This window comes from Terriglobia bacterium (assembly GCA_020072645.1).
GTDB lineage: Bacteria > Acidobacteriota > Terriglobia > Terriglobales > Acidobacteriaceae > Angelobacter.
In genome coordinates this window covers 115343-173013 of sequence record JAIQGK010000010.1, presented here as the reverse complement: position 1 = coordinate 173013, position 57671 = coordinate 115343, and the positions used below count along the sequence as shown (strand labels likewise).

General features: G+C 54.2%; 42 protein-coding genes (2 of these 42 running past the window's edge). 28 read left to right on the top strand and 14 right to left on the bottom strand.

Translation table 11 applies throughout. From position 1 onward, the window contains the following. Window positions 1–417, top strand: the 3' end of a protein-coding gene (locus LAO76_15320) for a DCC1-like thiol-disulfide oxidoreductase family protein (GenBank protein MBZ5492298.1). It extends 822 nt beyond the left edge of the window; only the last 417 of its 1239 coding nucleotides appear in the window; the start codon falls outside the window, past its left edge; its stop codon occupies window positions 415–417. A gap of 63 nt (window positions 418–480) precedes the next feature. Here the strand turns inward: LAO76_15320 and LAO76_15315 are convergent, their stop codons facing one another. Then, window positions 481–2118, bottom strand: coding sequence for an ATP-binding cassette domain-containing protein (locus tag LAO76_15315; GenBank protein MBZ5492297.1), 1638 nt, complete (start codon window positions 2116–2118; stop codon window positions 481–483). A 362-nt stretch (window positions 2119–2480) separates the two neighbouring features. Here LAO76_15315 and LAO76_15310 point away from each other — a divergent pair, with 362 nt between their 5' ends. Then, window positions 2481–3437 carry a hypothetical protein gene (locus LAO76_15310; GenBank protein ID MBZ5492296.1) on the top strand — a complete coding sequence of 319 codons (957 nt, stop codon included), beginning with the start codon at window positions 2481–2483 and terminating at the stop codon, window positions 3435–3437. A 75-nt stretch (window positions 3438–3512) separates the two neighbouring features. Next, window positions 3513–4478, top strand: a complete 966-nt coding sequence (locus LAO76_15305; protein ID MBZ5492295.1) for an SDR family oxidoreductase — start codon at window positions 3513–3515, stop codon at window positions 4476–4478. Window positions 4479–4516: 38 nt separating this feature from the next. On the opposite strand, the gene LAO76_15300 is transcribed toward LAO76_15305, so the two are convergent. Beyond that, window positions 4517–4693 (bottom strand): hypothetical protein, encoded by a 177-nt coding sequence (locus LAO76_15300; GenBank protein MBZ5492294.1) that lies wholly within the window; start codon window positions 4691–4693, stop codon window positions 4517–4519. Window positions 4694–4837: 144 nt separating this feature from the next. Between LAO76_15300 and LAO76_15295 the strand changes: the two genes are divergently transcribed. Next, the gene (locus LAO76_15295; GenBank protein ID MBZ5492293.1) at window positions 4838–5101 is read left to right on the top strand and encodes a hypothetical protein; all 264 of its coding nucleotides are present in this window, start codon (window positions 4838–4840) and stop codon (window positions 5099–5101) included. 154 nt (window positions 5102–5255) lie between these two features. Here LAO76_15295 and LAO76_15290 read toward each other — a convergent pair whose 3' ends face one another. Further along, a complete protein-coding gene (locus LAO76_15290) occupies window positions 5256–6326 on the bottom strand; it encodes a hypothetical protein (protein MBZ5492292.1) in 1071 nt (356 codons plus the stop codon). A 99-nt stretch (window positions 6327–6425) separates the two neighbouring features. Between LAO76_15290 and LAO76_15285 the strand changes: the two genes are divergently transcribed. Beyond that, window positions 6426–7247 carry a hypothetical protein gene (locus LAO76_15285; protein ID MBZ5492291.1) on the top strand — a complete coding sequence of 274 codons (822 nt, stop codon included), beginning with the start codon at window positions 6426–6428 and terminating at the stop codon, window positions 7245–7247. A gap of 2134 nt (window positions 7248–9381) precedes the next feature. Here the strand turns inward: LAO76_15285 and LAO76_15280 are convergent. After that, window positions 9382–9831, bottom strand: coding sequence for a hypothetical protein (locus LAO76_15280; protein ID MBZ5492290.1), 450 nt, complete (start codon window positions 9829–9831; stop codon window positions 9382–9384). Between the two features lie 483 nt (window positions 9832–10314). On the opposite strand from LAO76_15280, the gene LAO76_15275 reads away from it, so the two are divergent. Both LAO76_15275 and LAO76_15270 read left to right on the top strand, forming a co-directional pair. Next, the gene (locus LAO76_15275; protein MBZ5492289.1) at window positions 10315–11994 is read left to right on the top strand and encodes a GAF domain-containing sensor histidine kinase; all 1680 of its coding nucleotides are present in this window, start codon (window positions 10315–10317) and stop codon (window positions 11992–11994) included. Window positions 11995–12021: 27 nt separating this feature from the next. Next, a complete protein-coding gene (locus LAO76_15270) occupies window positions 12022–12678 on the top strand; it encodes a response regulator transcription factor (GenBank protein MBZ5492288.1) in 657 nt (218 codons plus the stop codon). Window positions 12679–12743: 65 nt separating this feature from the next. Here the strand turns inward: LAO76_15270 and LAO76_15265 are convergent, their stop codons facing one another. From LAO76_15265 to LAO76_15255, 3 genes are all read right to left on the bottom strand, one after another. Further along, window positions 12744–13139: a response regulator gene (locus LAO76_15265; GenBank protein ID MBZ5492287.1), complete on the bottom strand. Its 396-nt coding sequence runs from the start codon at window positions 13137–13139 to the stop codon at window positions 12744–12746. A gap of 491 nt (window positions 13140–13630) precedes the next feature. Further along, window positions 13631–14275: a Crp/Fnr family transcriptional regulator gene (locus tag LAO76_15260; GenBank protein MBZ5492286.1), complete on the bottom strand. Its 645-nt coding sequence runs from the start codon at window positions 14273–14275 to the stop codon at window positions 13631–13633. A 307-nt stretch (window positions 14276–14582) separates the two neighbouring features. Further along, window positions 14583–15605 (bottom strand): hypothetical protein, encoded by a 1023-nt coding sequence (locus LAO76_15255; GenBank protein ID MBZ5492285.1) that lies wholly within the window; start codon window positions 15603–15605, stop codon window positions 14583–14585. Between the two features lie 256 nt (window positions 15606–15861). Here LAO76_15255 and recG point away from each other — a divergent pair, with 256 nt between their 5' ends. The 3 genes from recG (at window position 15862) to LAO76_15240 (ending at window position 20484) form a co-directional block, all read left to right on the top strand. Then, complete coding sequence (gene recG / locus LAO76_15250) at window positions 15862–18060, top strand: ATP-dependent DNA helicase RecG (protein ID MBZ5492284.1); 2199 nt, start codon at window positions 15862–15864, stop codon at window positions 18058–18060. 357 nt (window positions 18061–18417) lie between these two features. Next, window positions 18418–19836 (top strand): L-seryl-tRNA(Sec) selenium transferase, encoded by a 1419-nt coding sequence (selA, locus tag LAO76_15245; GenBank protein MBZ5492283.1) that lies wholly within the window; start codon window positions 18418–18420, stop codon window positions 19834–19836. Window positions 19837–20046: 210 nt separating this feature from the next. Continuing rightward, complete coding sequence (locus LAO76_15240) at window positions 20047–20484, top strand: MmcQ/YjbR family DNA-binding protein (protein MBZ5492282.1); 438 nt, start codon at window positions 20047–20049, stop codon at window positions 20482–20484. Between the two features lie 127 nt (window positions 20485–20611). Here the strand turns inward: LAO76_15240 and hemG are convergent, their stop codons facing one another. Genes hemG through hemE form a run of 3 tightly spaced genes read right to left on the bottom strand, consistent with a single transcriptional unit; the run spans window position 20612 to window position 24016 of the window. After that, window positions 20612–22021 carry a protoporphyrinogen oxidase gene (gene hemG / locus LAO76_15235; protein ID MBZ5492281.1) on the bottom strand — a complete coding sequence of 470 codons (1410 nt, stop codon included), beginning with the start codon at window positions 22019–22021 and terminating at the stop codon, window positions 20612–20614. Beyond that, window positions 22018–22950 carry a ferrochelatase gene (gene hemH / locus LAO76_15230; protein MBZ5492280.1) on the bottom strand — a complete coding sequence of 311 codons (933 nt, stop codon included), beginning with the start codon at window positions 22948–22950 and terminating at the stop codon, window positions 22018–22020. The genes hemG and hemH overlap by 4 nt, the downstream gene beginning before the upstream one ends. Window positions 22951–22960: 10 nt before the next feature. Further along, the gene (hemE, locus tag LAO76_15225; protein ID MBZ5492279.1) at window positions 22961–24016 is read right to left on the bottom strand and encodes a uroporphyrinogen decarboxylase; all 1056 of its coding nucleotides are present in this window, start codon (window positions 24014–24016) and stop codon (window positions 22961–22963) included. A gap of 230 nt (window positions 24017–24246) precedes the next feature. Here hemE and LAO76_15220 point away from each other — a divergent pair, with 230 nt between their 5' ends. Both LAO76_15220 and LAO76_15215 read left to right on the top strand, forming a co-directional pair. Beyond that, window positions 24247–24954 (top strand): adenine nucleotide alpha hydrolase, encoded by a 708-nt coding sequence (locus LAO76_15220; protein ID MBZ5492278.1) that lies wholly within the window; start codon window positions 24247–24249, stop codon window positions 24952–24954. Window positions 24955–25385: 431 nt separating this feature from the next. Continuing rightward, on the top strand, window positions 25386–25601 hold the full coding sequence (locus LAO76_15215) for a helix-turn-helix domain-containing protein (GenBank protein ID MBZ5492277.1): 216 nt from the start codon (window positions 25386–25388) through the stop codon (window positions 25599–25601). A 24-nt stretch (window positions 25602–25625) separates the two neighbouring features. On the opposite strand, the gene LAO76_15210 is transcribed toward LAO76_15215, so the two are convergent. Next, window positions 25626–28094, bottom strand: coding sequence for a zinc-dependent metalloprotease (locus LAO76_15210; protein MBZ5492276.1), 2469 nt, complete (start codon window positions 28092–28094; stop codon window positions 25626–25628). A 1893-nt stretch (window positions 28095–29987) separates the two neighbouring features. On the opposite strand from LAO76_15210, the gene LAO76_15205 reads away from it, so the two are divergent. From LAO76_15205 to LAO76_15180, 6 genes are all read left to right on the top strand, one after another. Beyond that, window positions 29988–30929, top strand: coding sequence for an RNA polymerase sigma-70 factor (locus LAO76_15205; GenBank protein ID MBZ5492275.1), 942 nt, complete (start codon window positions 29988–29990; stop codon window positions 30927–30929). Between the two features lie 875 nt (window positions 30930–31804). Continuing rightward, on the top strand, window positions 31805–33070 hold the full coding sequence (locus LAO76_15200; protein ID MBZ5492274.1) for an HlyD family efflux transporter periplasmic adaptor subunit: 1266 nt from the start codon (window positions 31805–31807) through the stop codon (window positions 33068–33070). Further along, entirely contained in the window at window positions 33067–35049 is a 1983-nt protein-coding gene (locus tag LAO76_15195) for an ATP-binding cassette domain-containing protein (GenBank protein ID MBZ5492273.1), read from the top strand. The genes LAO76_15200 and LAO76_15195 overlap by 4 nt, the downstream gene beginning before the upstream one ends. A 9-nt stretch (window positions 35050–35058) precedes the next feature. Next, window positions 35059–36165, top strand: a complete 1107-nt coding sequence (locus LAO76_15190; GenBank protein ID MBZ5492272.1) for an ABC transporter permease — start codon at window positions 35059–35061, stop codon at window positions 36163–36165. 2 nt (window positions 36166–36167) lie between these two features. Beyond that, complete coding sequence (locus LAO76_15185; GenBank protein ID MBZ5492271.1) at window positions 36168–37337, top strand: ABC transporter permease; 1170 nt, start codon at window positions 36168–36170, stop codon at window positions 37335–37337. A gap of 327 nt (window positions 37338–37664) precedes the next feature. Beyond that, window positions 37665–39185, top strand: coding sequence for a TolC family protein (locus LAO76_15180; protein MBZ5492270.1), 1521 nt, complete (start codon window positions 37665–37667; stop codon window positions 39183–39185). Window positions 39186–39293: 108 nt separating this feature from the next. Here LAO76_15180 and LAO76_15175 read toward each other — a convergent pair whose 3' ends face one another. Next, window positions 39294–40442, bottom strand: a complete 1149-nt coding sequence (locus tag LAO76_15175; protein MBZ5492269.1) for a lactonase family protein — start codon at window positions 40440–40442, stop codon at window positions 39294–39296. Between the two features lie 264 nt (window positions 40443–40706). Here LAO76_15175 and LAO76_15170 point away from each other — a divergent pair, with 264 nt between their 5' ends. Then, on the top strand, window positions 40707–41165 hold the full coding sequence (locus tag LAO76_15170) for a DoxX family protein (protein ID MBZ5492268.1): 459 nt from the start codon (window positions 40707–40709) through the stop codon (window positions 41163–41165). A 13-nt stretch (window positions 41166–41178) separates the two neighbouring features. After that, complete coding sequence (locus tag LAO76_15165) at window positions 41179–42654, top strand: hypothetical protein (GenBank protein ID MBZ5492267.1); 1476 nt, start codon at window positions 41179–41181, stop codon at window positions 42652–42654. 1108 nt (window positions 42655–43762) lie between these two features. Here LAO76_15165 and LAO76_15160 read toward each other — a convergent pair. Then, a complete protein-coding gene (locus LAO76_15160; GenBank protein MBZ5492266.1) occupies window positions 43763–45028 on the bottom strand; it encodes a lactonase family protein in 1266 nt (421 codons plus the stop codon). A gap of 120 nt (window positions 45029–45148) precedes the next feature. Further along, a complete protein-coding gene (locus LAO76_15155) occupies window positions 45149–46399 on the bottom strand; it encodes a lactonase family protein (GenBank protein MBZ5492265.1) in 1251 nt (416 codons plus the stop codon). A gap of 404 nt (window positions 46400–46803) precedes the next feature. On the opposite strand from LAO76_15155, the gene LAO76_15150 reads away from it, so the two are divergent. From LAO76_15150 to LAO76_15115, 8 genes are all read left to right on the top strand, one after another. Continuing rightward, window positions 46804–47541 (top strand): ABC transporter ATP-binding protein, encoded by a 738-nt coding sequence (locus LAO76_15150; GenBank protein MBZ5492264.1) that lies wholly within the window; start codon window positions 46804–46806, stop codon window positions 47539–47541. Next, a complete protein-coding gene (locus LAO76_15145; GenBank protein ID MBZ5492263.1) occupies window positions 47538–48686 on the top strand; it encodes an ABC transporter permease in 1149 nt (382 codons plus the stop codon). The genes LAO76_15150 and LAO76_15145 overlap by 4 nt, the downstream gene beginning before the upstream one ends. Window position 48687: 1 nt before the next feature. Continuing rightward, window positions 48688–49851 (top strand): ABC transporter permease, encoded by a 1164-nt coding sequence (locus LAO76_15140; GenBank protein MBZ5492262.1) that lies wholly within the window; start codon window positions 48688–48690, stop codon window positions 49849–49851. Between the two features lie 3 nt (window positions 49852–49854). After that, entirely contained in the window at window positions 49855–51063 is a 1209-nt protein-coding gene (locus tag LAO76_15135; protein MBZ5492261.1) for an efflux RND transporter periplasmic adaptor subunit, read from the top strand. 149 nt (window positions 51064–51212) lie between these two features. Next, on the top strand, window positions 51213–52166 hold the full coding sequence (locus tag LAO76_15130; protein MBZ5492260.1) for an SDR family NAD(P)-dependent oxidoreductase: 954 nt from the start codon (window positions 51213–51215) through the stop codon (window positions 52164–52166). Window positions 52167–52292: 126 nt separating this feature from the next. Beyond that, the gene (locus LAO76_15125) at window positions 52293–52661 is read left to right on the top strand and encodes a DoxX family protein (GenBank protein ID MBZ5492259.1); all 369 of its coding nucleotides are present in this window, start codon (window positions 52293–52295) and stop codon (window positions 52659–52661) included. Between the two features lie 1011 nt (window positions 52662–53672). Continuing rightward, window positions 53673–57089: a TonB-dependent receptor gene (locus tag LAO76_15120; protein ID MBZ5492258.1), complete on the top strand. Its 3417-nt coding sequence runs from the start codon at window positions 53673–53675 to the stop codon at window positions 57087–57089. A 239-nt stretch (window positions 57090–57328) separates the two neighbouring features. After that, window positions 57329–57671: the 5' portion of a hypothetical protein gene (locus tag LAO76_15115; GenBank protein ID MBZ5492257.1), read on the top strand. It continues 200 nt past the right edge of the window; only the first 343 of its 543 coding nucleotides appear in the window; it begins with the start codon at window positions 57329–57331; its stop codon lies off the right edge, out of view.

The window sequence follows — 57671 nt, the reverse complement described above, 5'->3', positions numbered from 1 at the left end:
AGCCCGCGCGCTCAGAGTCAAACCATCTTCTTTGACGGTACTTGCGGTTTATGCCATGGCTTTGTGCGCTTCGTATTGAAAGAGGACCAGTCGGCTCAGCCTTTTTCCTTCGCCCCGCTTCAGGGAGAATCCCTGCGCAACGCTCTTCCGGAGCATGTCCTCGTCAACCTTCCGGATAGCGTAGTGGTGATCGACGACAAGAAGTCCATCCTGGTCCGTTCAAGCGCGGTCATTTATGTCATGAAGCGGCTGGGAGGCCTTTGGTTTATCGTCGCAATGTTCCTCAGCCTTATGCCCCCGGCTTTGCGTGACGCCGGCTACATCGCTGTCGCATCCTTGCGCAAAAGGATTTTTGGGACCAGTAAGGGCATATGTCCAATCGTTGGGGAGCCTTGGCGTGCTCGCTTTCTGCAGTAAAAAAAGCGGGAGCAAGTGGGAAGGTGCGGAAGGGCTCGAGTAGCTTAAGTTCACACTTCACATCTAAGTGTAAATTCCCGGCGCTTCATGGCCGATCTTCTGCACGTACTCAACATACGATCCGGGATAGACCTGCGGAGTGCGCTCGGTGCCGCTTTCGCCACCGAGCTCCAGCACGCGCGAGCCCAGGCCGCGCAGGAACATGCGATCATGCGAGACGAAAATCATGGTGCCTTCAAAATCTTTGAGGGCTTCCACCAGCATTTCTTTGGTCGCCAAGTCGAGATGGTTAGTGGGCTCGTCCAGGACGAGAAAGTTGGGCGGGTTATAGAGCATCAAGGCCATCACCAGGCGGGACTTTTCTCCACCGGAAAGCGCGCGGATTTTTTTATCCACATCGTCACCGGAAAACTGGAATGCGCCGGCAAGGTTGCGCAATGAGCCAAGGCTGTCATGCGGAAAGTCACGCTGCAACTGCTCGATGATGGTGAGATCGGGATCAAGAACATCAAGAGATTGCTGCGCGAAATAGCCCATGTAAAGGCTCGCGCCCAGGCGCACGCTGCCTGAGTCGGGCTGCGAAGCGCCGGCAATCATCTTGAGCAGCGTGGTTTTACCCGCGCCGTTTCTGCCCATCACGGCCCATCGCTCACCGCGACGAATGGTGAGATTGAAGCCGTCATAGATCACGCGCGGCCCGTAGCTCTTGTGCAGGTCTTCAATCACGGCAACCTGCTCGCCGGAACGCGGCGGCGGACGGAACTCAAACTTTACGATCTGGCGCTTTTTGGGCAGCTCGATTTTTTCAATCTTATCTAGGGCCTTGATGCGGCTCTGCACCTGCGCGGCCTTGGCGGCATGCGTGCGAAAGCGGTCAATAAAGCGCTGCTCCTTGGCCAGCATGGATTGCTGCCGCGCAAAAGCCGCCTGCTGGTTCGCGGCGCGGATGTTTCGCTCACGCTCATAGAAATCATAGTTGCCGGAGTAGGTGATGATTTCGCCAGACTCGATCTCTGCGATTTTGGAGACAAGGCGGTTCATGAATTCGCGGTCGTGCGAGGTCATGAGCAGCGCGCCCTGATACGACTTGAGAAACTGCTCCAGCCAGATGATGGATTCAAGATCAAGGTGGTTGGTGGGTTCGTCCATCAGCAGAACATCGGGACGGCCGAGGAGAACGCGGGCCAGCGCGACGCGCATCTTCCATCCACCGGAAAGCGCGCCTACGTCGCCATCGATTTGATCATCCTTGAACCCTAGACCGTGAAGCACCTCGCGCGCCTGCGCCTCAAGGGCGTATCCGCCAAGATGCTCATACTCTTCCTGGACTTCACCAAAGCGGGCCAGCACGCGGTCCATCTCGTTGGCCTTGGCGGGATCGGACATTTCATGCTGCAAGGCTTCAAGCTCATGATGTAGATCGCCGACGCGTCCGCTGCCGGCGATGGCTTCGTCGAGCACTGAGCGCCCCGACATTTCTTCAACATCCTGGCGGAAATAGCCGATGGTGAGCCGCTTGGGGACAGAGACTTCACCTTCGTCGGGCTCTTCTTCACCCACGACCATGCGAAAGAGCGTGGTCTTGCCTGCTCCGTTGGGGCCGACGAGGCCGACCTTTTCGCCGGGATTGAGCTGGAACGATGCGTCGACAAACACAAGCTGTTTGCCGTACTGCTTATTGATATTGGAAAAAGAGATCATCCAATTTCAAGCTAACAGAATACGGGGCGGATGTGTAACGGTAGGGTTATCACCGCAAAGGGCGCGAAGAACGCAAAGAGACCGACCCCGGGAATGTTAAGGCTTGGCACCGTCCTATCCATCCAAAACTGCTGCTGCTTCATCCAACTGGAAGTAATAACAAGTCATATGGCAGTTGGCAGGTCATGAAGGGCACTCTTATCTCTATCTCCAAGGCAATTTTCTTCAAGCTGAATCCTCTCCTGGATCGGCGAAGGTTGGGTCGGGCCAGCTTTGGGCGGCAAAGGCTTTCGCGCCTGCGGCGGACGGCAGATTTCAGGGCGATCGCGTTGCTGGGACTCGCGATGCTCTCTCTACTAATGATGGCGGGCGCAACAGGCTGCGCGGCCAAGGTGAATCCGCGCGAGTCGCTGGCGGCGCAGGGACGCGCGCCGGAAGGCAGCCCGCGGCTGCTGGCCATCTACCAGCCGTGGTTCGGGCAGAAAGCGCACATTGATGTGGGCTATTCCTGCCATGATCCCAACGTTCTGCGGCAGCAGATTGCCAAGGCCAAAGAGCTGAACATCAGCGGATTTGTGGTGAACTGGTACGGCCCGCGCAAGGAGTTTGAAGACACAGCTTACGGGCTGATGCAGCAGGCAGCCAGCGCCGATCCCAGCTTTAAAGTTGCGGCGCAGTATGACGAGGCGGTCGATCATCCTGGCTATGACACGGACGCGGTGATCGTGGACCTGCAATATCTTTACGATCGCTACATCGGGCCGGAAGCAGGGCCTTCACGCTCTGCTTACCTGCGCTACAACGGGCGGCCAGTGATCTTTATTTTTCCCAAAGAATCCAATACAGACTGGAACCGCATTAGGCAGGTCACCAGGTCATGGCCCGATCCTCCGCTGTTGATCTACAAGGACATGAGTGACAAATATCCGGACGCATTTGACGGCTACTACGCATGGGTGCAGCCGGGCAAAGACGGATGGGCGCACGACGGCAGCAACTACGGCGAAGACTACCTGAATTATTTTTATCGCAACATGCAGGAGCACCATCCGGACAAGATTGCCGTGGGCGCGGTGTGGCCGGGCTTTGACGACAGCAAGGCTTCATGGAGCCGGAACCGGCACATTGCTTATCGGTGCGGCAAGACGTTTGAAGACGTGTTGCGGGTGTTTCGCAAATATTACGGATCGCAGAACGCCGCGCCGTATCTGCTGGTGGAAACCTGGAATGACTATGAAGAAGGCACCGACGTGGAGCGCAGCATAGGTCACTGCGGCGGCAACAGCGGAATAAGCAGTATTGGAGCGGGACAGCAGTAGAATGAAGCTGTGCCCGCGTGATCGAAGGGGGCAAGAGAGATGGGCCAGGTAGTCGAGTTGCGAGGGAAAACTTTTATGCGGGTATTGGTGACAGGCGGAGCGGGATTTGTGGGATCGCATCTTTGCGATGCGCTGCTGGCGGAGGGCAACCACGTTGTGGGCGTGGACAATCTGCTGACCGGCAGCCTGCGCAATATTGCCCACCTGAAAAATGAGCCGCGCTTTGAGTTTGTGCAAAAGGACGTGAATGAACCTTTTGACGTGGGTCCCGTGGATTTCGTTTTTCACTTCGCGTCGCCGGCCAGCCCGGTGGACTACATGGAACACGGCATTGAGACGCTGAAAGTTGGTTCTCTGGGATCGTTTCATTCGCTGGACGTAGCCAAGAAATATGGCGCGAAGTATATGGTCGCTTCGACTTCAGAGTGCTATGGCGATCCGCTGGAGCATCCGCAGAAAGAGACGTACTGGGGGCACGTGAATTCAATCGGCCCGCGCTCTGTGTATGACGAATCCAAGCGCTTTGCTGAGGCCGCGACCATGGCCTACCATCGCTACCACAAGGTGGATACGCGCATTCTGCGCATCTTTAATACCTACGGGCCGCGGCTGCAACTGAACGATGGCCGAGTGATTTCCAACTTTATGAAACAGGCCCTGCGCGGAGAGCCGCTCACCGTTTATGGCGACGGCAGCCAGACACGCAGCTTCTGCTACGTGAGCGATGAAGTGGACGGCATTGTGCGCCTGTCGAAATCGGACGAGCACGATCCGGTAAACATCGGGAACCCGGTGGAGTTCACGATTCTGGAATGCGCGCGGCTTGTCCTGAAGGTCACTGGGTCGAAGAGTCCAATCGTCAATGAGCCGTTGCCGCAGGACGATCCTAAACAGCGCCGTCCGGACATCAGCAAGGCAAAGCGGCTGCTGGGCTGGGAGCCGAAGATCGACCTGGAAGCCGGACTGAAACTTTCAATGGACTATTTCAAGCAGGCGATCGAACTGGAGCAGTCAGAGAAAAAGCAGGCAGTGGTGGTGTGAAGATCGGGTGATCGCCGTGATCGGGAAAAAGCAAAACCTTACCGCGGATCAACGCGGATGAGCGCGGTGTAAAGATCGAGTGATCGCCGTGATCGGGTGATCCGGTGATCGGAAAAGCAAATGGCCTGCACCACACAGCCCACAGGATTCTTCTGCGCAGGCGAGGACTTCTCTACCCATCGAGCCAACACCAAGCTGCCCGGTCTGCCGCTCATGTTCTTAATTAATCCTCCGCAGGCAGGAGTGCCATCTCCCTAATCCCAGTATTAAGCTGCAGAGCGTGATTGAGATCACGCCTTTACTTCTCTCGGACGCCTTAAACTGTTCCCAATCCAATTAATGATGTATTGGTGGTGGTTATGATTCATATACGCGCAGGAGTCATTCAGGACACGATTCCGAATCATTACGGCAATGCTTGTACGGACTGCTCTGAGCCGGCGTATCGGGTAATGATCGTTCTGATCAGAGGCGTTCGCCGCGAGGTTCCCTTGTGCGCGGCACATTACATGGAGGCGTGCGACATGCAGCCGGTAATGGGATACAAAGTTTCAGGGGGCCGCAAACGCCATGCAGCATCCAAGCTGGCTCTGCTCAAAAAAGACCTACCCCGCGCTTCTTGACGGGAGATCGGAAAGGCAAAACCTTACCGCGGATCAACACGGATGAGCGCGGATCAGAATTGGATTAGGCTGAGCGCGGAATCGGGTGATCGCCGTGATCGGGTGATCCGGTGATCCGGTGATCGGAAAAGCAAGTCATCTTCGAACCCATCGATCAGAAGCTGAGCCGTTGGGCACGCGGCAACTGAGACAGCCTGCGGACTACTTCCCGCAGCTCTATGACCCGCAAATTGGGCGGACAGCCTTTCCAGTTGTGTATCCAGCAGACGATGAAGTCACAGCGGTTAGGATCATGACGATGGGCGAGGAAGTGACGGCTGTGAAGCTCAAATTCAATGCCCACATCCTGCCAGCGCCCGGGTTCCACTTCCAATTTTGCCCGGCAATCCGGGTAGCCGATCTGCGCCGACTCAATGATGAAACCCAGGCGCCAGAAAAGCATGCCAAACAGAAGCACCACTCCCATTTCATTGGTGGGTTCAAACAGGAAGCCGGGCAGGTCCATAGGCGCGCCGAGCAGCGGGCGGTCAGGATAGACGCTGCGGGGAACAAGCGTGCGAAGAGAGGACATGGAGAAGAGTATCGCGAGCATGGAGACCGTGACGCACTTCATCCCGTGGAGCGGCGGAGGAAGAACGGAGACGCCAGCCTGAGGGGCAGAGGGTACGGAAGCCGGGGCAACGGCAGGAACGACTGAGTCTTGATTCTGCTGCGCGGTGATTTTTTGCGAGTCATTCTTCCGCCGTGCTTTGTGCCCGTCGTTTTTCTTCCAACCTTTAAGCCAGCGACGTCCGCCGCCGCGTTTGGGCATGGGGCCGTTATGGATGATTCCGACGACATCAGACCATTCTTCGGAAAGACCCATCGATTCGGCAAATTTCAGGAAAGCGGCAGGCACCTGCGTCCAACGATGGAAGCGGGTTTCCAGACTGGCGGAGGCGTAGCGGCCTTCGCGCTCGTATTCGTCGCGGGTGGGAACACGGCCTTTCTTGCGGGCCAGGCGTGCCCAGTCGGTCAGCAGGTCAGCCGTGCCGATGCGAAGACCGCCGGGGTCAGGCGATAGTCCGGCGGCGCGGATGGCTGAGCGATATCCACCGGGGAAGTGCGGGATGAGCTTGCAATGATGAATGCCAGTGAGTCGCAAGAACTCGGCGCGTGTTGGAGCGCGGCCAAGCTGGCGGGCAGCAGAACGGAGAGCGCGGAGGATTTGGGAGCGGGTAAGCATGGGAAAGAGTAGCACGAATAAAAGGAGAAAGCAATCGGGTATATGGCCCCCGCGGCGAATCTGGGCGAACGGGATATAATCCGTCCGGCGAGGTGGGAAATGGCCGCACGCATAAAGCGCATTTTGTTTCCGTTCAGTTCTCTATTTCAACGATTGAACCTGAAACAGCACTGGTGGCATCGTCTCTTTGTGCTGTTGTTCTCATTGGGACTTGCAGGCTATACCGTTATCATTTGCTTTGCTACGTATGTAAACCGCTTCACTCTCGTGGACGTTGTTGATGTCCGCAAGTTGGCGAAGGATTTATTTCCCAAAAATGTGTTTGAGCCGATCAACGAATACAGAGTGGACTTTTACTATGGGGACGACGAATTTCTTAGGCGTGTCCAAGCGGGTAGAGACGCATCTGTTCCGATGATGTCGCCGGATGAGAAGTCCACCAAGATGGTGCCTCGCGAGCAAGTAGAGGACGCCAAGCGACGGGGCTGGACGAGGGCATTCAAAACGCTTTCCCCGGCCGGAAAACCAGGATGGGTATCCGCTAAAAAGATAGGCGCTGCACAAGACGCTGGGTACCAAGTTGTCGATATCTTTGATGAACTTTTGGCACCGCAGGAGAAACCGACGTTGGATATGTCAACATTCAGACCGTGTTGCCCTGAAAACTGGAACGTACGGACCGTAGATAAGGTAGCAGTGATCGCTTTCCCAAAAGACATGCCAGAGAGCGCGGTTGGGCGCGTATGTCAAGTGTTGCAGGATCGTTTCAGGGCCGCCGATCGACGAACTGATGTCAAGCGCTGGTTTATCTGCACATTTTATTGCCTACCAGGTATTTTGCTGGCTTTATACACACCACAAATCTTATACCGGCTGTTCCTATATTTCACACTGAGTCCGGAAGCCTTATCTCCGAAATAACAGGTCGACCCGCGTTACTAAGCTCCTTGCGGCGCAGTCTGATGCGTATGTAAACTCCTGAATCAGCATGCGAAGGGGACCGGTCTCGCTCATCTTTCGAGTCGCCCTTGGTTCGCCTGCCCTCGCAAAGCTCGGATCCGGCTCCCCCACCCCAGCCCGCGCAAAAACGGCGCGGTCCGGGGACCCCGGGTCCCGCGGGCTCACTCAAGATGAGCGAGGAGAGTAAGGAGACGCTGCCGCATGCCTGAAAGGCCTGCTCCACCCTCTGAATGGATACAGCGTTTCAAGGATTTGTTTCTCCACCCCGCTGGGCGTTATCGGCGGCAATCATGTCTCTACTCTGCCAAACAGAAAGAGCTTTGACATCTTGATGCCTTGAATATTCGCGATGACATGGAGGATCTTGAGTGTGGATTCTGTTTGCGGTGGTAGTCCCTTAAGAGCAGCGGAGCAGATGCTTCGGCCCTCGCGTGCAAGCTGTGTTGCAGGCTTCGACAACACGCGGTGCTCGGGCCTCAGGATGACACGTCGCGGCGGGAGACAGAGTTTCAATGTTGATAAGTTGTGGGAGCGAGACGTTTTTAAGAGAACGCCTTGCGTCAACATGGCAGAGGATACATTCTCGGGATCTTTCGACTCCGCCTCAGGTCGCGTTCGCCCCTTTGGCGTCGCTCAAGATGACAGAGGTTAAAGGAGTGGCTGTTGTGGCCCGGCTAAAGCCCGGGCCCTGATACGAACCCAATTTTGTGCCGCGCCTACGGCGCTGGATTCTTCCAAGATTCATTTCGTTTGGCGGCATTGGTCGGCGGAGACCCGCTCTATCATCTTTTCGACTCGCCCTTGGCTCGCCTTCCCTCGCAAGCTCGGATGCGGCTCCCGCGGGCTTGCTCAAAGATGATAGAAGGATGGAGGGATCGCTGTCGCGGGCCTAAAAGGCCTGCTCCGCCCTCTGGATGGATACAACGATTCTGCAACGCTGGCCATTTAGCCCCGGCGCGGGCGACTAAAGATGATTCGAAATGCTTATGGCGCGGCTGAGCCCGTGAGATATTTTTTAAGAGAACGCCTTGGGTCAACATGGCAGAGGACAACATTCTCCGGATCTTTCGACTCCGCATCAGGTCGCGTTCGCTCCTTTGGCGTCGCTCAAGATGACAGAGGTTAAAGGAGTCGCTGTTGCGGCCCGGCTAAAGCCCGGGCCCTGATACGAAACCATTTTGTGCCGCGCCTCCGGCGCTTGACTCGTGCTGGGCGCTTACCCCGGGCTCACGCCCGGGACTAACTTCGCGATGCGCTCACGGCGCTGGATCGTCGAGAACCTTCATTCCGCACAGGCGAGAGTGCCTGTGCTGCAAATGTCCTAATGGAGTTCGCTCGCAGGCGACGGCTCTGCGGTCCAGAGGATGATTGGAGTGTTCGGCTTCATGATGGCCGGCCATGTCTTGGTGAGAATTCCTGAATCCTCATGCGAGGGGAGCGGCTCTATCATCTTTTCGACTCGCCCTTGGCTCGCCTACCCTCGCAAGTGCGGTTCTGGCTCCCGCGGGCTCGCTCAAAGATGATAGAGGAATGAGAGGAGTCGCTGCCGCAGGCCCGGCTGAAGCCCGGGGCCTTGATACGAACCTATTTGCACTGCTCCTATGGTGCTGAGGTAGGCCAGACGCAAGTATTCGGTCAAACCTAAAGAGCCTTTTGACGGATACACCTGCACAGGCAGGAGTGCCTGTGCCACAAAATCCTTTCAACACCGTTCTTCGCAGGCGGGGGCGCCTGCGGTCCACAAATCATTTTGGTCATTGGGGCTCGCATTGGCTGAGCCCGTGAGACATTTTTTAAGAGAACGCCTTGCGTCAACATGGCAGAGGACACATTCTCGGGATCTTTCGACTCCGCCTTAGGTCGCGTTCGCTCCTTTGCGTCGCTCAAGATGACAGAGGTTAAAGGAGTCGCTGTTGCGGCCCGGCTTAAGCCCGGTCCCCGATACGAACCTATTTTGTGCCGCCCCTCCGGGGCTCAACTTGTTTTTGCACGCTAACCCAGCGCTCGTACGCTGGGCTCAATAATTTCGCGCCTACGGCGCTTGAGTATCGAGACCTGTTCCGGTTTGTTGCGATATTAACCCCCGATGATCTCTTCATGAGGTCACAGCAACGGCAGATGATGCCATTCGGCGGCGCAGGCGCAATTGGCGGAAGCGAGCCACTACTGACAGTCCGCCGAGCACAGCCCAAAGGCCTCCGGAGGCAATAGCAAATCCCGTGGTGGTGTTGGTATAAATTTGCGCCGGATGACTGAGGGCGTAGCCGAGAACCACCGCAACGCCACCCAGCATCAGCAGGCCCCCTATGGTGGCCTCCATCAGGGTAATCCGCAGGCCAAGCTGGCGGTCACCAAGGGCAAGAAGAGCGTCGACCGCGCGACCAGCGAACCACCAGAAACCCAGGGCAAGCACGGGCCACGAGAGAGCGCTCCAAACAAGCCCGCTGATGAATGAGGGATGCCAGTCAAATTTATCAGCGCGAAGGAGATTGACGGGAACCTGCAGCAGATCGCCGGGAAGATTCAGGACGCGGATGATCCTCAAAGTTTGACTGTAGAAGCTACAGTTAACAGGAAGAGTATGGACCAGAGCGGTCATGAGCCAGCAGAGCGTGAGTTCGCCAAGCGGAAATATCCAGCGGAACGGGATGGGCCGGCGCGAGAACACGGAACAAGCTTACACCGGCTTCCAAGGGATCGGTCCATCTCTTTGCCTCCCTACTCCCGGGCTGAGGAGTACGCCCGGTCGCTTAACGGTCGTCGGGATGACGATGCCTGGATGGCAGATGAGCTTGGGGTAGAAAATGGGCTCGGATAGAAGATTCCGGCTTAGGGGCAGATGAGCTTGCGCCCTGCAGCTCTCAAAATTGGCCATTTTGGGGTACATCGCGCCTAAGGCGTAACTCCTAGACGAATAAGGTGTTTCACTGCTGGCAAGAGAAATACTAACTATTTAGTTCACAACAGCTTCCAAGCGCTGTAAAATACCTTAGAGATTAGGGTATTTTCCGGTTACCTGAAGAGTAAAATGACCGGGGAACGGCCGCTCTCGTCAATCAAAGTTCAGGAAGTGCCAGTGACCGCTGTACCGCCGTTCAAGGAATCGTCTCGAGAGTTGATCGCCGAAGTTGCGCGAGCGCTAGAACCTTATTTCCCAGACATTACAAACAAGTGGCGTGACCAGCTCACAAGAGAATTTGGCTTTGATGGCCGGACCTTAGCCGCAGTGGAACGCCTGACCCTGGCCGCCGGATGCTCTTATTTCTGCCACAACGATTACCCCGGTTTCCAGGAAAATTTGCAGTACTTTGGCACAAGGCTTTCAAAGCTGCAGGTGGACACGCGCGCGGTGGCGCGAGCGCTGGAGCTGTACCAATCCTGCTGTGAACCTTATATTGCCGGACTGTTCCCGGAGCGCGAAGCGGAAGCCAAAGCAGCGTTGGAAATGCTGTCTTCGGTTTCTTTCGTAATTATTTCAGGCGCGTATTTTGATTCCAAGACGCTGGAGTCTTCCGCTCTGCTGCATTTGCTGGATGCCGAGTTGGCTTCCGCCGACTTGAGCGCGCTGCTGAATAAAGTCCTGGACATCACGACTCAGACATTCCAGGCGTCGCTGGGCATCATCCTTCTGAGCGACGCTGAGATTGGCGGCTTGCGGATTTCCGCTTCAGTGGGTATGGACGCAGAGGTGCCGGAAGATTTTAAGATCGAACCAGGAATTGGTTTTTCCGGGAAGATCGCGCAGAGCGGCGAGCCGAACATGATCCTGGATACCAGCGTGGATACTGGCGTGTTGCGGCCGATGATCCGCATTAAAGCCAAGTCTCTGTGGGGCGTGCCGCTGAAAGCGGATGGCGAGACGATTGGCGTGATGGTGATTGGCTTTCCCAAACCTTATGAATGGCTGCCGACAGAACGCGAATTGATGCGCGCCATTGGCGATCGCACAGCGCTGGCGATTGAACGCGCGCGCATGACGGACGCGTTGCGCGAGCGCGAACAGAGAATCGCGGAACTTTCAGGACATCTTTTGCGGGTGCAGGAAGAAGAGCGCAAACGCATTAGCCGCGAGCTGCACGACGAAACCGGCCAGGCGCTGATGGTGATCCGGCTCTACCTGGGAATGATGGAAACCGGAAGCACCGCTAAGAACGTTCGCGGAAAAATTCGCGAGACAGTGGAAGTGGTGGACAGAACGATTGAGGGCATCCGCAGAATTATTGGCAAGCTTTCTCCGCTGGTGCTGCAAGAGCTGGGATTGGTGGCGGCGATCCGCAAAGAAGCGAAAGATTTTGCCCGCAATACGGGCGTGAAAGCGCGCGTGCTGATTGCCGAAGACGTTGGCCGGCTGGCGTCAGGCGCCGAGCAGGCGATTTATCGAGTGGTGCAGGAAGCGCTGCACAACGTTGCCAAGCACGCGCAGGCAAAGAACGTCACAGTCCAGGTGGAGCGCGCGGACAAGTTGGTGCAGGTGATAGTGGAAGACGATGGCGTTGGAATACAGGCGCGCAGCAGCAACTCTCGCGATAACTCTTTTGGGCTGGCAGGAATCAAAGAAAGAATAGCAATGTTGGGCGGGACCTCACGCGTGATCTCGACCAAAGGGAAAGGCACGCGAATCGAAATAAGTGTACCCGCGGGCGATGAAACGCAAGTTGTGGACCGTCCGCTGGCGCACGCGGCACACGCAGTGCAGAGGCCGAATTAAAGAAAAGGACACTCCCCCATGCCGAAAATAAAATGCTTACTCGTAGATGATCACACGCTGTTTCGCCAGGGCGTACGCCGGTTGCTGGAAAGCGAAAGCGATTTTGAAGTCGTGGGCGAAGCGGCCGACGGCGGAGAAGCCGTGGAAAAAGCTCGCGAACTGCGGCCGGACATCGTACTCATGGATATCGGGATGCCGGGACTGTCGAGCTTTGAATCCGCGCGGCAGATCAAGAAAAACCGCATGGAAACGAAGATCCTCTTCCTGACTATGTATGAAGACGAAGATTATTTGGTGCAGTGCCTGGAGGTTGGCGCGTCGGGCTATGTGCTGAAGGATACGCCTGCGCCGCAGTTGCTGACTGCGGTGAAGGACGTCTATAAAGGCGGAAAATATTTGAGCTCCCAGGTGCTCGGCAAGCTCGTGGAAGATTTCCGGTCGCGCGTGCGGGACACCAGGATGCGGCCACGGATATCTACGCTAACGCCGCGCGAGAGGGAGATCCTGAAGCTGCTGGCGGAAGGAAATTCCGTGAAGGAAATCGCAGTGATCCTGGGACTGAGTGTGAAAACCGTGGAAGCTCACAAATTCAACCTGATGCGCAAGCTCGATATTCACAACAAAGCTCAGTTAGTTACATATGCAATTCAGAAAAAGATCATCAAGATTCCAGTAAACCAATAGTTGTTGTACCCTCCCCCCAAAGACGGCGCTCGCAAGAGCGCCGTTTTCATATATACAGTTTTGCTTTATCCGCTAGCACGCTGGAGCAGCGCTCCTTCAATGGCTGCCAGCATGGCGGAAAGCCTTGCGCCCTTGGATACAAAGCTGTTGAACAGCGCTAATTCTTCCGCGCAAGGTGCCGCTCCGCCAGTATGGAGAATGATCGGCACTTGCTTATTGATTCGCCGCAACTGCATGGCTACGGTGCTGCCGTTGAGTCCTGGCATTTCGTAATCCAGCACCACGGCATGGACAACGTGAGCGGAAAACTTTTGGATCGCTTCTGCGCCGCCGCACGCGGTTAACACATGGTATCCCGCGCTACTGATCAGGTCCGACCACGAATCTAATATTAGGGGATCATCATCCACGCACAGGATGGTTTTCTGCCGTCCTGCCGAATTTGCATGGCAGCTACTCATGGCTGCCTCCGTTGCTTGCCGCCGCGCGAATCGCGCACATCAGAACCGGCACTGCGCCAGGCGCGCTGGCATTTGACAACAGGCACGACACAGGGGTGAAAATTGCGTATCGTCCAATCATTTCAGCAACCTCATGTTGTTTCCAGCGGCGGCGGCCAGCAGGATTGATGAGATCAAAATCTCTTCCCGCATAATTGCCAATACACAGCTGTGAACGAAGTGAGGTGTCGCGGTGTATCCGCCGGATTTTCAGGATGCGCGCGCCCTGTCTCGATCAGGAATGGATCGCGGGAAACCACGAAAAGGCCGAGCATCCGTTCGATATGTTCAAAATAGAACAGCGCATTTGAATCCGTCTGTTCGGTATACAACAGATGCATACATCATAACTAAAAAAATTGATTCCGTGCAGGAACAGCTGCTTCTTGTTAAAATTTTTTAATGGAATTGTGCATGCAATTTCACTCATCCCAATTTTTATTGATTTAGAGTCAAGAGATTCCCAGCCGGTCAAACTCTTTTCGAATCGTCTGGTAACACTCGCAAGCTGCTTTTTCCAGGCCTTTCCTGTCCTGGATAGTAACTTTTCCGCGCGAGTAATCAATCAGTCCGGACTGATGCAGAATTCCCGCTGCCAGCGTCACAGTGGATCGTGGCGTTCCCAGCATGTGGCCAAGGAATTCGTGAGTGATAGAAAACGTGTCAGAGTCCATGCGGTCATGGCACATCAGCAGCCAGCGCGCCAGTCGTTCTGCAATGTCATGCAGCCGATTGCAGGCCGCGGTTTGCCCCGTCAGTACCAGGTTCGCCTGAAAATACCGGTTAATTCTTTTCTGTAGCGTTCCAGCCCTCTCAAATTCGTCCACAAGGTGATGCGCCTTGATTTTGAAACCCTTGCCGGGGATCTGCATGAATGTCCGCGTCGGCATGGTTTTGGTGCCCAGCAACACGGGGAATCCTACCAACCCGTCATTCCCGGTAATTCCCGTTTCCACCATGTTTCCATTGGACATCGCCACTACCACTGAGGCAAGGCCTGTCTCCAAAAAGTATGCGTGGGTGATTTCTTGTCCAGGATCCAGCAGTGTCTTTCCTGCCGGAAGGTCCAGCGGCAACAAATGCGGAGCCAAACGCATTATTTCCGCCCTCTGCAATGAAGCGAGGATTCGATTTTTATACATGCTCCGGGATTCAATCGCTGCAGGCATGGTTCTCCTTCGCACTGATCGCGTGGTCTTTTTAAGACCAGCACCTCAACGCGCAAGGATCTTTTCGCTTGCATGCGTATGAAGTTGTACTCTGATCATATGCGCGGGGGGAGTAGGCTGTATGTTCTATACCGAACTAAAGGGCGCATGATATTAGGTGGGCGAATCAGCATCGGCAATGGCCATTAGACAATATCCAGCCGATTTTTGGACGCTATAGTGCACACAACGCGTGCTATTTTTGCTTCTCCTCCGGTGGCACTTCTTTCACGCCCGGCAGGATGGTAAACGTTGAACTGAATTTCTTATAGTTGGAGAAAGTATCTTCCTGCTCAATCGCTTCATTCTTGAATAGCGCGATCCGCGCTCCCCCGTTGATATAAAGCCGACGCAGCAGCCACACTTCATCGTTTAAATGCATCTGCTGGAAGTTGAAGCGCGAGCCCGGATGTATGCGGAACAGGAACAGCCCGAATGAGATCGTGTCGGTGGCCTCAGCCTCAACGCGAATCCAGTTGTACTCTTTCTTGTCGATCCACATCTTGCCTTTGATCTTCTTCAGGATTTCGGCGTGTGGTTGCGTCGGCTTAAAGTCTTTGCGCGGCGTAGCTTCTATCACCCACGTATTCACGCCTTCCAGCTCTTCTTCTCCCACAATACTGAAGTCATAGGCATTCGCCACGTCCAGCCGGTATGCGCGGTTTTCCTGGCGTTCTTTTTTCTCTTTCTCCGCGCGTTTCTCTCGCGCTTCAGGGCTCTCATTGCGGTATTTGGCCAGGAATTTTTCCAGCTTCTCGTCTTCTTTCTTCTTTTCCTTATCGTCGAGCGGCTTATCGTTCACCATGATGAGCCGGGAATATTCCTCTCCGTAATAAAAACCAATATCGAAGGTCTTTACCTCGGTCGACTTCACGTTTCCGTTCTTGTCCAGGTGCTTGATGACCTCGCGCTGCTGGCACGTGTAATTTCTCGCCAGGTCCAGCGTCTGTCTGTCGATTTCCATGGACCTGCGCACAATCTCTTTCGGATCGTTGGTCGGCGTAAACCGCGCCACAGCCATTTCCGCCGGGCTTGGCTTATGAGTATTTGCAGTGGGCGTAGCCGCGGGCGTTGGCAATGTCTGGGCTGCAGGCGTCGGCGAATTTTGGGCCAAAGCTGCGGGCGCGCCTGAAGACGGAGCCTCCTGTTGAGCACACGCTATTGGGACCGAAAGCGCCATCACAGCGCAGCAGCCAACCTCTATCAACCATTTTTTCATCACGGATGCCGGTAGTTTCTTTACCAGTGTAGGATGAGTTGCATTGTTCCAACAACCAGCAATGGACAAAAACGGCGGACACCACTTTGCGACCTTTGCGTCCTCTGCGGTAAATTCCCACCTCAAGTATCATCATTTCAGTGCCGGTGGCTATTCGCCGCAAGGCCGGCTTGCGCGCCGAGCGGCTTGCAGTAAGGGCTCGTAACTCTTCAAGGGAAAATATGCTTCGTAAGCGGTTTGGAGCGAAGCGACAGAAATGTTGGACCTCAACACAGAAGTCAAATTCGTTAAAGGCGTTGGCCCGCGCGTTGCCGAATGGCTCGCGCAAAAGAACATCTCCACCGTTGAAGACCTGCTCTATTACCTGCCCTTCCGCTATGAAGATCGCCTGAACCCGCGCGGCATTGGCGAGCTGCGCCCCGGAGAGATGGCCACTGTCATTGCAGAAGTCCGCAATTCCGCCGTCTTTCGCACGCGCAACGGCATGCCCATCTTTGAATTGGTCGCGGGCCAGGGACGCTCTACTCTGAAATGCATCTGGTTTCACGGTGAATATCTGCGTGACCGCTTCAAACCCGGCCAGCTCGTCGCGCTCTATGGCAAGGTTGAAGAAGGATGGAAAGGCCGCGGATTGCAGATCACGCAGCCGCAGTTTGAACTTCTGGACGGAGGCGGTGAAGCCGAGCTTGATCTGGAAACCGCCAAAGACATTGAATCGCTCGAAGTCGGCCGCATCGTGCCCATCTATGAATCAGCCGCCAATGCCAAGCTCACCTCGCGCTGGTTTCGTCGCATCATTCATGGTGCGCTGGAAAATTTGGCGGCGGATATTCCTGACGGCATCCCGCCCGCGATTTCCCGCCGACTGAAATTGCTCGACCGCCGGCCCGCTTTTGCCCAGGTGCATTTCCCGCCTGAAGGTGAATCCTTTGCCGACCTGCAAAATCACGCTACGCCCGCGCACAAGCGTCTGATCTTTGAAGAGCTGTTCTTTCTTGAAGTGGGACTGGAGCTGAAACGCCGCAAGATGCGTGAGCGTCCCGGCATCTCCTTCGCGCTCACGGAACAAGTTCGCGACGCTTTGAAGAAGACTTTGCCTTTCAAGCCCACCGGAGCGCAAAAACGCGTGCTGGGAGAAATCGCGCATGACATGCAGCACCCTTCTCCCATGCGCCGTTTGCTTCAGGGTGACGTGGGCTCGGGCAAAACCATCGTCGCCCTGCAGGCCGCCACCATTGCCATTGAAAATGGCTATCAGGTCGCATTAATGGCGCCCACGGAAATCCTGGCCACGCAGCATTATTTTTCCGCTCGGCGAATCCTTGAAGATGTCGCCGGCTACCGCATCCTCCTGCTCACGGGCTCGCTGGACGAAGACATGAAGCGCAGCGCCCGCCGCCACATTGCTCGTGGTGACGTGCATCTGGTCATCGGGACGCACGCGCTGATCCAGGAAAAAGTTGAGTTCAATAAGCTCGGCCTGGTCATTGTCGATGAGCAGCACCGCTTCGGCGTAATGCAGCGTTTCAAGCTCATGAAAAAAGGCGACGCCGAACCAGACACGCTCGTCATGACCGCTACCCCCATCCCGCGCACACTGGCGCTTACGCTCTATGGCGACCTTGATACCAGCGTGATTGACGAGATGCCGCCCGGGCGCACGCCCATCACCACGCGTAAAATTTCTGACCAGCGTGCCGGCGAAGTCTGGGACTTTGTGCGCAAGCAGGCCAAGCTTGGACGCCAGATTTATGTCGTCTATCCGGTGATTGAAGGCGCTCCGGCGGAGCAGCAGGAAATGGAATTTGCCGCCGAGCCCGCGGGCGCGCGCTCAAAAACAGGGCTCAAGGCCGCGCTGCACATGTATGACGAACTGCGGAAGAAAATTTTCCCTGACCTGCGCGTCGGCTTGCTGCATGGCCGCATGAGCGCGGAAGAAAAAGAACAGACCATGCACCGCTTCAAAGCCGGAGAGATTGACGTACTGGTTTCCACCACGGTCATTGAAGTTGGCGTGGACGTGCCCAATGCCACCGTAATGGTCGTGGAGCACGCGGAGCGCTTCGGCCTCTCGCAGCTCCACCAGTTGCGCGGACGCATTGGACGCGGCGCGGCCAAATCTTATTGCGTGCTCATGACCGGCGGCAAGGTCTCGCCGGAAGCCGAGCGCCGTCTCAAAGAAATGGTCCGCACGCAGGATGGCTTTGAAATCGCTGAGCTTGACCTTGAACTGCGCGGCCCCGGTGAATTCTTTGGCACCAAGCAGGCGGGCATGCCCGGCCTCCGCATCGCCAATATCCTGCGCGACCGCAACCTGCTTGAACTTGCCAAAGTTGAGGCGGCAAAGCTGGTGTCAGAATCCGATCCGGAAATTACTCTCGCCGATCGCCAGCGCGTCATGCAGCACCTCCGCCAGCACTGGCAGAGAAGGTATGGATTGGTGGAGGTGGGGTAAGCGAGCACTCAGCCGTCAGCCAAAACTTCCTTACCGCAACGGACGCGAAGGACGCAAAGGATGAACGAATCATGGAGAGACGTGGATCCTTAGGGGAAGTGCAAGTCGGCTTTCAATGTACTGACCATAACTACGGATCTAAATTCAAGCTGACCTCGCGACCAGAACTCCTAACTCCTTCGCGCCCTTAGCGTCCTTTGCGGTGAATGTTTTTAGGTAGTTTTCTTCCTGGGAGCCTGAACCTGCCACTGATTCATTTAATTCGTGTTCATTCGCGAAATTCGCGGCTAACGTCTTTTTTGATCTGCGGCTATCAGCGAAAATCTGCGGCGAGGTTCTTGTGGAATAATATTGTCGATGGCGACCACCCCCAAATCCGATCTCTACCGCCTGCTCCCCTCAGTAGATGAGCTGCTGAAAAGCTCCGATCTTGCTGAGCTGCTGGCGCGTGAAGGCCAGCCGGCAGTCACCGAATCTGTCCGCGCCGTGCTGGCAAGCCTGCGCAATGAGATCAACTCAGGCACGCTCGGCACGCAGCAAGCCGTGGAACTTGCGGTTAAGCACCTCCCGGAAGCCGTCGAACAGCACCTCAACCGCGCGATGGAATTTTCACTCAAGCCGGTTATCAACGCCACTGGCGTAATCCTGCATACGAATCTTGGACGTGCACCGTTGGCTGAATCGGCCATCAAACGCATCGCGGAAGTTGCGGGCGGTTATTCCAATCTTGAATTTGATATTGCCGCCGGCGAGCGCGGCAAGCGCGACGTCCACGTAGAGCGCCTGTTCTCGCGGCTGCTCAATCAGGAGGGCGTCAGCGGCATTCGCACGGTTGTCGTCAATAATTGCGCGGCGGCGGTCATGCTGGCCCTGAACACGCTGGCTGAAGGCGGCGAGGTGATCGTTTCCCGCGGAGAGCTGGTAGAAATCGGCGGCTCATTCCGCGTGCCGGACGTGATGGCCAAATCCGGCGCGGTGCTGCGCGAGGTAGGCACCACCAACCGCACGCGCCTGGCCGACTATGAAAACGCCATCACCGACAAAACCCGGCTGCTGCTGCGCGTGCATCGCTCCAACTTCGCCATCATCGGCTTTACCGAGCAGCCGTCACTGGAAGAACTGGCTGCCCTTGGGCGCAAGCACAATATTCCTGTAATGGAAGACCTGGGCGGCGGCGCAATGATTCCCCTGCGCGCGCTGGGCGTGAATGAAAGTGGCGTAATGGATAGCCTCCGCGCCGGGGCCGATATCATTACTTACAGCGGCGACAAGATGTTGGGTGGCCCGCAGGCCGGCCTGCTCAGCGGACGTGAAGCGCTGATCAAGCGCGTGCGCTCCAATCCTCTCTTCCGCGCCCTTCGCGTGGACAAGCTCACCTACGCGGCGCTCGAAGGCACCTTAATGGAATACATCCGCCAGAACCACGATGCGATTCCCTTTGCCCGCATGATGCGCTTGCCCGCCGAAGAGATTCGCGCTCGCGCGGAAGCCATGAAGAACCAGCTCAGTGGCGCGGCCCATTTGAAGACCACGATCATCTCCGGTGAATCGCTCGTAGGCGGCGGTTCCGCGCCCACTTCTTCCCTGCCGACTTTTCTGCTGGCTGTTACCGCTGAATCTCTCAGCGCGGACGAACTGGCCGCGCGCCTCCGCCACAACAATCCGCCGATTATTACGCGCGTGGAAGACGGCCGCGTGCTTCTGGATCTGCGCACTGTCTTGAATCCGTCGGAAGAAGCGCACATTGTGCGTGCGCTACTTGGCGTAGCGCCTTAAACCATTGAATTTTGTGGCACAGGCACTCTTGCCTGTGCGTGTTGGAATCTATAAGGAGGCATGCACAGACAGGAGTGTCTGTGCCACATTCTGCCCAGACCGACTCCTTACCTGGCTTTCAACAAACTTTCCGTTGACTCAGAAACCAAATACGGCGCGCCTTTCGTCCCAAGTATTTACTCGTCTTTCTGCGAACGCTATATTTCCACTATGCCTGCTTATCTCGACTGGGTGCGCCCCTTTTGTCTTTCACTTCCCCACGCCACAGAAGACGTTCAGTGGGAGCACAATCTGCTCTTTCGCATCGCCGGAAAAATGTTCTGCATCGCAAATCTTGAACCCGCCGTCAGTCCCACGAAGATTTGCTTCAAGTGCACGCCGGAAAAGTTTGCCGAACTGGTGGAAGTGGAAGGAATCATTCCCGCTCCCTACATGGCGCGCAATCACTGGATCGCGATGATCGAGATAAACTCCCTGCGCCAGCCGGAAATCAAAGAATTAATTCAAGAGTCTTATCAGATGATTCTGGAAAAACTGCCCAAAAAGACGCAGGCTGGTTTGCAGGTAAAGCCCGTTGCGAAAGCAGCCAAATCTAAACCGTCGTCGCCCAGACGTTCTGTAAAGGCTGCAAAAGCTAACCGTTCTTAGCTTTTCGTTCTGGGCTTTACTGTGTCCCACGGCGGGGTGGAGCAGGTCTTTAGACCTGCGGTAAAGCCGATTAGTCTCGCGGCTTTAGCCGCTGAGGTACATTGCACGTGAATACAACCTAAAAAGTCTAAACCGTCGCGGGCTGTGAAACGCCGGCAGTAATCTGCTCCACCGCCAGCCGCGCGGACTTGATGCAGTCCGGCACGCCTATCCCGTGAAATGAATTGCCGACAATATGGAAGCCCGGCATAGCCGCGATGATCTTTTCCATTTCCGCCACGCGGTCCAGATGCCCGGTTTCATATTGCGCCATGGCGCGTTCCCAGCGAAACGTGCGCGCAAATTTTGGTTCGCCCGTCAAACCTAAAATTTCCTTAAGTTCCTGGCGGGCAAACTGCTGCAAGGCTTCATCGCTGTGTGTGAGCAGGTCAGGCATGCGCGAGCTGGAAAAGAAGCAACGTAACAGCTTCTTATCATCCGGCGCGCGATAAGGAAACTTTTTGTGGACGAAGGTGCAGGCCATCATCTTGCGGCCTTCTGATCGCGGCACCAGGAACCCGTGTCCCGCGGGAAGCTCGGCCTGATCATAAGCCAGCGCCACAGCCGCCGTGGATGTGTACTCTATCCGGGCCAAGCCTTCGATCAACGCCGGATGAAACTGCCGCAGCAATCCCGCCGCCGCGGGTGCGGGAACAGCCAGCACAACCTCCTGAAACTTTTCACTGATGCCGCCGCTCTCAATCTGCCAGTCATCATTCACCGGACGCAGAGAAATACTTTGCTGCCGCATGCGAATCGAAGCCTGCGGCAATGCGGCCACTAGTGCTTCCACCATCTGCTGCATGCCGTTTCTTAAAGACGTAAACAATGGCTGCGGTTTGGAGCCTGTAGGAGCTTTGGACTTGAACTGCGCTTTGGCTTTCAACGTCGCACGTACCAGGCTGCCGTGCTGGCGTTCCATCTCGGCAAAGCGCGGCAGCACCGCGCGAATGCTCAGCCGCTCCGCGTTCCCGCCGTAAACGCCCGCCAGCAGCGGCTCGGCTACGCGATCTACCATCTCCTGCCCAAAATGGCGGCGCACAAAGTCGCCCACAGATTCGTCAGTCGCATCTTTGCGCGCCGACGAAAACAATTCCGCCGCCATGCGCAATTTTGTCGAGAAAGAAAACAGCGGCGTGGTCGCCATTGGCCATATGCGCGTCGGCACCATAAATTCCAATCCTTGCGGAATCGGAACCAGCGAGCCCTTCACCAGAATATAAGTTTTGCGGCTGGCGTCATTCGAGGGAATCAGTTGATCGCCAAGGCCCAGTTCCTGGCACAGTCGTGCAGCGTCTGGCTTGATGCTCAGAAACGAATCAGGACCGGCTTCAATCACAAAGCCGTCGCGGCGCTCCGTCTGTATCACGCCGCCAAGGCGGTCAGATTTTTCAAACAACGTCCATTGCAGGTCCGCGCCTGCTCGCCGCGCTCTTTCCAGATAGAAAGCCGCGCTCAGTCCTGCAATGCCGCCGCCGATGATGGCTATGCGCTTCATGCCAGCGACACAATCCCCGAGGCCAGCGCCATGCGCGTCGAAGCCAGCTTGGCCAGCGCCGCAATGAACGTAGGCGAAGTATTCAGCGACTCAGGCCGCCACAGCTTGAGCTGCTGCTCATTGGCAAACTGGCGAAAGTTAATATCAATATCGTAGAGCACCTCAACGTGATCGCAGACAAATCCTATCGGCGCGATCACCACGCCTTTGTGCCCTCGTCTTTTTTGTTCGAGCATCACAGTTTCCACTGTCGGCCCCAGCCACGGGCCGCCGGTCATACCCTGGCTCTGAAAAGCAAAGTGCTGCAGCTCCGGCGTAAGACCGGCAATCCTTTGCCCCACCAGTTGCGCGGTTTCCTTGGCCTGCTTCTCATACGGATCGCCCGCGTGAATCGTTCGCATGGGCACGCTGTGCGCGGTAAAGACTACGGGCAGCGCGCTTCCCATCTCCGCGCTCGCTTGCCGCCACGTTGGCTCTAGCCGCTCCGCAAAAGCCTGGATCAGCAAGGGCTGGTCATGCCACGACTCCACAAATTGCACCGCCATGCCGGGCTTGCGCTCGTCTGCCAGCACCTTGCTGTAAAGACCAACGCTGGTAGAAGAATTCTGCGGCGCCAGGCAGATTGCCACCACTTTCTCAATGCCGCTGGCAGTAATCTGCTGCACCGCGTCGCTGATAAATGGCCGCCAATTGCGCATGCCCACATAGACGGGAAGGCCCAAGCTGGATTGCAGTGCTTCTGCCTGCTGCATGGTAATTTCCGTCAAAGGTGATTTGCCGATGAGCGAATAACGGTGCGTAACTTCCTGCATCACCGCGTCTGGCACCGGACGGCCGCCGGTAATGTATTTCATGAATTCCGGAATATCGGCAGGCGAATCGGGGCTGCCATGGGCAAGCAGCAGGATGGCTGATTTTGAAGCGCTCATTGCGTAGAACTCACGGGGCGGCTCCAGCGGAATAGGCTGCGCTCAATTCTCTAACAAAATCCACCAGCGCGCGAACATTTTCCACCGGCGTTTCCGGCAAAATTCCATGCCCTAGATTAAAGATATGCCCGGGACGCCCGCCGGCCTGCCGCAGAATAGCATCCGTCCGCGCGCGCAGTTCTTTCTGCCCGGCAAACAGCAGCACAGGATCAAGATTCCCCTGCACCGCGCCCTTGAAGTTCAAACTGCTCCACGCCTGATCGAGCGGGAAGCGCCAGTCCACGCCCATCACGTCAGCGCCGGTTTCCTTCATCGAGGGTAGAAGCGTTGCCGTGTCAGTCCCAAAATAAATGATAGGCACACCGGTCTTCTTGAGCCGCTGCACCAAGTCAGTCGAAAAAGGTAGCACGTACTGGCGATAATCCTCCACGCTCAGGCAGCCCACCCAGCTATCAAAAATCTGCAGCGCATCAGCGCCGGCAGTGACCTGCTCCGCGGCATACGCGGCCAGCACGTCAACCAGCTTGCGCATCAGCATCCGCCACGCAACGCTCTCCATATACATCATCTTTTTAGTATGGATGTAATTGCGCGAGCCGCCGCCTTCAATCATGTAGCTGGCCAGCGTGAAAGGCGCGCCGCAAAATCCTATGACCGGCAGCTTGCTGCCAAAATGTTTCACCACGCGGTTGACTGACTCGGCAACATAGCCAAGTTCGGAAGCGCGATTAGTGACCAGCGCGTCGATATCCTTCGGCGCGCGCAACGGTCGCTCAATGACCGGCCCTTCACCGGCTTCAAAACGGAACGGCATGCCCATCACTTCCAGCGGCAGAAGCAGATCCGCAAAGATGATGGCTGCGTCCACGTCCAGTTTTTCCGCGGCGGTGATTGTCACATCAGCCGCGATTTCCGGAGTCTTGCAGATCTCCAGGATGGAATGTTTTTTGCGTACCGCGCGATATTCGGCCATGTACCGGCCCGCCTGTCGCATCAGCCAGATCGGGGTCACATCGACAGGTTCACAGCGGCAGGCACGGACAAATCGTGAGTTGGGAGCGGACATTGTTCTTTTAAATCTATCACGGCTTTCTATAACCCTGAAGCGCAGCGCGTAGTAATAATGCGGCTTGGTTGCCCCTGCCGCGCTTTTTCCTGGACCGTTCCATCCTCAACTTTCTATCTGCTGCATAAGCAAGCTCGTCCGTCATTGCATTCTAAAATGGAACGATTTCCCCGCCGTCTTAGCGGGATTTGGGATTTCAAGAATGTTCATCCGTGGTAGCTTTATTCTGCATGAAAAAGAAGATCCTGCTGGCGTGGAGCAGCGGCAAAGACAGCGCATGGGCCTTGCACGTTCTGCGTCAACAAAACCAGTATGAAATCGCCGGCCTCATGACAACGTTGAATGCCGCGTTTGATCGTGTTGCCATGCATAGCACTCGTCGGGCGCTGGTGGAACTGCAGGCTGAAGCCGCTGGACTTCCACTGATTGTTGCGCCCATTCCATGGCCCTGCTCCAATGCCGAATACGAAGCTGCCATGAAGCTCGTTTGCGATCAGGCGCTGGCGCAAGGTATATCCGCTATTGCCTTTGGCGATCTTTTTCTTACTGACGTTCGCGCCTATCGTGAACGTCAGTTGAAAGACACCGGCCTGGAACCGCTGTTTCCTATCTGGGGCATTCCCACACCGCAGCTTGCACAGGAAATGATCAGCGCCGGCCTGCGGGCAAAACTTGTCTGCGTGGATCCCAAACAAATATCTTCAACCTTTATTGGCCGCGACTTTGACCAGGCGCTACTGCATGATCTTCCCGCAGGCGCCGATCCATGCGGCGAAAACGGCGAGTTCCATTCCTTTGTCTATGCTGGGCCAATGTTTAATCAAGGAACATTCAGCCGGGAGATCCCGATCGTAACTGGCGAAAAAGTTGAGCGCGACGGCTTTTGGTTCTGCGACGTTTTGCCTGCCGTCACCGTGTCCTCACAGATTGCAGGTTAATTGGGCAGAGCAGCGTGGTCCGTCAGGGCCATAGCAAAAAAGCACGGAGAGCCTCATCACTCCCCGCGCTTTATGGCGGCTCTTACTCGGCGTCCACCGTTAGCGGTACGATGAATTCGCATGCCTGAGCTTTATTGCGCCAACTCCAGGGCATTTCTTTCAATGACTCAAGGAAGTCGATAAACTCCCTGTTATTGAGCGACCGTAAGAGCCCGTCGTCATGAGCGCGAATAAAACTCCCGCCATCCGGAACGAGGCAGTTCATCGCATCGCGAACACTTTGGTGGGAATGCCCGCAAGAATAAACGCCGTCGTCCTCGGTCCAACAAGCCACGTAAAAGATCATTGGACGCAGAGCTTATCACATGTATACCATGTCATTATATATCGGTGTAGAAAGTTTTTATGGCAAGCCGCAAGATTCTTAATTCGTGGATTCCCGCTCACCTTTCGGCGCACGCCTGCGTGCCATCCGCACGGAACGAGAGCTGTCCCAGGAACAGCTTGGAAAGATGATCAAGGTCAACCGTAATTTTGTGGGCGAAGTGGAACGCGGAAAACAAAACATCTGTCTCGACAATATCATTCAGCTTGCCCGCGCTCTCAAAATAAATCCCCGCGATTTGTTCGACCTCTACAAGAAATAAAGAACGCCGTCCCCCGAAAATTGACTATTCCCAACCGTCTGACCCAATGGGATCGCCGGCAGGAGGTGTGGCCGGGGCCGTCACATGGACTTCGGCAGGGTTTTTCTCAAAATGATCGATTTGATTTTTCGCGAAGAAAAATTCGGCTCGGGTTGGCACATCCTTTAGCAGGCTCTCCTGCGATGCAAGCCACTTCTTCAATTCATCAAGCTTGAGCGACGCCACAGCGCGGACCTGGCTGGACGCGTGTTCATCTGCGGCAAGTGTCATCAGGTGGCTAAGCACAACCGCGTTGACTGTGCGTTGAATCGCGCCGCTGTATCCCGCCGCGGCTGGAGCTTTCCATGTTGCAGCCAGCACCTCATCCAGCAGTTCGTCAAAGCCGGGATTGCTGGCATCACGGGCGTGGTACTCAAGCATGCGTTGGGCGCGCTCAGGCTGAAACAAAAGCTGCACGACGATTTCCGCCGCTGCCTCTGCGGGCGCCAGAGAATCAAATGCCGGTGAAGTCCGGCGCGCAAAGTTTTCCTTGGAGCTGGGATACTCCGGAGGCCGGGGAGGAATGATATTCAGCAGCGGTTGGGGGACGGCGAGCGCCTGCGGTGAAAGTGTTTTCAGGATCGCACGAAGGGCCTGGCGCTGCTGGGCAGCGGGAACAATTACAGGGTCTTTGCGGTTTGGCCCGCGAAGGTCAAAAGTGTAATTCAGTCCGCCAATGGATTTTGCCACGGCCGTGACTTGGTAGCGATGATAAAGATAGATGGGCGCCAGGACGTCTTCCAAAGTGGCCATGGGCGTGTGTTCACGGATGGCATTTTCTGAGAGATTTTTTAGCGCGGCCTGCCGCACAGCCATCACCTGCTGCAACCCATCAAGGTCATTGCTGCCGGTGTCCCACAGATGCGAAATCGGGCTGGCTGAGCCGAGCGGACGTGCATCCTGATCAGTGAGATAAAGCTGGCCGCTTGCAAATGAGTCATCCAGAATTTTATCCAGCGCCTGCGTTTCATTGGTTCCTGCAGGGAAATCACGGTATCCGTAAGTGATGGCCGTCTTGTCCCATGCGCCAATGCCGACGGCATAGGCATTTGAAACATCGGGCACGCCATCGGCGCCCACGCTGACTGTCGGTGGCGGATAGTCCATCACAGACGCCCGGTTCACGATGCTGGCGGCATAGTTGTGCATCAAGCCCAACGTGTGTCCCGTTTCATGCGCTGCGAGCTGGCGAATGCGCGCCAGCGCCATGGCATTGGCTTTGGCCAGCAGCGAAGGATCTTTGCCGAACGGATCAAGAAGTCCCTGCGCAATAAGAAATACCTGCCGGATGCGCAGCGCATCAAGACGCACATGACCATTGATGATTTCTCCTGTTCGCGGATCGATCACGGCGTTGCCAATGGACCATCCTCGCGTGGAGCGTGGCACCCATTCGACCACGTTGTAACGTACGTCCATGGGATCAATGCCTTCAGGCAGCAGCTTGACCTGGAAAGCGTCCTTGTAGCCCGCGGCGGTAAAAGCCTGGTTCCACCAGCTAACGCCTTCAACCACGGCAGAGCGAATCGGCTCTGGGATGGCACGGTCCACGTAGTAAACGATCGGCTTCACCGGCTCGCTCACTGCGGCGGAAGGATCTTTTTTTGCCAGCCGATGCCGCGCGATTTCGCGCTTGACGATTGGCTCATCGACTGGCGCGGCAAAATCCATATAGCGGATGCCGAAATATCCTGAACGCGGATCGTAAGCGCGGGTGTGAAATCCTGCAGCGGGCGACTGAATAAAAGAAATATGCTCGCGAACAGTAATGGCGTGCGGTTCAGGCGTGACCTGCCTGACGAAATTGCCGGGCTCTTCACCCACAAAAGTAAGGGTTGATTCGATATCGGTGTTCTCAGGAAAGTTTTTTGTGCGCGGCAGATAAATGGCGGAGCGCGTTGGCTCTACTTTGTATTTGCCCTGCTTGGCAGCGGCGATTCTGGCGGCCACCCCGTGAACATCGCTCAAAAAGAATTTGGTGGCGTCCACCAGGACAGCATCGCCTTCTTCCGCTGCAACCTCAAAACCCCAGAGCACGGACTGCGGAAAGGCCGCCCGCACAGCGCTGCGCTGATCCGCGTCGTCCGTAACGGCGCGATAATTTTCATTTTCCGCCACCAGCAGCACCTGTTTGCCGCTGCGCTCAAAGTGGACGACGTAACTTTCCCCCGGCTCACCCCGGTCCAGGCCAATATCGTTGGAGCCCACGCCGCTGGGAAGCGACTCATACAAAATGAATGGCGTCTCCCACTTGTCTTTGTCAATTCGCAACCAGAGCGTGCCTTCGCGCGCGTCCCAGTAGTCGGTAAAGAATCCGGGATTACTCTGCATGCCGGCGGTCTTCTCGGCGATGGTCGGAAGCGGTTTTGACGGGTCTTTGTGCGCCGGGTTTTGCGCGGATAAAAGAGAAGCAAATGTAATGACTGCGGCCAAAGCGGCGAGAACGCGCTGCATTCTGAAAGATCCTCCACGATAGGTCCTACATGCAAAGAACGGTCAATTACCTGAGATCGAAACTTTATGGACGAGATAGCTTATCTTGTCGCGAGATTTTTATAAAATCGCGGGCTCACGTACCGGCGAACCGGCGGGACGTTAAATGAGTCATTGCCCCTGGTCTCCGAGGGATATCAATCGCGGATTTAGAATCCTCTAGGGACGTCCCGTAAACTCGTACACGGCGCCAGAAAGGAAATTCCAACCGATGAAAACAAAATCGAATGGTTTAAACAAACATGAGGTTTCCGAGGAAAGACCACTGCGTTCGGTTGCGAAAAAGCGGCGCCTGCCTGAACAGATAGACTTTGGAGCTGGTTTCCACACGGATAATCGTGCCCGATTCGTTACGAGACACGATATCCGCCTAATCGTAGGCATGATGTCATTTACGTTAGTAACTATATCCACGATGCTACATTTCGAATCGACGGCTGGATCTGCGTGGCAAGTCACTTGTCCTTTCACTAAACCGAGCGCGGTGGGAGCTTTATCGAGCAGTTGGTTTGGATTTGGTCTATATTCGCAGCGAACTTACTATTTCTCGGGTGGTGTCGCTACGACTGGAACTGAGTCACTTGTCGCTACTCCAAAAGAAATTCCTCCGAGCGCCAAAGGTGACCATCTTCAAATTGCAAACACTGGGTGAACAATGGGAGCAGTCTGACGACGAAGAGATCATCATTGATTTTAGCTGGTACTCCAGACTTATCCTTCGTGTCGGATCAGAGTTCAAAATCAGGCTGCGAGATCTAACTATGCATCGGGGATCGGTTCGCAAGGATTCCAAATTTGATCTCGCTTAGCGGCGGTAACAAGGGGTGTAGTGCTAATCTTGTGAATTTGCAGGCGAGGACCATCTGGCGGAGAGGGGGGATTCGACCTACCCACATTTTTGCAAATCTCTGAAAATCATTTATGACGATGATGGGTATTATTTCAAAACCAATGATGACCGAATAAATCCAGATTCTCGCGAAGACCATCGTTAGGGAGGATCAGTTGCGCTCCGGCTAGAAATCCCGACCCACAGCCCAACCCACAGCATTCGTGGTCTTGTGCGACTTACGCGTACTTTGGCAGTCCCCGCGTCCTTGTAAAACCTAGTATCGTCACCCTGTCTCAGCAGAGGCCCCAACTTGGTTGGAGTACCATGAACCCCGCCCACAGCAACCCCAGTTCAGAGTTGAAGATTTGGCCGGAAATAGCACCGAATACGCCGTTTTTGCCGGTTTGTTTCGGTTGCTAACACCAGCATGAAAACAAATCCCCGGCTGCTTTTCAGCTTCCATGGCATGGAAGAGGTCGTCGGTTCGATCCCGACCAGGTCCACCATTTTACCCACCTAGAATCAATCGCTTCCAGAGCATTTGCTCGAATCGTACAAAAATCGTACAACCGACCCGGCAGTGATGATCGAAAATTCTCTCTGTTTACACCCGTCATTACCGGCCTTGCACGCGCACAGATAAGATCGTCAACAAACTCAACTTTGGTTTCATCTTTGAGCCGGTCCCCTCCGCTCGATACGCTCAAGGATGATTTGGTCTTGTGAAAATGAGTCCGCATGGACTCGATGTAATGGACGGCCTCGGACGCCTCGACTGCCCGCCATTCCGTCACGATGTGATAAGTCGCGGGAAGCCACCCTGGAACTCTGCGGCGGAGTGCTTGAATTTGAAATTTTTGCTTTCTGAGTGTCACAAATCGGATTCCTAGCCTGTCTCTTTATCAAGGGTCTGATGGGAGAAATTACAGGCCCGATGGGAGAAATGCAGCGGAAAGGTGTTTCTCTTTTTGGGAAAAAAGATTTTCAAAACACATTACGAAGCTGGATCCATAATATAATTTATGAACGTGCGAAGCGTGGCATCTGGAAGGTCTATCCCGAGTATTACGCCAGCCAGCATTGCTGTGGAGTTCAGCCTGGATGATTTCCTGAAGTGGCGGCCTTTGCTGCTTTCAATAGCGTACCGAATGTTGGGGAGTTTGGCTGACGCTGAAGACATCCTGCAGGACGCATTTCTCCGTTGGCAGCAAGCCTCTTCCGGCGAAATACGCTCTCCTAAAGCGTTCTTAGTCACAGTAGTCACGCGTTTATGCATCAACCATTTGCAATCTGCGCGCGTGCAACGGGAGCAATATGTTGGGGAATGGCTCCCGGAGCCTGTGGTGACTTCTGCTGGGAACGATCCATCGCTTCCCCCCCAGATGGATGAATCCCTCTCTTTGGCATTTCTATTCCTCCTAGAACGTTTGACGCCGGTTGAGAGGGCTGTCTTTTTGCTTCGAGAAGTGTTCGACTATGAATATTCGGAGGTTGCAAAAATTGCCGGACAGAGTGAAGTCAATTGCCGCCAGATCTTCCGCCGGGCTAGATTGCATATCAAGAACATGCGGCCGAGATTTGATGCTTCTCCAATAGCGAAGGAGAAATTGCTACGGCAATTTATCGATGCTTCTTCTCGCGGTGACATAGAAGGACTTTTGCAGCTTTTTTCCAGCGATATCGCGGTGCATACCGATGGTGGTGGTAAGGCTTCCGCATTGATGAACCCAGTGTTTGGCCGCGAACGTGCAGCCCGGTTAATGGCTGGAGCGGCCAGGAAGTTCAGGCCTGAAGGTGCGATCCTGCAACTCAGGCAAGTCAATGGCCAGCCAGGTTTCATCACTTGCGTAAACGGGCAGGTCAGAACTGTGATTACGATGGATGTTGTCGATGGACAGATCTGTCGTATCTATATTTTGCGAAACCCGGATAAGTTGCACCATGTCGCGCCATTGGCATGCTGATTCTTTTCAACTAAAAAAGGTGAGTGTCACAAAACTGGTTCCATCGGTTATGTTCAATGTTTTACCTTCGGGCATAGAAACGCTAGAAAAGGAAATATATCGCGACTGTCCTTAGGCCCCGCCAAACCGATCGCGTCGCGACAAATATTTTCAACTACATAAGTCTGCATTGTGTCGCATCGCATCTGGCATTGTGAGGAAACCGCTTGGGTAGAGGCGACCTTGCGTCGCTGGTCGCAAGTCTCAAATTTGGGAACCGAGAATGCCAGGGCTTTCCTAGTCTCTACCGTGGCGATGCTCAGTCTTGATCGCCTGCAGCACATCGAAGGGTTTGTGGAATCACGCATGCCTCCGTGGCCGCGGGCGCCAGGGTTTCAATCTTCAAAGGGTGTACGCTCAAAAAAGTCTATTCCCAACGCATGTCTCAGGATTTTGGATCGCCTTGCTCCGGTAGAGCGCGTGGTTTTTCTTCTGCGCACCATTTTTGATTGCGAATACCGCCGAATTGCCCAAACAACCGGCGAGGACGAAATCGAGTGCCGGCGTATCGTACAAACAAGTCAAGAGATATATGATCCAAAATCGCTCTAGCCTTGAATCGGTCTCATTGCCTCAAAGAAATAGCTGAGGTGACCTGCGTTAGCTAAATCCTCATCCGTACTCGCGCCGAAGTTCTTATCTAGCCCCAAACACGGCCCGCGCTGAAGAGCCGTTTCCTCCATGGGCAAGATGCGCCGGCCTTGATGCGCCTCTAAGTGTCACAAAGCCAGTTCATTCTTTGTCTTTGAAATATTACCGCGAGCACGATGTAGCGTTGTTCTTATATCTCTCATCGATAGGCAACGTCAGCTTCCCCGTGTCTCATAGGAGAGCCCATGTCGCAATCAACTATTGAAGAAATTCCGGCGCGTGAGTTGGAATCTCCAGAGCCGGAATCGAAAGCCGCGCACGTGGCAAAGCCGCAGCGCAAGATCGCGCTGATAGCGATCCCGATCGTACTTATAGCGGGTGCGGTATTGATCTGGAGACTGTTTTTTTCGGCTGCCATTCCTGACAACATCGTCGTCTTGAGTGGAAGGGTTGAGGGCGACGATTCTGCGGTGGCGTCCAAGGTGACCGGGCGAATTCTCGAGGTTAGAGTGCGTGAGGGTGATGTGGTTCGTGAGGGTGACGTAATTGCGCATCTTGACGATGAGCAGATCAAAGACCGTTTGGAGCAAGCCCGGGTTGCAGTCATGGGCGCCGAAGCCAGGGCCAACGCCGCCAAAGCCCAGATCGCGGTGCTGCAAGAGCAATTGCAGCAAGCCCGCTTGCAAATGGAACAGGCAGGGCTGGATGCGCATGGGCGAGTGCAACAAGCAGAGGCTGACTTGGCGGCGGCGGAGGCCGATCTTACGCAACAGGAAGCGGCGTTTCAATTAGCTTCGTTTGACCGAGAAGCCTATATGCAGCTGGCGCGCACAGGTGCAGTTTCCGAGAGGCAGGGAAGGCAGGCGGTAGCCACTGCCGACCAGCAGGGAGGAGCTGTCGCGGCCGCGAAGCGGCGAGTAGAGGCAGCGCGCGGTGGTCTCGCAACGGCCAAGGCAAACCTGTCCAACGTCGGGATCCGGGGTACACAAATGGCCGCCGTGCGAAGGCAGATCGCTCAGCAGCAGGCCGAAGTTGTAAGCGCAACTGCGAATGCGGCGCAGGCCCATGCCCAGTTGGACGAGGCTCAGGCGAACCTCCAGGATTTAAACGTGGTGGCACCTTTTTCCGGCACGGTCATCACGCGCGCCGCTGAGCCGGGCGAAGTGGTGCAAGCGGGAACAGCGATTATTACGCTGCTCGACTTGGATAGAGTCTATTTGCGTGGCTTTGTACCGGAAGGCCAGATTGGAAAAGTCAAGATCGGTCAGGGAGCCCATGTCTATCTCGATTCCAAGCCTGACCAGCCCGTTGATGCTGAAGTTTCACGAATTGATCCGCAAGCCATCTTCACTCCCGAAAATACATATTTCCGTGATGATCGGGTGAAGCAGGTTGTGGGCATCAAGCTGCAATTAAAAGGGGCCATCGGATTTGCCAAACCGGGAATGCCTGCCGATGGCGAGATTTTAGTGCAAGGCGATCGTTGGCCCAAAGGTAGGCACGGAAAATGACGACCTTGGTCCGGGATCAGTCTCGGAATGGGAATTTGGCGAAGGGAAAAGTTCCCATTGCCATATGTATACGAGACTTAAAGAAGCAATACGGAGATATTGAAGCGATCCGCGGAATTAATTTCGAGGTGAAACCAGGCGAGATATTCGGCTTGATAGGACCTGACGGAGCCGGTAAAACGTCAACCTTCCAGATTTTAGCGGGCGTGATGGAGGCCTCTTCGGGTCAGGCTGAAGTCTTTGGGCATCCTGCCCGCGATATGCGTGCTCAGACTGGTTACCTGACGCAGGCGTTTAGTCTCTATCCCGATCTGACCGTAATGGAAAACATTCGCTATATAGGTGATCTGCGTCGCGTTCCCGTAAACGAGATTATTGACCGGGGGAGCCAGTACCTTAAAGCGTTTGACATGGACCGCTTTGCTGGGCGTCTTGCCGGGCAGCTAAGTGGTGGCATGAAGCAGAAATTGGCGCTGATATGCGCGTTGGTGGCGCAACCTCGTGTTCTTGTCCTGGATGAACCGACCACCGGGGTCGATCCGGTCTCGCGCCGGGAGTTCTGGGATACCCTGGCCCATCTCTCTGGGATCGGTCTTACGATCCTCGTTGCCACTCCTTATCTAGATGAAGCCGAAAGGTGTCACCGCGTCGCTCTCCTGCATTTGGGAGAAATCCAACAAATTGGAACACCTGACGAGATACGCAACAGTTTGAACGCCAGCCGGTTGGAGCTTCGGACGGCAAATCTGGGCGAGGCTGAGCGCGTGCTTTCAAGAGTCAGCGGAGCTGAACGCGAGATTCTTGATGTGCAGCGGTTCGGCGATCGGCTTGATCTGCTGGCGCCGAATGTCCAAATTGCCGAGCGGATCGCGGTTCAAGCCTTGGCCTCCTCCAATCTTTCCGTAGAGGAGTTGCGCGTCGATCGTCCTACTTTGGAAAACACCTTCGTCGCCAAACTGCGGGGCCTTGGGCATCAAATGCACGACAAGCCGTTTCCCGCGCGCCATAGCCGCAAACGGCAGTCCAGCAACTTTGCCATCGCCGCCACCAGCCTGACGAGGAGGTTCGGAGACTTCTTGGCCGTCAAGAACGTCAATGTACAAGTCCGCTATGGAGAAATCTATGGATTGCTGGGTGCGAATGGCGCCGGCAAGACCACCACCATCAAGATGCTTTGCGGTCTCGTGAGTCCGACAAGCGGAGAAATGACTCTGGCCGGGGAGCGCGGCAGCCTGCGTTCGCAACGCGTGCGCAACAAGATCGGGTATATGTCGCAGAAATTTTCTCTCTATGACGATCTTACGATCCGGGAAAACCTGGAGTTTTTTGCTGGAGTCTATGGCGTGCCCCAACTGGAGCGCGCAGAAAAAATTGAATGGGTGCTTGCCTTTTCGGGGCTGGAAGGGAGGCAGGACCAGATTACTGGCAGTCTTCCGGGCGGGTGGAAGCAGCGCGTAGCGTTCGGGGCGGCGATCATGCACGAGCCCTCGGTGCTTTTTTTGGATGAGCCGACATCCGGAGTTGATCCTCTTGCCCGTCGGGCTTTTTGGAAGATGATCAATCGCCTGGCAGATGCGGGTGCCGCCATCCTAGTTACCACCCATTACCTGGAAGAAGCCGAGCAATGCAATCGTCTCGGGCTTATGGTGGCCGGCGAGATTGTGGCGGAAGGGAATCCGGGAGCGATCAAGGCCCAACAGAAAGGTCATTTGCTGGAAATCATTGTGGACCAGCCTCAACGTGCGGCTGACCTGTTGAAGAATGCCGCCGAACCCTGGCGCGTTTCACTGTTCGGAGACCGGCTTCACGTGATTACCGATGATGACTTTGATCTGGAGAAACGGCTGGCCGTGGACAAATTGAATACAGTCGGGGTTCATGTCGTCGATGTGCGCGAGGGGCGCTTCTCGCTCGAAGACGTATTCATCAGTGTAGTCCAACAATCACGGCCTCACGGGGCCGTTGCCGGGGAAGCATAAGGAGCGGCCATGAGACGCATATTGGCCCAGGCGCGGAAGGAATTGGTCCAAATATTGCGCGACCGGCGAGCGCTGGGATTGGCGCTGATATTTCCGTTGGTCCAACTTGTGCTGATGGGTGCCGGTATTTCGCTCGACGTGGACGAGCTTCCGGTGGTGGTGCAGGACTTCGACAACTCGCCGGCCTCGCAAAAATTTGTCGATAAGTTCCGCGCATCCATCAGCTTTCATGTTGTTTCCTGGCCTGTGCAGAAGCAGCCGGAGCAGGCCTTTACATCCCATACGGCACGGGCGACATTGATCATACCGGAGCACTTCGGTAGAGATATTGCGCGCGGAACCACTTCGCCAGTGCAACTCCTGGTCGATGCTTCCGATTCCAACACCGCCCGTCTCCTTGCCGGTTATGCCCGCCAGATCACCACGGCCTTCAATCAAGACAACGGCGAAGCTGCTCATCCCGAGCCGGTAAGAGCGGACATCAGACTTTGGTACAATCCGGAGCGGTCCTCGAAAAAATTTTACGGCCCCGGCATTTTCGTTCTTGTCCTTACCATCTTCCCGTCGCTTCTAGCTTCTTTGGCAATGTCCAAAGAAGGAGAGCAGAAGACCATCCTTCAGGTCTTTGTATCGAGCATCTCGGCCCATGAATTCCTGTTGGGAAAGATTCTGGCATTTGCGGCCATTTCTTTGAGCGAAGCGCTGCTCTGCCTGATATTGCTGTTCACCTATTTCGGCACGAGCTTTGCCGGCGATCCAACTCCGTTTGTGGTCGCTACACTTCTCTACGCATTTTGCGTGCCGGCATTCGGCACCCTGCTGGGAGCAGCTATTCCCGACCAGGCGGCGGCCGTGCAGGCAGTTGGAGTTTTCAGCTACCTGCTTGTGTTTCTTCTGGGCGGGCTCATCTTTCCGATTGAGAACATTCCTGCCGTCTTGCGCTGGATCTCGAATCTTGTTTGGGGCCGATATTACATTGAAGTCGTTCGCGATGCCTTTTTGCAGGGCGGTGGCTGGTCCGCGGCATGGTTTAAGGTTTTGGCGATCGCCTTGTTCGGAATGATCTTTTATCTGGTCGCATGGCGTAAGATGCGGCGCATGCAACTCGAGGCGTGACCATGGGAGAATTCTTTCGCAAAGTCTTCAATTACCGGCTCGCCGCCCTGGTGCGCAAGGAGTTGATTCAGATTGGACGTGACAAGCGGATGGTCGGGTCGCTGACCATGCAGCCTATCTTGCAAGTCCTGCTCTTGGGCTTTGCTCTTAGCGCCAATGTGACTGATGTAAAGCTCGGCGTAGTCGACCAGAGCAGGACTCCTGAAAGCCGTGCTTTGATCGCAGCGCTTACAGAGAGCAGGAGCTTTAAACTGCAGGGGTCCTATTTTTCGGTCGAACAACTGGGAGAGGCGCTCGGCCGCGGCGACGTCGATGCGGGTGTGGTTATTCTGTATGAATACGCTCGTGAATTGCAGCGTGGACACTCGACCGATGTCCAATTTCTCCTGAATGCAACCAACGCCAATACCGCAGCCATTAGCCAGGGATACGTGGAAAACGTAATGCAGTTCTATAATCGCGACCTGGCTCATGAAGGGCTTCACGTCCGGTTTGAGAAAGTCGCAGTTCACGATATTGCTCGCCGTGGCGTCGTAACTCTTCAGCCCGCCTTCCTCTACAATCCCGGCCTCGATGGTTCCTGGTTCATCGTTACCGGCGTCTTGGGCCTCTTGCTGGTGCTCGATGGTTCATTGGTAGCTTCCACCATGATGATCAAAGAACGCGAGAGTGGCACCATCGAGCAGCTGCTCATGTTACCGGCCAGCACTTCGGAGATCATCATTTCCAAGATCATGCCCATCTTCTTTCTAATGTGCCTGATGGTATTGCTCGTGCTGACCATGCTGAAGCTTGTTTTCCATGTGCCGTTTCAGGGCAGCATGATTCTCGTGCTGGTGGGCGCCTCGTTTTGCTCGCTTGTGGGGATTGGCATCGGAACGGTAACTGCTACATTCAGCAAAACAGCCAAGCAGGCGTTGCTCACCAGTTTCTTTATAAACCCAGTCTTGGTTACGCTCTCCGGGGTTTTGACTCCGGTCGAGGCGATGCCGAGATGGTTGCGACCTTTCACCGCTCTCAATCCGCTAACGCACTTCGTAGAGATCGCTCGCGGGAGCCTGTTGAAAGGCAGTGGATTTGCAGATTTGTGGGCCCGCTTCCTTGGCCTGTCACTCTTGACGGTGATCTTGATCTCATTGAGCGTCTGGCGGTTTCGTAAACAGATCAGTTGAAGCTGCCCTGAGTTGCTATATCTCAGACCCGGCAGATGGGCGGAAGAGCAGCCCCTCGGGGTCGTTAAGGATTGGAAACCATCTCCTAAATACGCTTTAGCGCAGTTGGTGGAAGTGCGGGCCTTCAGGCCCGCGTTCCAAGCCTAGGTGAAATGGGCTTTTAGGCCTGGTGGCAATCCCAGGAGCATTTACGAGATGGGTCTAGAAGAAGCTGGTTGTAGCCCTCGTGAGTTTGTGCGGCTTAGCCATATCGTTGGTTGTGAACTGATGAAATTTATGATGCGATTGAAACCATTGAAACAGAGGCAGGTCTGCTTGGGAATCTTGATGCTACTCCCGTTGCTGATTCCCGGAAACTATGTTTGTGCTCAAACTGGACAGACGGCCAGTCCATCACCGGGAACGCAGGCGAACACCCTGCCGTTGTCCGGAAGAACAGGTCAGAGTGGATCGGTAACCACAATTCAAACACCCATCTCGGGAACGACGACCAGTGTCAACACCATCAATTCTGCTATCCAGGTGCAGGGACCATTTGCAGGTAGCGCGTTGAGCATTGTAAAGAAGCCGTTTTCCGGCAAACTTTCCCTGATGGAAGCTATTCAACGCGGACTGGGCTATAACTTGGGAGCCGTGAATGTATCGCAGGCAGTCCGCCAGGCGCAAGGGCAAAGCAGGAGCATCCGCAGCGCATTGCTTCCCAATTTGAACGGGGCTATCAATGAAACCGTCGAGCAAATCGACCTCCAGGCTCTGGGTATCCGGATCAATACGCCGGTTCCAGGGTTCACAATCCCTTCCGTGGTTGGACCTTTTAACTTTATTGATTTTCGCGCCCATTTATCCCAAACCATAGCCGACTCAACCGCATTGAATAATTATCGCTCCGCTAGGGAAATCATTCGTTCCAGTGACTATCTGGCCAAAGACGCCCGAGATCTTGTAGTTCTCGCAGTCGCCGGGCAATATCTCGAAATTATCGCGGCCCAGGCCCGGGTGAGGTCGGCACAGGCGCAGCTTGAGACGGCCAATGCTCTCTATGAACAAACTTCCCAAATGAAGTTTGCGGGTGTGGTTGCGCAGATCGATGTCAATCGCAGCCAGGTTCAAGCTCTCACCCAAAAGCAGCGCCTTACTTCCCTGCAAAACAATCTGGCAAAGCTGAAGATAGGATTGGCAAGGTCCATAGGACTTCCACCCACGGACCAATACGACATCACCGATGACGTTCCTTTCTCGCCTGCGCCGGAACTGACTCTGGAAGATGCATTGAAGCAGGCTTTTCAGCAGCGTTCCGATTTGAAGGCGGCCCAGGCCCAGGTCCGTGCTGCCGAGAAGGCGCGCGCGGCAGCGCGTGGCGAACGATTGCCTTCGGTGGCCGTGAACGCTGATTACGGCGTAATTGGCACGACGCCGTCACAATCGCACGGAACGTTCTCAGTCACTGGAACATTGCGGATTCCCCTGTGGCAGGGAGGCAGGACCGAGGGCGACATCGAACAGGCCGGCGCCGCACTGGCGGAGCGGCAAGCCGAATTGGAAGATCTCAAAAGCCAGATCGAAGCCGAAGTCCGCAATGACTACCTTGATCTGTTGGCGTCGGCAAGTCAGGTTGAAGTTGCAGCCAAGAACCTGGAAACCGGCAAGCAAACTCTTGAATTGTCTCGCCAGCGCCTTCAAGTCGGCGTCGCGGCTGCGGTCGAAATCGTGCAAGCTCAAGACGGAGTGGCCTCCGCTGAACTGGACTACATCAATAGCGTATTCGCGCACAATCTGGCCAAACTAAGCTTGGCGCGTTCGCTGGGAAGAGCCGGCGACAACCTGCAGCAATTTATAGAGTTCCATTAACGGAAAGCTCAAATGATTTGAGGGAAATCAGGGCAGGAGCCGAGCATTATCGGCTCCTGCTCAGGGCAAACTTCTCATCACAGCAAGGACAAGAGAATGGCCGCAAATTTAATCGTCGCCATGAGAATCATTACCTGTCTGCACCAGAACGATGCCGAGCGGCGCATATGGGACGCCTCCCGGAGGCGCAGGAACAATGACGTCGCCGGCATCTGCGACGCCTGCCTCCAATTCGGATCCCGTTAGGCGAAAAATGTGAACGCTGCCACTCAGGGGCTTCATCGCATAGATGAAACTTCCCGATTCGTCCATTACTAAGTCAGTCAGGGTAAACCCAAAAGACGACGTATCGTGCGAACTGACGCGCGTAAGTCTAGTTTGAGGATCAATAGTATAAAGTATAATCGAAGAAGAGAGTGGCGCGGTTACCCAAGCCTTTGTCCCCGCCTTGTCGGTTACTATCCAGCACGAATCTATCGTGGCGGTATCCTGGATAGAACTCAATATCGTGATTTCACCTTCGGCTGAGATGACATAGGACTTGACCCCAGGGAAATTGGCGAGTGTTCCAATCAGCTTATTCTGATGAACCGGGTTGAAGGCCAACTCCACAATTCCCGGCTGGTCGTGCAGTTCAGCAGTCTGGAGCAGCGTTCCATCGTCCTTCACGCGGAACACATCGATGATTCCAGAATCAGCAAGCGATCCCACCAGAAAGTGACCGTTTTTGCTAAATTTTAGGTCGGCAGGATGGTCCCCTATATTCAATGTCACGGCGGAGCCATGAATAGGGCGGAGACTACCGTTGTCTATCAAGAAGCCAGTCATATTGGGCGGCGTGCTGGCATTGCCATCATTGCCTACATATAAAAGATGGTCATGGATCGCAATGGTTTCTGGACCGATACCACCGGAAGGGATTGGAGCATGGGCCAGCCGCAAAGTTCCATCCTCCTGTACCGAAAAGATAGAGATGTCATTGCTGCCAGGATTGATGGCATAAAGACGGCCCTTACTAAAAACCAGGGAGTTCGCCTGCGCTCCTACAAATTCAGTACTCACTAGTCCGGCGCCGCCAGTGGGATAAGAGCCCAGAAGAGTCAGTGCTCCAGACTGCTGGTTTCGGGTATACGCCGTTACATAGTTGGGCCCGGTCGGGTTGGCAATCACATATATAACGTCGGACGCAAAAGCAAACGAAAGGCATGACAGTATCACCCCAGCAATCACGCAGCAAAATCTGATGCTCTTAAGCATACAAGAAGACCTCAGGGTTTCGTTAGATTTGGCATATGAACAGCCCAGGTCGCATGCTCTCGATATTTGCTGCTGCGAATGCCGAGTCAAAGACCTAAAGACCTGTAGACGGACATTTTCATGACCTGTGGACCGACATTTTCGTGACAAAAAGTGGAATAAATTCGTTGAAAATAATTGTCAGGCTTGGTTGTCACAAGAATGGTGCTCCGCATGTCATAGATCAGTATTGGTGTACAGCAACTCGATCTGGAGGTTTCTGGAATGGCTACTGACGCTGGAAGGATGGTGATGGCGTCCAGGAAGAGCCGTGAAGCCGGCCGGGGCATCGTAGTTCTATATTGGATTTTTACCCTGCTGCTGGTAGCGCATTTTTCCCTCACAGCTATTACTCTCATTCTCCGGGTGCCCATGATCACGGCCTTGGTGCGCCATCTGGGATACCCTGAGTACTTTCCCGTTTTACTCGGCGTTGCCAAGATACTGGGCATCGTAGCAATTTTGCAGCCCTGGTCCGCTACGCTCAAGGAATGGGGATATGCCGGGATGACGTTCGACGTAGGCGCTGCATTGTTTTCTCATATTTCCTCGCATGATACTGCGAAAGATATAGCCGGACCAATCGTGATCTTGGTTCTGATTGCAATTTCTTATTTTGGTTACGCTAAGGTTAAAAACCCGGCATTAGTCGAGGCCGACGTTTCCAAACGTCCAAATATTTGATCAGGTAATGACTATGAGATATAAGCGCTCGTTTTTCCTGGCGGCGATGCTTTTTGTGTCGCTCACCTTCCGATCATATGCTATTGATGGTCTCGAACCTGGAGAAGGCTTCACCAATGCCGATTTGAATGGCGCTTATGCGATTGCACTTTCCGGTAAGGATGCGAATGGATTTTTTGCCATTGGCGGCACATTCATCGCAGATGGCCATGGTCGCATTGCTTCGGGCGTGCTGGACGTGAACAAGACGCCGTCGCCAGTCACAAATTTGTCCATTTCCGGCACTTACAACATCGAAGCCGGCGGACGCGGCGCAGCCGAATTAACCAGCTCTGCCGGTAATTTCAACTTCGTATTTGTAACGCTTTCCCACCACCGCGCTCTCGTGATCAGGTTTGACCAGGACGCCACCGCCAGCGGCTCTCTGGATTTGCAGGATTCTTCTGCATTTTCTACTTCGGCTCTGGCGGGAACCTTGGTATTCAATTTAACCGGGCTGGGCCCTTCTGGAGGCCCAATGAAGACCGTAGGTTCATTTAAAACTAATACGTCAGGAACTATCACCGGCGGCATACAGGACAGCTCCGATATCGGTGCCATCTCCACGAATGAAGCCATCAAGGGTGGATCCATTCGCATGGAAACCAATGGCCGAGGTACAGCTTCGATCAATACGGCTGCCGGCGTTCGCAATTTCGCTTTCTATGTTGTCGATGCAGATCGGATAAAACTGGTTGAGACTGACCCGCTTCCAGCTTTGGCCGGAGATGCGTTCCGCCAGCGTGAACCTATCGGTAATTCTTTCCCGATCGGATCATTTGCATTCACGATTTCTGGAAATAATCTGGCGGCTGGCGGCCCCTTCGTTGCTGGGGGAGTATTTTCCTCCGACGGTAAAGGGACGATTATCAGCGGAACAGCAGATTTCAATAGAGTCGGCTCGATCGCACTTAACATGGGAATGTCAGGCACATATACGCTGGATGCAAACGGGCGCGGAGTGGGCATCATCAATGCTGCATCGGCCGGTACGCTCAACCTCACGCTTTATCCAACTGTCAATGGCATCCAGGTCATGGAGACGGACGCTGGCACAGCTGTGAGCGGTGCCATCTTTTCGCAACATGCTGACGACCTCACCGATGCGAATTTCAAGGGAAATTACGGACTTAACCACACCGGCGCGGATTTTCTCGTCCGCGATGAAGTAGATGCGGTCGCATTGCTGACGGCCAATGGCCGCGGGGGTGCAACCGGGATTCTTGATATCAATGGCGGTGGATCAACTTCCAGCGGAACTCCGCTTATCGGTAGCTATTCAGTCGATTCCACCGGCCGAGGATCGCTCATCCTGCAATCCCCGGCCAGGCGCCAAAACGCCGGCATCTACCTCGTGAACCGCAATGATGCCCTCTTCGTTGACCTGGATCCAGCCCTGGTAGCGGTTGGAATAATCGAGCGCCAGCGCCAGCGGCAAGGTCAACACTGAGAACGGGTACAAGCTAATTTCGATACTTGTACCAGGGATTGATTTTTAGAGCTTGCGGAAAACGAGCTTTAGCTGCTGGTGTCAGAGCACGACTTTTAGAGTTTGCGGGAAATACGATGGCTTTAGCCTCTGAAGGTATCAGGGCACAAGTTTACCTCGCGCCGCAGAGCCCTTAAAATCAGTCGGGCTTTCGGCCCCTGCTCTCTTTTCAGTCTCGAAAAGTGTTTTTCCGCAAGCTCTTTAATCGTGCCGAAAAATGCCATTCATTCTGCATCTTCGTGTTATATTCTCCTCTTGTTTCCGGGTTATTCGCGCGAGCTTAACTGGCGTGGCTAATTTATGAGGGTTGGCGGAGCCGTGTCCAAAAAGACTCTTTAAGATTCCCTGATTCCGATTCATACGCAAAATTGTTTATTCCTTAATCTCAGCCGAGGTGCTTGGCCCTTTGTTCTCAGCCCTTAAGCCAGTCTCAAACCAGCGTATGCGTCATTTCAGACGCACCTCTTTTCTGTAGCGGCAAATTTGCAAAAAAACGTGGGAGCACATCGTGCTACCGGCTTTGGCTTCTCGATTCTGGAAACAGGCTTAAGCGCGGGCAGTTATGCATTTTCGTCAATAAATACGCGCCTTGTCACGATGTCACGGTTTATGAAGGAGGATCAAAACAAAGGAACCAACGCCCCCGAAGGTTACTTTCTTGGTAAGCGGCAGATTCCCAAAATTCTGTAAAAGCTGGCCGCCAGAAGCCCTGCTTTAAGAAGCTAAGAGCCTGCCAGCGGCTCTTCCTATACCGGCAAACTTAAAAAAAAGCGTAGGAGCACATCCGCAACCGGCTTTGGCTTCTCGATTTGGGGGAACAGGCTAAGCGGGGGCAGTGTGCCTTTTGTCACAATGTCATGCTTATGAAAGAGGATCAAATCCGACTGGAGACGAACCCATTTGATCCACTAAATCCACGTCGTCCCCTTGGGCATCGCATTTGGCAGACGTGGAACTTTGCAGACGATTGATTGCTTACCTGCCGACCCAAGGTTGGCGTGGTCGGCTGAAAACCGCCTCGTGGCAGGAGAGAGGGGGCCCAAGCCCCTTCTTCTCTGCCAGAGTGGGTTTAATGGGCAACAACTCCCTCGGTGGTAAACGGAACTCCAGTTGTTTTACCAACCAAGGTTAGTGATCCGTCGCTGCCGATTTGATAGGCTTGGATCGTCGCAACTTTTAGCGGCAATGGAATCTGCGGTTTTCCATTGAGCCCATCGAGGGCAGCCGCGACATAAAGAAATTTGCCATCAGCTGTGATGTCCGCATCAATTGGCAAGCTAAATGGGCCACCGGTATCAACCGTGATCCCATTTACCAGGGACAACTCGCCATCAGGCGACAGTTTGAAGGTGGAGATGGAACCACTTCCTGCATTTATAGAGAATGCAAATTGTCCATCTGGAGTAAAGCGAATCCAACAAGCTGCAGTTTCGCCATTCTTTACTGCTTTGCTGATAGGAACGAGATTCCCATCGCTGGTAACGCGATAAGTTGAGGCACTGGTTTCATTGTTGACGGCCAGGCGGCGCGAAGTGTCATTTGTTTCTACGACGGCCAAAATGTTACCCCGCGTAAACTGGGCTCCGAACGGCGTGAGGCTGTTTGCAGGGGTTCTGGTTTCATCAATCGTCCTTCCATCCTCTCCCATTCGAAATACGTCCACCATGTTTCCGTTGAGCTCCGTCATTACCAGCACTTTGCCATCCGGACTAAATACGATGTCAGCGGCGCTGGCATCGGGGGGACCGACGATCTTTCTCGAACCTGGTATGAAGTGGAGTTTGCCATCTTCATTGAGGCGGAATCCCGTAATCGATGGTGTTGCTCCAGGGAGTTCATCAGGCGTTTGGCCGGCATTCGCGACGTAGACAAGGTGCTGGTGCTCAGTCAGGCTGACCGGAAAGATGCCTTGGGATGGGACCTTGTCCGTTAACTTCAGGCCATCGCGAGTGATATTCAATACCGAGATGTCATTACTACCGGCGTTCACGGCAATGAGAAAACGGCCATCGGAAGTCTTGATCAAAGCGTCCTGTGAATCGAGAGGAATTGGTCCGGGAAAGGGTGGCAGCGGCGGTGGCAACTCACCTGGTCCGCTTCCGAAGCCGCCAGTGGCAACCTCGCTAAGGAAGGTTAAGACGCCATCGTCGGCGCGATCATATACGAGTATTGTATTCCCGGTGCCCACATTCGATAAGACATAGACTCTATTGTTGACTTTTGCGTTGTCACCGTCGTCGTGGACGGCCGCACTGGCACTCAGGGACAATGCAAGGACCAAAATGGTTGCACTCACCAGGGCCAACTTAGCTCGAAAGGCCTTCAATAAATTCATCTTTTTGCTCTGCTTTCTCACTGGGACCATCCCAGCAGCTGTAGGAAGTATTTATTCATAGATCAAACAGGAGTCACTTCTCCCCGTTCGCAAGGCGTGAAACCCGCCAGGTCTCTTCAACTAGCGGGCGACGAGGCCTTGAACACTGTTTGGGATGTCGCCCACTGTCGCTATGGGAATCAGAGTGCCATCCTTTTGGATCTGATAGCCCTGCACGCGCGCAGGAGAGTCTGGTGTTGGAAGCAGTGGCGGAGTATGGGAGATTTGTCCCAGAGAGAGGACTACATAGAGAAACTTGCCATCGGCTGTTATATCCATATCGATAGGAGCGCTGAAGGCCCCTCCGGTAGAGACGATACCTTGCAGAGCCAGCTCCCCTTGCTTCGATACCGTAAGGGTAGAGATAGTGCCGCTCAGCGTGTCGACAGTATAAGCAAAACGGCCATCGAGGCTGAAGCGGACCCAGCAGCTTCCTGTTCGATTGATAGCCACCGAATTACTAATCGTTTGAAGCGAACCATCGCTTTGCACTCTGTAGCTGGATATAGTTGAGGCATTAGGCAGCCCTTGACGCCGCCCATCGACAGGGATGACATGAAGTTCGGTGACCGTCATGATGTCGCCGCGAAATGCGGCTCCGAAAGGAGTAGGCTGGTTCGTAGGAATGGAAGTCTTGCTTCCGGGAGTACCGTCAGAACTTACATGGAAGACATCCAGCAGATTGGTGAACATTTCAGTCGCGACCAGAGTGCCTCCATCGCCGCTAAAAATGATGTCCGATGCGCCGGTGTCTGGCCCAAGATCTCTGGTCGAATTCGGAATTGGGGACAATTTTCCATCCCATCCCAACTGAAACCCTGTGATGCTGCCGGATTTCCCTAGTACGTCAAATGGGCTCTCGCCTTCATTCAATACATAAACTATGTCCCGGTGTTGTGCGATGCTAACGGGGAAAGCGCCGCCACTTGACTGCTTACTTGCTAGCTCCAAACCGGAGCGGGTCACTCGCAATACTGAGATCTCATTGCTGCCGGCATTGACTGCCAGCAGGAAACGGCCATCTGATGTCAAGACGATCGCATCCTGTGATTGCAGCGGGTCGGGACCTGGATTGGGAGGTAATGGTGGCGGGAGAACGGCATCATCACCGCCCAAGCCGCCAGTGGAGACTTCTTGCAGTTTGGTTAGAGAGCCGTCCGCGGCCCGATTATAGACGATGATTGCATTGCCCGATGGCCTATTGGTCATCACATAGACTCTACCGGCGTCGTCTCCGTCATCCGGCGTAACCGCCTGCGCCGCTGTCACGGCAAAACTTATTGTCAGAATGACGGCAAGCAAAGGAGATCGGAAAACTATAAATGCTTTCATGTTTTTTCCTTTCGTTCATAAGGGTCGTTAAATAAGGGTTCGCGATCATAGGGATCGTGTCGAATAGTTCCGTTCCGGACAGGCAAGGCGCCACGTCAGGACGAAGGCTGCGATTGATTTACTGAGATTGCCACGTTGATGCTATTCAAAAAGATCTGCCAGATAACGAGAAACATTGCCGACCTGTTCCTACGTCGTCGAGAGTGTGGCGGATAATCCAGCGGGAGATCATTCAAACAAATTAACTGACTCACGTATATCTTTGAAAAGATACATCAAAAAGATTAACCTGCTTGCCTGCCTTCTGGTTTGATTTTTGCCAGCAGTTTGTCACGAACTGATGTAATCTCCGGTCTTTAATGTCACATAGCCGATGTTCCACTATGGCCAAAAAAGAAAACGAGATGTCACATAAGGACGCTGTCATTCTGAATAGTAGAGACGCCGTCGTTCTGAATCAGGTGACCCGGACCTATCGGCGCGAAGGCTTTGAGGTGCGGGCCCTCGATGATGTGACCATGAGGATTCCGCAAGGAAGTTTTGTGGCCATCATGGGGCCGTCGGGATCAGGTAAGACAACCATGCTCAACTTGATCACCGGGATAGACCACCCGACTTCAGGACATGTTTCCGTTGGCGGCGAAGAGATCACTGGAATGAATGAGAACGATCTCGCAGATTGGCGTGCTCGCCATATCGGTCTCGTATTCCAGTTCTATAACTTGATCCCGGTCTTAACAGCATTTGAGAACGTCGAATTGCCGCTCCTGCTCACTGACCTCGATAAAGCGGAACGCAAGACCCATGTCGAGGCCGCACTGGAGGCAGTGGGATTGGCCGAACGGATGAACCATTATCCACGGCAACTCTCCGGTGGGCAGGAGCAAAGGGTGGCGATCGCGCGTGCTATCGTTACTGATCCAACGATCGTCGTTGCCGATGAGCCAACTGGCGACCTCGATGCGAAGTCCGCCGAGGAAATTCTCACTCTTCTTTCCGAACTCAATCGGCGGTTCAAGAAGACCATTGTTATGGTGACCCACGATTCACGCGCTGAGCGTTATGTGGACAGCATCTTTCGCTTGGACAAGGGCGTCTTTATCCATGCCGAGAGCGTCCTTATCGGGGGAGAAGATCGGTGAAGTTCGCAACTCTCGTCTTAAAGAATCTGTTCCGCAACAAGCGTAGGACGATTCTGACCGTGCTGTCGATCGCCGTGTCTCTATTCATCTTTTCCGCCCTGGTAAGCCTTCCTACGGTTGCCAATCACGTGCTTGCCGACTCCGCTTCCTCGGTTCGACTTGCTTGCCGCACAAAGATGGGGCTGGCCTATCCGTTGCCGGAAGCTTATAAGAGCAAGATTGCCGCTACTCCCCACGTTGTCGCCGTTACACCGGAAAACTTCTTTGGCGGCATCTATCATGAGGTCTCGGATCAATTCCCCAATATTGCCGTTGACCCCGGGCAAATCGACGTGATGTGGCCTGACTGGGGGTTTTCTCCTGGCAGCGTCGAGCAATACAAGAAGCTTCGTACCGCATGTCTCGTGGCTGAAGGCACGATGAAGCGCTTCCATCTTGCCGTTGGCCAGCAAATCCAGCTACGGGGGGCAGGCTATTACCCGGTAAGTGTCTCGCTAACTATCGTAGGAACCATTGCGAAGGGACCAGCGCCGAGCTTCATGATATTTCACCGGGACTATCTCGAGGAGTTACAAGGGCGTCCTGGCCGTGTCGATAATTTTTGGGTGCGCGCCGACAGCTCGGCTGCTGTTCCTCAAATCATTCAGGCATTGAATTCACAATTTGCAAATTCCTCGGCGGAGACGCAGTGCGATTCTGAGGCGGTGTTTCTGGGCAACGTGATCGGCCGCTTTCGAATGTTTTTCACGCTTGCCAGGTTGCTTGGCTTGATCATCGTGCTCACGATTGGATTGGTTGCCGCGAATGCTGCTGCTATGTCGATTCGGGAGCGGCGGAATGAGATTGCAGTCATGCGCTCGATCGGCTTTCGTTCCTCGCGGATTCTGCGTTTACTGATTGCTGAATCGGTGGTCACCGCTCTCTCCGCCTGCATTCTGGGCGTCGGAGCAGCGTTCGGTCTGCTGAAGGTCTTCTCGGTGACATCGGATGTTCTTGGACCGTTCGTTGGCGCCATTCAGATCCCCATCGCCGTGCTTTTGGAGACGGTCCTCGCCTCGATTCTGATAGGGCTATTGAGTTCATATGTGCCGGCAAGATCTGCATTGCGGCGGAAGATTAGCGATGCGCTCAGGATAGTGGATTGAAATGGCCATTCCCCTGAAATATAACCGAAGAAGCCTGATGGTCCGGCGGGTGTCGAATGCCATGACCGGCGGAGGTATCGCGCTAGTAGTGGCGGTTTTCGTCGTGGCCATGGCGATGGTCTCAGGAATCTCCCACGCAATCCAGCATAGCGGCTCAGACGACAACATAATCGTTTTGGCCCGCGGTTCAACCACCGAGACCGGCTCTTCCGTGAAGATTGATCAATTCGACGCCCTCAAGTTTTTGACGGAGATACGCCGCGACGCTGATGGAAATCCTCTGGCGTCGGCTGAACTGGCGGAGCAAATCCTGATGACCCGTCAGAATGCAGGCCTGGATAGCCTGGCCGTTCGCGGCCTGCTCCCCGTTGGGTTCGCAGTTCACGATCAGGTTCATATCATCGCTGGACGCAAGTTCACGCCGGGCCTCAGCGAAATCATTATCGGTAAGGCGCTGGTTGGGCGCTATCCGGGATGCAACCTGGGTTCAAGCATGCGCTTTGGCCGGAGGTCCTGGAGCGTCGTCGGAATCTTCGAGGCGGGTGGCAGTTCATTTGAATCGGAAGTTTGGGGCGATGTGCATAGTCTGCAGGAAGACGCGAATCGTGGAACGGTCTTCAACAGTGTTCGTCTAAAACTAGCGAGCGGAGCCGACGCCTCCGCGCTGATCCAGCGGATGACCGACGATCCTCGAATCAATCTTCAATCCGAAAGGGAATCGGACTATTACCGTGAGCAGTCCGCTGTCGCTGACCAGGTGCGCGTGCTTGGGATGCTGGTAGCGGGGATCATGGCTTTTGGCGCTATCTTTGCTGCGATGAATACGATGTACGCAGCTGTTTCCGCGCGCACTACGGAGATTGCAACACTTCGTGCCCTGGGTTTTCGCCCCTCGGCGATCGTGGCTTCTTTTCTGGTTGAGTCGCTGGTGCTGGCGCTGGCAGCCGGCACGATTGGCGTACTGTTGGCCATGCCTATTAACTGGTTCTCCACCAGTTTCAATGCAGGCCTGGCCTCCGCGACACTCGAGTTTGGCTTTCGCGTGACTCTCCCGATCGTGATACAGGCCTTGTTTTTCGCTGGCCTCATAGGAATCGCCGGTGGATGGTTGCCGGCGCGGAGGGCGATGAGGCTGAGCGTCGCATCAGCACTCCGCAGGATATAGAAAATGTCTTCTCCTTCAGTTCGCAAATTCGACACGCTCGATACTTTGCGCATCGCGCGTCGCCCGGAACGGAAACGCGGACGCGGAAAGTCTCGTGGAATCCTCGGGCTTCTTTTGATTGGTATTCTTGTGCTTGCTAGTTCGGCTTATGTTCTCTATCTGCGCGCGCTGGTGCGTCGAGCTACAGTTGAAACTTTCATGGTCACGACCCAACAGGGCAGCCAGTCCGCGACGCTGTTGACCGGAACGGGCTACGTTGTAACCCGCCATAAATACATTATCGTAGGAACCAAGATTCTCGGGCAGATTGTCGAAGAGCCGATCGAAGAGGGACAGCGAGTCAAAAAAGGAGACTTGCTGGCGAGGATTGATGATCGAGATTATCAAGCGCAACTGCGGCAGGCCGTCGCAAATCGCGATCTTGCCTATGCCAATCTTCGCCTGATGGCTGCCAAGGCACAGCGCCAGCGCGAACTGTATACAGCGGGGATCATCTCCAAGGATGATTTCGACATATCCGAAAATGCATTGGCTGTGGCCCAATCCTCTTTGAGGCGAGACGAGGCTGCTATTGACTACGCAAAGTTTGAAGTGAATCAGTGCGTGATCATATCGCCGATCGACGGTGTTATCTTGCAAAAGTATCGCGAATTGGGAGACACGATCAATTATGGCGGGCAAGTCCAAGCTGGTGGAGGCGCTACCGATATCGCGCAACTGGCCGATACTGCCGACATGCGTGCTGAAGTTGATATCAACGAGTCAGATATCAGCAAATTGTCAATGGGCATGCCGGCCCTGGTTGTACCCGATGCCTACCCGGACGCGCGCTTCGATGCAACGCTGGTGAAGATCTATCCTGCGGCCGATCGGCAGAAAGCTACGGTTCGAGTCGAAGTGCAAATCCGTCAACCGAATCTTGCTGTCATCAAGCCGGAGATGAGCGTCAAGGCAAACTTTCTGGAAAAACGCGCTGTCCTCAAGGATAGACCTCGTATTTTCATTCCTAAGAAGGCCATTTTGCGCGAAGGAAACGATGCTTTCGTCTGGATCGTCCGAGATGGCACTGCCAAACGGGTTTCCATTCTGCGGGGCAGCGAGACGGAACGAGAAGTCGAAGTACAGAAAGGGCTGAAAAACGGCGATGTCGTGGTTACCTCGCCTGGCGCAAATCTTGGTGAGGGCCAAAAGGTGCAGGTGATGGCGCGATGAGGGTAACCGTCGGATCGTACCGATTTAGGAATATTTAGTTTGGTAATTGATAGATATCACTTACCAGAATTTGCGATTCGCGACCAGCAGTATGGTTCGGGCAGTGTGAAGGAAGAGACGTGTCAGTTCAATCCATAGAGAGTGAAGAAATGAAAACAGTTATCATCACGGGAGCGAATGTCGGTATCGGCTTCGCCACAACCAAGTTTCTTGCCGCTATACCCGACTGGCACATCGTTTTGGCCTGTCGCAACAGGGAAAAGGCACATGCCGCAATGAGCGCTGTCAAGAGCATTCATCCTGACGCGCGCCTTAGCTTTGCGCAGCTTGATCTTTACTCTCTTGCTTCCGTTCGCAGCCTGCCCGCGGCCCTGGCCTCCATGCAACTCCCTCCAATCGCGGCCCTCGTTCTCAATGCGGGCGGTAACAACATGAAAGCAAAATCAGCGGAGTTTACCGAAGATGGTTTTGAGCGAACTTTTCAGTTGAATTTTCTAGGTCATTTTCTGCTGGCCAACCTTCTTGTCAAACAGATGACTGCGCCGGCTCGCATCGTGTTTGTATCGAGCGATCTTCATGATCCCGCTGCGACCAAGATGGGAAAGATCGCTCCTCCTCGATATGGTCCTGTGGAGGATTTAGCGAAAGCCAAAGGCACTGCCGCCAATATGAAACCCATCGCACGTTATGGAACGGCAAAGCTATATACCATGATGACAGCCTACGAACTTGATCGAAGATTTCGGCAGGAAAAAATACAACTCACAGTGAATGCATGGTCTCCCGGTGTCGTTCCCACCACGCAAGCCGGAAGAGATGCGAATCCTATTATGAAGAAACTCATGATGCAGCCCTGGTTCATCAAATTCATGGGTTCACACCTGACAACGGACGAGGAAGCAGGCCGTGGGCTCGGAAGCCTTGTGGCCGATCCGAAATACTCGGGCGTGAGTGGAAGATATTTCTTCCGTTTTGGGGAAATCCAATCGTCGCCCGACTCGCGCGACGAAAACAAAGCCCGGAGCGTATGGGAACAAAGCACCATGCTTGCTGGACTTTCGCAAGAGGAAACAGAATATTATCCGATACAGCCGGTAGCTTAATTTGACTGCCATCACCACTCGGCCCGCGATCTCTTTGCCTAACAGAGTATCGCGGGCATAGCAGAAACCTATTATTCCTTTATGAATTGCTATTTCATTATTTTTTATTTCTTTATAAACCATTATATAAATGTTGCTCTATGGGTGATGCAAACGATATTAGCGTTTGGTTTCGTGTTTGGTGGACTTAACAAAATTGTCCAACCAAAAGAGAAATTAGCCGAAAAATTCCGCTGGTTTTGGGTGAATGATTTTTCTGCAGGCGCCGTAAAGCTGATAGGCGTAGCGGAAGTCGCTGGTGGTATCGGCATAGTCCTGCCAACACTTTTGAATATTGCGCCGCTTCTCACTCCGATTGCTGGGATCTCCCTGGCAATCTTGATGTTAGGAGCTCTTGTTGTTCACCTTCGCAGAAAAGAAAATTCGGAAGCCGTGGCGCCACTGGTTCTCGTATTCGTATTTTTGTCAATAGCATATGGACGTTTCACCTACTAATTCGCTGTCGACATCTGAATAGTAATCTTTATCCCGCGTCACACCTGGGGGCTGGTCGTGATCCGAGCGGCGCTCTGAAACCATGACAAACAAAGGTGTCATTGTGGGAATTAGTATCTTTAGATCTGTCTAATCTATGAGATAAGCTTTGATTCCAATATTCATGCAAGGAATCTCCTCGAATCTACGACAAATGAGTCAGAGTTGCAGTTCGATTGCGTGTCTAAGCTTCCAAAATCTGCAAATCACTTTTAGGCGAGTTGCTCAAGTTGGTGCTTGGCATTCACTCCAGTATCCACTTCCGCACGTCCGACTTTGGTCGATTAAACTGGGCGACCAGATTGGATTGAGTGTGCTCCAAGACCGCGCCAAGTGCTATATCGAACCGTTTTCTATGGACATCACCAAAGTGGATGAAACAACAGCAACTATCCCAAATCCTGGTAACGGGCAAGTTTAGTTGCCAACTAGGCAGTGAAGTTTTGTGTTTGAATGCACGATAAAAGTGCAGGCATTTTTGAAGAGTTTGAACGGTTGTTTAGCTGTGTGCTGTGTGGCCTTCTTGCTTTACCCTCCTTGCCTGGCAGCAAATTGCGGCGCTCTGCAAGGGCATTTTTTCATTTCCTGCTTTGAACATGTTTTGTCATTGAAATTGCAGATCTGTTTTGCAGGTTTGGCCTTTAACTGCTGCGATCTCAATGATCTAAATGATGTGCTTAAGCTACTTGAATGATCCGGACAGCATTTATATGAAAATCTTTGACTTAGCGCATGAAGTTGCAGCAGATACAGGCGGGCCAAAGAGTGTTCCCATTGATTTCTCGATTACCGACAATGGCAATTTCCTCTAGGTACTGAGCTCGTTCATCGGAACAATCCAGGGTTATCGCGTTGAATATGACGGAACGCTACTCACAACAGGATTTCCCATTAGCGTCCAAGGAATCATTGCGCATTGAGATAAAGACTGACTCTTTTATAGGGCTAGTCCGTTTCACAATTGGAGGAAAGATGTTCACAAGACTGAAAAGGCATTGTCTCTTCTCTGCACTGCTTATGGCCTTGGTAGGGGCACTGTCTGCTCATGCGCAAGTGGATTATTCAACGGCCACGCTCAAGGGAACCGTCTATGACTCGCAAGAAGCGGTCATTGCATCCGCCAATATCACCGTGACCAATCCGGCGACGGGTTTCACCAAAACCGTGATAGCCAATTTCGACGGCGGTTATACGGTACCGGCATTGAAGCCTGGGGTATACCAGATCAGCGTTGAAGCTCAAGGATTCCAAAAAGAAGTGGTAAAAACCTTTACCCTGGCGGTGGGCACGATTTCCGTTTACGATGCATATCTGAAGATAGGTTCTACGTCGGAAACCATAGAAGTCACGGGCGACACCGCGCCAGTGATTCAAGTAACGCAGACCCAACAAGCCGATTACATCAACCAAGTCGCAGAGCAGAACATCCCCAGCATTGGCCGCGATTTCTCAACAACCATCCAGTTATTACCAGGGGTAACTAATGCCAATGCCATTCACTCTTCAGGGGCACAACGCAATATCGGAGCGTTTTCGACGAGCAATTTCACCACCGCAGGCGGCAATGGGCGCGGCGGATTGGTTACGATTGATGGTGGCGAGAATGAATACGGGGTGGGCATCACTCGCACAGTGCACATCTCTCCAGATGCCATCCAGGAACTGCAGGTCAATCGCAATTCGTTTAACGCAGAGTTTGGCTTCACCTTGGCCGAACACATTAATGTGGTAACCAAATCCGGTGGAAATCAACTGCACGGCAATCTTTTCGGGCTGTTTCGCGATCAGATAACGGATGCCAAGCCATTTTTCCAAATCGGTAACAACAATGCCACAAACCAGGATTACCATGTTGGCGGCTCCGTGGGAGGCGCGCTGATCAAAGACAAGCTCTTCTTCTTCCTGAATACCGAGGCTTACAGGACGGTTTTCGAGAGTCTTAAAAACTTCAATACTCCGTTTCTTCTGGGCTTGAATGATATGCAAACAGGCGATGCGGGGATTGCTCTTGCCCAGCGTAACTATGTGAGCCAAGTTTCGGCTCTGAATCCGGCTCTGGGTTCTGCTTTGAGCAGTGCCCTAGTTCCTTCGACGAATACCTTCTGTGCTTCCTTCAACTGCTTGCACCAGTTAGTTGATGGCCAGAGCGGCTTTGTCCCAGCCGACCAAAGATGGATCGACAGCGTGGCCCGTCTGGATTGGCAGCTGAATGACAAAAACACCCTCACATTCCGTTTTCTGCATGAGCGAGAGGACGCTCCTATCGATCTGGGTGCAAGCGCAGGCGGTTATGGCGGGGGCGTCGGCCCCTCTGTTGCGGGCAGCTATGCCCAGAACGATACGGTTCGCGACTGGGAAGCGCTGATAACCTGGAGTCACGTATTCAGCCCAACGTTCCTCAATATCCTGAGGGTACAGATCGTCCCCGAAGACATTATCGACCTGACTTGGAACAATGGTCGCGGCGGTCCTACCACGCCCTTTGACGTGTTTGCCGACGGCTTTGGCACATTTGGCCCCATTCTGGGAGCAGAAGTATTTGCTCACCAGCGTCGTTATCAGTTTGAAGACAGCGTTACCTGGTCTCACGGTAAACATACCTTCAAATTGGGAGAATCCTATCGGCCGGTAAAATACACTTTTTTCAGCAACCTGTATGCTCACTCGCTGATTGCTTTTGTCCCCGGGGTTACACCTGTAGTTTTGGCCGGCGGAGCAAAGTCGCCATTGGTGCCTCAACTCATTGGAGTCAACTTCTTCCTCCAGAGCCAGCCTGGAGTCCCGGACGGCGCATTTGGATCGGGATGCGTGGGCGGAGTACCCGCAACTGCCCCGAATTGCCTGGGCCCATCCGCCGCTAACCTTACCTCGCTTCAGGCATTTACCGCTGGGCTGCCGACCCAATTTCGCACCTCCACCGGCAACAATGCTTTCATCTCCAATTGGGCGCACTACGGCGGCGTCTACTTTCAGGATTCATGGAGAATGTCGTCGCGGATTACGGTCGATGCGGGAATACGGTTCGATGTGGATCAGGAATCATTCTCTGGTCAAAATCCCAACTACTATGCTTCACCCCGATTGGGCATTGCCTATGACATATTTGCTGACCACAAAACCGTGCTCCGTGCCGGCGGCGGCGTATTCGTTGCTCCCGCCCAATTTCAGAATTCCTACTATTCCAACCTCTACAACCCAAATGGATCACTCGGTTTTGCCCAGGCAGTGGAGAGCCTGGGCACGCCTGGCTACAATGCACTGGTTGGGCGGCTGTTTGAGTCTGGAAATTTTCCTGGCCTGGGAATCGTAACTGCGGCAGACTATGCCGCTGCTGGAATCCCCATTGCTCCAGGCCAGCCCAATGGCACGGGGATCGTGATTCCCGCGACTGGCTATAAGAACAACTACAGCATTCAAGGCAGCCTGAGCGTCCAGCGAGAATTGACCAGAAACATGTCGATGGAAGTCGGTTACAATGTGCAGCACACGATCCACTTGCAGGATCCGCTGGAAATAGGGTTCGTAAACAGCGGTAACTTCGATCCGCTGCTGGGTCCCATTCTCACTCCCAATCCAGCGAACAACCCACTAATCGGAGGCCAGCCCAAATTCGAGACGCTCACGTCATTCTGTGCTTGCGGCAGCGCCATCTATCACGCGGGAACGATCTCTCTAACCCGCCGCTTCGTCGATCACTTGCAATTCCAGACAAACTACACTTACGCAAGGGCTATCGACGATGTGTTGGATTTCTTCTCGTTCAATAGCTCTTACTTCCCAACTAGTCTGGGCAAGGAGCGCGCGGTTTCTGCCTACAACGTCTCCCACATATTGTCCGCAGGCGCGGTCTATACCACGCCTTTCCAGTACAACGCAGGAAACTTTTTCACGCGCGCGCTGGCCGATATAACTCTGTCGCCGGTCGTAAGTATCCACTCCGGCACCCGGTTTGAGCTTTTCGACAGTCCTCCTGCAGGCGTGTTTGGCAACGGCCTCGTGCAGGAAGCGCTCAACCAGGCTCGCCCCTTCAATGCTCCGCGGAATAGCGGTATCCTGCCCTGGAACTATCGCTGGGACCAAAACATCAAAAAGGACTTCCGTGTTTCCAGGGACCATGAAACCGTGCGTCTCCAGGCCAGCGTGACCATCGCCAACGTACTGAATCACACTAACTTTACTGGTGTAAATGGCATTTTCCCGGCAGGCACTGCGGCAGCAGCAGCAGCTACGAGATTTCCCAATGGCGGCAACTTGCTGAATGGTCCTTATGCCCTTCGGGGTGTCAAGGCCTTAGACTTCAACGGGACGATTCCAGGAAGCGTCCCGCTGGCGTTTAACTCTGCGGACCTCGCACGCCAGGTTCAATTTGGTCTGCGCTTAGCCTTCTAAAACCATTTTCCCCATCTCTTGCCAGAGATGGGGATGTCACCCCGAAGCGGATCTCTCAGAAGGCTTAGGGGATTATTTGTTCTTCGGGTCTGGTACCCTATAGTTCTCCCCAATACCCCGCAAACGCCCGTTTAGATCTATATTTTTCGAGCTAAATCAGGGCGTCTTTAGGAGTTGCGGGGCATTCATCATTGCACTCGGAAATATTCTGGGGAACACCTGTCTCCGGCTTCGGCAAGATGGTTCAGAAAAAATTCATTTTCCTTGCAAAATTGATGGATCGCGCGCTAAAACCTTCCGACTCAAATCTCAACACCTTAAGGAGAAACTATGATGCGCCATGCATTATTGCTAATTGCTGTCGCTTAGTCGCTTATATGTTCGTAGGCGATTTGCATGCTGATGGAAGACTGGCTACTGGCTCTTCAGTTGTTTTGCTGGAGGGCGTTGACATGCTGACTGGGACTCGGAAATCGACCTGTGCTAAGGGCTCTGCAACGCACGATGTACATCGGGATAATGTCTCACTGGATGTGGATTATGTAACGAGTGCCGAAAGTGTCTATAGATTTGTTGAAACAA

What these genes read in the sequence shown, in the direction of transcription:
- LAO76_15315 (MBZ5492297.1), bottom strand. Translation starts at nt 2,118, where the DNA reads ATGATCTCTTTTTCCAATATCAATAAGCAGTACGGCAAACAGCTTGTG.
- LAO76_15310 (MBZ5492296.1), top strand. Translation starts at nt 2,481, where the DNA reads ATGGCGGGCGCAACAGGCTGCGCGGCCAAGGTGAATCCGCGCGAGTCG.
- LAO76_15305 (MBZ5492295.1), top strand. Translation starts at nt 3,513, where the DNA reads ATGCGGGTATTGGTGACAGGCGGAGCGGGATTTGTGGGATCGCATCTT.
- LAO76_15300 (MBZ5492294.1), bottom strand. Translation starts at nt 4,693, where the DNA reads ATGAGCGGCAGACCGGGCAGCTTGGTGTTGGCTCGATGGGTAGAGAAG.
- LAO76_15295 (MBZ5492293.1), top strand. Translation starts at nt 4,838, where the DNA reads ATGATTCATATACGCGCAGGAGTCATTCAGGACACGATTCCGAATCAT.
- LAO76_15290 (MBZ5492292.1), bottom strand. Translation starts at nt 6,326, where the DNA reads ATGCTTACCCGCTCCCAAATCCTCCGCGCTCTCCGTTCTGCTGCCCGC.
- LAO76_15285 (MBZ5492291.1), top strand. Translation starts at nt 6,426, where the DNA reads ATGGCCGCACGCATAAAGCGCATTTTGTTTCCGTTCAGTTCTCTATTT.
- LAO76_15275 (MBZ5492289.1), top strand. Translation starts at nt 10,315, where the DNA reads ATGACCGGGGAACGGCCGCTCTCGTCAATCAAAGTTCAGGAAGTGCCA.
- LAO76_15265 (MBZ5492287.1), bottom strand. Translation starts at nt 13,139, where the DNA reads ATGAGTAGCTGCCATGCAAATTCGGCAGGACGGCAGAAAACCATCCTG.
- LAO76_15260 (MBZ5492286.1), bottom strand. Translation starts at nt 14,275, where the DNA reads ATGCGTTTGGCTCCGCATTTGTTGCCGCTGGACCTTCCGGCAGGAAAG.
- LAO76_15255 (MBZ5492285.1), bottom strand. Translation starts at nt 15,605, where the DNA reads ATGAAAAAATGGTTGATAGAGGTTGGCTGCTGCGCTGTGATGGCGCTT.
- recG (MBZ5492284.1), top strand. Translation starts at nt 15,862, where the DNA reads ATGTTGGACCTCAACACAGAAGTCAAATTCGTTAAAGGCGTTGGCCCG.
- selA (MBZ5492283.1), top strand. Translation starts at nt 18,418, where the DNA reads ATGGCGACCACCCCCAAATCCGATCTCTACCGCCTGCTCCCCTCAGTA.
- LAO76_15240 (MBZ5492282.1), top strand. Translation starts at nt 20,047, where the DNA reads ATGCCTGCTTATCTCGACTGGGTGCGCCCCTTTTGTCTTTCACTTCCC.
- hemG (MBZ5492281.1), bottom strand. Translation starts at nt 22,021, where the DNA reads ATGAAGCGCATAGCCATCATCGGCGGCGGCATTGCAGGACTGAGCGCG.
- hemH (MBZ5492280.1), bottom strand. Translation starts at nt 22,950, where the DNA reads ATGAGCGCTTCAAAATCAGCCATCCTGCTGCTTGCCCATGGCAGCCCC.
- hemE (MBZ5492279.1), bottom strand. Translation starts at nt 24,016, where the DNA reads ATGTCCGCTCCCAACTCACGATTTGTCCGTGCCTGCCGCTGTGAACCT.
- LAO76_15220 (MBZ5492278.1), top strand. Translation starts at nt 24,247, where the DNA reads ATGAAAAAGAAGATCCTGCTGGCGTGGAGCAGCGGCAAAGACAGCGCA.
- LAO76_15210 (MBZ5492276.1), bottom strand. Translation starts at nt 28,094, where the DNA reads ATGCAGCGCGTTCTCGCCGCTTTGGCCGCAGTCATTACATTTGCTTCT.
- LAO76_15205 (MBZ5492275.1), top strand. Translation starts at nt 29,988, where the DNA reads ATGAACGTGCGAAGCGTGGCATCTGGAAGGTCTATCCCGAGTATTACG.
- LAO76_15200 (MBZ5492274.1), top strand. Translation starts at nt 31,805, where the DNA reads ATGTCGCAATCAACTATTGAAGAAATTCCGGCGCGTGAGTTGGAATCT.
- LAO76_15195 (MBZ5492273.1), top strand. Translation starts at nt 33,067, where the DNA reads ATGACGACCTTGGTCCGGGATCAGTCTCGGAATGGGAATTTGGCGAAG.
- LAO76_15190 (MBZ5492272.1), top strand. Translation starts at nt 35,059, where the DNA reads ATGAGACGCATATTGGCCCAGGCGCGGAAGGAATTGGTCCAAATATTG.
- LAO76_15185 (MBZ5492271.1), top strand. Translation starts at nt 36,168, where the DNA reads ATGGGAGAATTCTTTCGCAAAGTCTTCAATTACCGGCTCGCCGCCCTG.
- LAO76_15180 (MBZ5492270.1), top strand. Translation starts at nt 37,665, where the DNA reads ATGCTACTCCCGTTGCTGATTCCCGGAAACTATGTTTGTGCTCAAACT.
- LAO76_15175 (MBZ5492269.1), bottom strand. Translation starts at nt 40,442, where the DNA reads ATGCTTAAGAGCATCAGATTTTGCTGCGTGATTGCTGGGGTGATACTG.
- LAO76_15170 (MBZ5492268.1), top strand. Translation starts at nt 40,707, where the DNA reads ATGGCTACTGACGCTGGAAGGATGGTGATGGCGTCCAGGAAGAGCCGT.
- LAO76_15165 (MBZ5492267.1), top strand. Translation starts at nt 41,179, where the DNA reads ATGAGATATAAGCGCTCGTTTTTCCTGGCGGCGATGCTTTTTGTGTCG.
- LAO76_15160 (MBZ5492266.1), bottom strand. Translation starts at nt 45,028, where the DNA reads ATGAATTTATTGAAGGCCTTTCGAGCTAAGTTGGCCCTGGTGAGTGCA.
- LAO76_15155 (MBZ5492265.1), bottom strand. Translation starts at nt 46,399, where the DNA reads ATGAAAGCATTTATAGTTTTCCGATCTCCTTTGCTTGCCGTCATTCTG.
- LAO76_15150 (MBZ5492264.1), top strand. Translation starts at nt 46,804, where the DNA reads ATGTCACATAAGGACGCTGTCATTCTGAATAGTAGAGACGCCGTCGTT.
- LAO76_15140 (MBZ5492262.1), top strand. Translation starts at nt 48,688, where the DNA reads ATGGCCATTCCCCTGAAATATAACCGAAGAAGCCTGATGGTCCGGCGG.
- LAO76_15135 (MBZ5492261.1), top strand. Translation starts at nt 49,855, where the DNA reads ATGTCTTCTCCTTCAGTTCGCAAATTCGACACGCTCGATACTTTGCGC.
- LAO76_15130 (MBZ5492260.1), top strand. Translation starts at nt 51,213, where the DNA reads ATGAAAACAGTTATCATCACGGGAGCGAATGTCGGTATCGGCTTCGCC.
- LAO76_15120 (MBZ5492258.1), top strand. Translation starts at nt 53,673, where the DNA reads ATGTTCACAAGACTGAAAAGGCATTGTCTCTTCTCTGCACTGCTTATG.